Annotated in this window: 53 protein-coding genes, 1 pseudogene and 1 riboswitch (1 of these 55 running past the window's edge); of the genes and pseudogenes, 12 read left to right on the top strand and 42 right to left on the bottom strand. The window is 35.5% G+C overall.

What is annotated here, in order from left to right:
* The 4 genes from MHH59_RS05695 to MHH59_RS05680 all read right to left on the bottom strand — a co-directional run.
* On the bottom strand, window positions 1–489 hold the start of the coding sequence (locus MHH59_RS05695) for a M48 family metallopeptidase (protein ID WP_340850951.1). It extends 777 nt beyond the left edge of the window; 489 of the gene's 1,266 nt are visible here — the first part of the coding sequence; it begins with the start codon at window positions 487–489; its stop codon lies beyond the left edge, outside the window.
* A 222-nt stretch (window positions 490–711) separates the two neighbouring features.
* Window positions 712–1,011 (bottom strand): hypothetical protein, encoded by a 300-nt coding sequence (locus MHH59_RS05690; RefSeq protein ID WP_340850948.1) that lies wholly within the window; start codon window positions 1,009–1,011, stop codon window positions 712–714.
* A 49-nt stretch (window positions 1,012–1,060) separates the two neighbouring features.
* On the bottom strand, window positions 1,061–1,306 hold the full coding sequence (locus MHH59_RS05685) for a hypothetical protein (RefSeq protein ID WP_002125861.1): 246 nt from the start codon (window positions 1,304–1,306) through the stop codon (window positions 1,061–1,063).
* Window positions 1,307–1,316: 10 nt separating this feature from the next.
* On the bottom strand, window positions 1,317–2,165 hold the full coding sequence (locus MHH59_RS05680; protein ID WP_002125860.1) for a CPBP family intramembrane glutamic endopeptidase: 849 nt from the start codon (window positions 2,163–2,165) through the stop codon (window positions 1,317–1,319).
* Between the two features lie 139 nt (window positions 2,166–2,304).
* Here MHH59_RS05680 and MHH59_RS05675 point away from each other — a divergent pair, with 139 nt between their 5' ends.
* Window positions 2,305–3,006, top strand: a complete 702-nt coding sequence (locus MHH59_RS05675) for a response regulator transcription factor (protein WP_002011226.1) — start codon at window positions 2,305–2,307, stop codon at window positions 3,004–3,006.
* Window positions 3,007–3,015: 9 nt separating this feature from the next.
* Complete coding sequence (locus tag MHH59_RS05670) at window positions 3,016–4,758, top strand: ATP-binding response regulator (RefSeq protein ID WP_002125859.1); 1,743 nt, start codon at window positions 3,016–3,018, stop codon at window positions 4,756–4,758.
* Window positions 4,759–4,911: 153 nt separating this feature from the next.
* Here the strand turns inward: MHH59_RS05670 and MHH59_RS05665 are convergent, their stop codons facing one another.
* Window positions 4,912–5,814 (bottom strand): AraC family transcriptional regulator, encoded by a 903-nt coding sequence (locus MHH59_RS05665; RefSeq protein WP_002125857.1) that lies wholly within the window; start codon window positions 5,812–5,814, stop codon window positions 4,912–4,914.
* A gap of 136 nt (window positions 5,815–5,950) precedes the next feature.
* On the opposite strand from MHH59_RS05665, the gene MHH59_RS05660 reads away from it, so the two are divergent.
* Together MHH59_RS05660 and MHH59_RS05655 are read left to right on the top strand one after the other, a co-directional pair.
* The gene (locus tag MHH59_RS05660; RefSeq protein ID WP_002168921.1) at window positions 5,951–6,436 is read left to right on the top strand and encodes an RNA polymerase sigma factor; all 486 of its coding nucleotides are present in this window, start codon (window positions 5,951–5,953) and stop codon (window positions 6,434–6,436) included.
* Between the two features lie 5 nt (window positions 6,437–6,441).
* Window positions 6,442–7,566, top strand: coding sequence for an anti-sigma factor (locus MHH59_RS05655; RefSeq protein WP_340850947.1), 1,125 nt, complete (start codon window positions 6,442–6,444; stop codon window positions 7,564–7,566).
* Window positions 7,567–7,608: 42 nt separating this feature from the next.
* On the opposite strand, the gene MHH59_RS05650 is transcribed toward MHH59_RS05655, so the two are convergent.
* The gene (locus MHH59_RS05650; RefSeq protein ID WP_340850946.1) at window positions 7,609–8,586 is read right to left on the bottom strand and encodes an HD domain-containing protein; all 978 of its coding nucleotides are present in this window, start codon (window positions 8,584–8,586) and stop codon (window positions 7,609–7,611) included.
* 132 nt (window positions 8,587–8,718) lie between these two features.
* Entirely contained in the window at window positions 8,719–9,825 is a 1,107-nt protein-coding gene (locus tag MHH59_RS05645) for a metallophosphoesterase (protein ID WP_078178112.1), read from the bottom strand.
* Window positions 9,826–9,859: 34 nt separating this feature from the next.
* Between MHH59_RS05645 and MHH59_RS05640 the strand changes: the two genes are divergently transcribed.
* Window positions 9,860–10,051 (top strand): hypothetical protein, encoded by a 192-nt coding sequence (locus tag MHH59_RS05640; RefSeq protein WP_044741124.1) that lies wholly within the window; start codon window positions 9,860–9,862, stop codon window positions 10,049–10,051.
* 70 nt (window positions 10,052–10,121) lie between these two features.
* On the opposite strand, the gene MHH59_RS05635 is transcribed toward MHH59_RS05640, so the two are convergent.
* The 10 genes from MHH59_RS05635 to MHH59_RS05590 all read right to left on the bottom strand — a co-directional run bounded on the left by MHH59_RS05635 (window position 10,122) and on the right by MHH59_RS05590 (window position 19,789).
* Entirely contained in the window at window positions 10,122–11,195 is a 1,074-nt protein-coding gene (locus MHH59_RS05635; RefSeq protein ID WP_078178113.1) for a sulfate/molybdate ABC transporter ATP-binding protein, read from the bottom strand.
* Between the two features lie 12 nt (window positions 11,196–11,207).
* Window positions 11,208–12,065, bottom strand: a complete 858-nt coding sequence (cysW, locus tag MHH59_RS05630; RefSeq protein WP_078178114.1) for a sulfate ABC transporter permease subunit CysW — start codon at window positions 12,063–12,065, stop codon at window positions 11,208–11,210.
* A gap of 11 nt (window positions 12,066–12,076) precedes the next feature.
* Window positions 12,077–12,904, bottom strand: a complete 828-nt coding sequence (gene cysT / locus MHH59_RS05625) for a sulfate ABC transporter permease subunit CysT (protein ID WP_002064164.1) — start codon at window positions 12,902–12,904, stop codon at window positions 12,077–12,079.
* A 21-nt stretch (window positions 12,905–12,925) separates the two neighbouring features.
* Window positions 12,926–13,981 (bottom strand): sulfate ABC transporter substrate-binding protein, encoded by a 1,056-nt coding sequence (locus MHH59_RS05620; protein WP_016119786.1) that lies wholly within the window; start codon window positions 13,979–13,981, stop codon window positions 12,926–12,928.
* Between the two features lie 233 nt (window positions 13,982–14,214).
* A complete protein-coding gene (locus tag MHH59_RS05615) occupies window positions 14,215–15,240 on the bottom strand; it encodes an S-layer homology domain-containing protein (protein ID WP_078422075.1) in 1,026 nt (341 codons plus the stop codon).
* Window positions 15,241–15,337: 97 nt separating this feature from the next.
* Window positions 15,338–15,589 (bottom strand): hypothetical protein, encoded by a 252-nt coding sequence (locus MHH59_RS05610; protein WP_000435463.1) that lies wholly within the window; start codon window positions 15,587–15,589, stop codon window positions 15,338–15,340.
* Between the two features lie 184 nt (window positions 15,590–15,773).
* Window positions 15,774–17,306: a fatty acid--CoA ligase family protein gene (locus MHH59_RS05605; protein ID WP_002011193.1), complete on the bottom strand. Its 1,533-nt coding sequence runs from the start codon at window positions 17,304–17,306 to the stop codon at window positions 15,774–15,776.
* Window positions 17,307–17,483: 177 nt separating this feature from the next.
* Complete coding sequence (locus MHH59_RS05600; RefSeq protein ID WP_201055775.1) at window positions 17,484–17,909, bottom strand: hypothetical protein; 426 nt, start codon at window positions 17,907–17,909, stop codon at window positions 17,484–17,486.
* Window positions 17,910–18,055: 146 nt separating this feature from the next.
* Window positions 18,056–19,045, bottom strand: coding sequence for a lipoate--protein ligase (locus MHH59_RS05595; RefSeq protein ID WP_003187841.1), 990 nt, complete (start codon window positions 19,043–19,045; stop codon window positions 18,056–18,058).
* A 9-nt stretch (window positions 19,046–19,054) separates the two neighbouring features.
* The gene (locus MHH59_RS05590; RefSeq protein WP_340850943.1) at window positions 19,055–19,789 is read right to left on the bottom strand and encodes an MBL fold metallo-hydrolase; all 735 of its coding nucleotides are present in this window, start codon (window positions 19,787–19,789) and stop codon (window positions 19,055–19,057) included.
* A 203-nt stretch (window positions 19,790–19,992) separates the two neighbouring features.
* On the opposite strand from MHH59_RS05590, the gene yhfH reads away from it, so the two are divergent.
* Window positions 19,993–20,121, top strand: a complete 129-nt coding sequence (yhfH, locus tag MHH59_RS05585) for a protein YhfH (protein WP_000567010.1) — start codon at window positions 19,993–19,995, stop codon at window positions 20,119–20,121.
* A 39-nt stretch (window positions 20,122–20,160) separates the two neighbouring features.
* Here the strand turns inward: yhfH and MHH59_RS05580 are convergent, their stop codons facing one another.
* A complete protein-coding gene (locus MHH59_RS05580) occupies window positions 20,161–21,174 on the bottom strand; it encodes a LacI family DNA-binding transcriptional regulator (RefSeq protein WP_002087115.1) in 1,014 nt (337 codons plus the stop codon).
* Between the two features lie 194 nt (window positions 21,175–21,368).
* On the opposite strand from MHH59_RS05580, the gene MHH59_RS05575 reads away from it, so the two are divergent.
* Entirely contained in the window at window positions 21,369–22,310 is a 942-nt protein-coding gene (locus tag MHH59_RS05575; protein ID WP_002168933.1) for a helix-turn-helix transcriptional regulator, read from the top strand.
* Between the two features lie 91 nt (window positions 22,311–22,401).
* Window positions 22,402–22,920: a DinB family protein gene (locus tag MHH59_RS05570; protein ID WP_002168934.1), complete on the top strand. Its 519-nt coding sequence runs from the start codon at window positions 22,402–22,404 to the stop codon at window positions 22,918–22,920.
* A gap of 90 nt (window positions 22,921–23,010) precedes the next feature.
* On the opposite strand, the pseudogene MHH59_RS05565 reads toward MHH59_RS05570, so the two are convergent.
* The 3 genes and pseudogenes from MHH59_RS05565 to MHH59_RS05555 all read right to left on the bottom strand — a co-directional run bounded on the left by MHH59_RS05565 (window position 23,011) and on the right by MHH59_RS05555 (window position 24,311).
* Window positions 23,011–23,691 (bottom strand): annotated as a pseudogene (locus MHH59_RS05565) (Yip1 family protein).
* Window positions 23,692–23,772: 81 nt separating this feature from the next.
* Window positions 23,773–24,075: a DUF2087 domain-containing protein gene (locus MHH59_RS05560; protein WP_002168936.1), complete on the bottom strand. Its 303-nt coding sequence runs from the start codon at window positions 24,073–24,075 to the stop codon at window positions 23,773–23,775.
* Window positions 24,076–24,104: 29 nt separating this feature from the next.
* Window positions 24,105–24,311 carry a hypothetical protein gene (locus MHH59_RS05555; RefSeq protein ID WP_002125823.1) on the bottom strand — a complete coding sequence of 69 codons (207 nt, stop codon included), beginning with the start codon at window positions 24,309–24,311 and terminating at the stop codon, window positions 24,105–24,107.
* Window positions 24,312–24,553: 242 nt separating this feature from the next.
* Here MHH59_RS05555 and MHH59_RS05550 point away from each other — a divergent pair, with 242 nt between their 5' ends.
* Both MHH59_RS05550 and MHH59_RS05545 read left to right on the top strand, forming a co-directional pair.
* Window positions 24,554–24,919 carry a PH domain-containing protein gene (locus MHH59_RS05550; RefSeq protein ID WP_002168937.1) on the top strand — a complete coding sequence of 122 codons (366 nt, stop codon included), beginning with the start codon at window positions 24,554–24,556 and terminating at the stop codon, window positions 24,917–24,919.
* Window positions 24,920–25,126: 207 nt separating this feature from the next.
* Window positions 25,127–25,888 carry a hypothetical protein gene (locus MHH59_RS05545; protein ID WP_002168938.1) on the top strand — a complete coding sequence of 254 codons (762 nt, stop codon included), beginning with the start codon at window positions 25,127–25,129 and terminating at the stop codon, window positions 25,886–25,888.
* Window positions 25,889–25,926: 38 nt separating this feature from the next.
* Here the strand turns inward: MHH59_RS05545 and MHH59_RS05540 are convergent, their stop codons facing one another.
* Entirely contained in the window at window positions 25,927–28,404 is a 2,478-nt protein-coding gene (locus MHH59_RS05540; RefSeq protein ID WP_201055771.1) for a YhgE/Pip domain-containing protein, read from the bottom strand.
* A gap of 205 nt (window positions 28,405–28,609) precedes the next feature.
* Window positions 28,610–29,182, bottom strand: a complete 573-nt coding sequence (locus MHH59_RS05535) for a TetR/AcrR family transcriptional regulator (RefSeq protein ID WP_000963368.1) — start codon at window positions 29,180–29,182, stop codon at window positions 28,610–28,612.
* A 326-nt stretch (window positions 29,183–29,508) separates the two neighbouring features.
* Between MHH59_RS05535 and MHH59_RS05530 the strand changes: the two genes are divergently transcribed.
* Window positions 29,509–30,363, top strand: a complete 855-nt coding sequence (locus MHH59_RS05530) for a hypothetical protein (protein WP_340850941.1) — start codon at window positions 29,509–29,511, stop codon at window positions 30,361–30,363.
* 113 nt (window positions 30,364–30,476) lie between these two features.
* On the opposite strand, the gene MHH59_RS05525 is transcribed toward MHH59_RS05530, so the two are convergent.
* The 6 genes from MHH59_RS05525 to MHH59_RS05500 form a co-directional block, all read right to left on the bottom strand.
* Window positions 30,477–30,776, bottom strand: a complete 300-nt coding sequence (locus MHH59_RS05525; protein WP_002168944.1) for a hypothetical protein — start codon at window positions 30,774–30,776, stop codon at window positions 30,477–30,479.
* 112 nt (window positions 30,777–30,888) lie between these two features.
* Entirely contained in the window at window positions 30,889–33,255 is a 2,367-nt protein-coding gene (locus MHH59_RS05520) for a DUF6359 domain-containing protein (RefSeq protein ID WP_340850939.1), read from the bottom strand.
* A 217-nt stretch (window positions 33,256–33,472) separates the two neighbouring features.
* Window positions 33,473–34,894, bottom strand: a complete 1,422-nt coding sequence (hemY, locus tag MHH59_RS05515; RefSeq protein WP_002168946.1) for a protoporphyrinogen oxidase — start codon at window positions 34,892–34,894, stop codon at window positions 33,473–33,475.
* 19 nt (window positions 34,895–34,913) lie between these two features.
* Complete coding sequence (gene hemH, locus MHH59_RS05510; RefSeq protein ID WP_340850938.1) at window positions 34,914–35,849, bottom strand: ferrochelatase; 936 nt, start codon at window positions 35,847–35,849, stop codon at window positions 34,914–34,916.
* 14 nt (window positions 35,850–35,863) lie between these two features.
* Window positions 35,864–36,910, bottom strand: coding sequence for a uroporphyrinogen decarboxylase (gene hemE, locus MHH59_RS05505; RefSeq protein WP_340850937.1), 1,047 nt, complete (start codon window positions 36,908–36,910; stop codon window positions 35,864–35,866).
* A 189-nt stretch (window positions 36,911–37,099) separates the two neighbouring features.
* Complete coding sequence (locus MHH59_RS05500; RefSeq protein WP_340850935.1) at window positions 37,100–39,217, bottom strand: transglycosylase domain-containing protein; 2,118 nt, start codon at window positions 39,215–39,217, stop codon at window positions 37,100–37,102.
* 127 nt (window positions 39,218–39,344) lie between these two features.
* Between MHH59_RS05500 and hmoB the strand changes: the two genes are divergently transcribed.
* Window positions 39,345–39,854: a heme-degrading monooxygenase HmoB gene (gene hmoB / locus MHH59_RS05495; RefSeq protein WP_002168949.1), complete on the top strand. Its 510-nt coding sequence runs from the start codon at window positions 39,345–39,347 to the stop codon at window positions 39,852–39,854.
* Between the two features lie 119 nt (window positions 39,855–39,973).
* Here the strand turns inward: hmoB and MHH59_RS05490 are convergent, their stop codons facing one another.
* From MHH59_RS05490 to MHH59_RS05430, 13 genes are all read right to left on the bottom strand, one after another.
* Window positions 39,974–41,392, bottom strand: coding sequence for a PH domain-containing protein (locus tag MHH59_RS05490; protein WP_016126675.1), 1,419 nt, complete (start codon window positions 41,390–41,392; stop codon window positions 39,974–39,976).
* Window positions 41,385–41,861 carry a PH domain-containing protein gene (locus tag MHH59_RS05485; RefSeq protein ID WP_002186468.1) on the bottom strand — a complete coding sequence of 159 codons (477 nt, stop codon included), beginning with the start codon at window positions 41,859–41,861 and terminating at the stop codon, window positions 41,385–41,387. The genes MHH59_RS05490 and MHH59_RS05485 overlap by 8 nt, the downstream gene beginning before the upstream one ends.
* 74 nt (window positions 41,862–41,935) lie before the next feature.
* Window positions 41,936–42,232, bottom strand: a complete 297-nt coding sequence (locus MHH59_RS05480; protein WP_002168952.1) for a hypothetical protein — start codon at window positions 42,230–42,232, stop codon at window positions 41,936–41,938.
* A gap of 248 nt (window positions 42,233–42,480) precedes the next feature.
* Entirely contained in the window at window positions 42,481–43,428 is a 948-nt protein-coding gene (locus tag MHH59_RS05475; protein WP_340850932.1) for a hypothetical protein, read from the bottom strand.
* Between the two features lie 795 nt (window positions 43,429–44,223).
* Window positions 44,224–51,585, bottom strand: coding sequence for a SpaA isopeptide-forming pilin-related protein (locus tag MHH59_RS05470; RefSeq protein ID WP_340850931.1), 7,362 nt, complete (start codon window positions 51,583–51,585; stop codon window positions 44,224–44,226).
* A 59-nt stretch (window positions 51,586–51,644) separates the two neighbouring features.
* A riboswitch (cyclic di-GMP riboswitch) is annotated at window positions 51,645–51,737 on the bottom strand.
* A 171-nt stretch (window positions 51,738–51,908) separates the two neighbouring features.
* Complete coding sequence (locus MHH59_RS05465) at window positions 51,909–52,445, bottom strand: TetR/AcrR family transcriptional regulator (RefSeq protein ID WP_340850929.1); 537 nt, start codon at window positions 52,443–52,445, stop codon at window positions 51,909–51,911.
* Between the two features lie 417 nt (window positions 52,446–52,862).
* The gene (locus MHH59_RS05460; RefSeq protein WP_050001288.1) at window positions 52,863–53,129 is read right to left on the bottom strand and encodes a CPCC family cysteine-rich protein; all 267 of its coding nucleotides are present in this window, start codon (window positions 53,127–53,129) and stop codon (window positions 52,863–52,865) included.
* Window positions 53,130–53,138: 9 nt separating this feature from the next.
* Entirely contained in the window at window positions 53,139–53,573 is a 435-nt protein-coding gene (locus MHH59_RS05455; RefSeq protein ID WP_002087154.1) for a hypothetical protein, read from the bottom strand.
* 339 nt (window positions 53,574–53,912) lie between these two features.
* Window positions 53,913–54,566, bottom strand: coding sequence for a DUF975 family protein (locus MHH59_RS05450; RefSeq protein WP_050001287.1), 654 nt, complete (start codon window positions 54,564–54,566; stop codon window positions 53,913–53,915).
* Between the two features lie 202 nt (window positions 54,567–54,768).
* Complete coding sequence (locus MHH59_RS05445; protein WP_340850925.1) at window positions 54,769–56,208, bottom strand: PH domain-containing protein; 1,440 nt, start codon at window positions 56,206–56,208, stop codon at window positions 54,769–54,771.
* Window positions 56,201–56,677, bottom strand: a complete 477-nt coding sequence (locus tag MHH59_RS05440; RefSeq protein WP_002030228.1) for a PH domain-containing protein — start codon at window positions 56,675–56,677, stop codon at window positions 56,201–56,203. Before MHH59_RS05440 ends, MHH59_RS05445 begins: the two co-directional genes overlap by 8 nt.
* 83 nt (window positions 56,678–56,760) lie before the next feature.
* Complete coding sequence (locus MHH59_RS05435; protein ID WP_002011131.1) at window positions 56,761–56,931, bottom strand: hypothetical protein; 171 nt, start codon at window positions 56,929–56,931, stop codon at window positions 56,761–56,763.
* 2 nt (window positions 56,932–56,933) lie between these two features.
* Window positions 56,934–57,518, bottom strand: coding sequence for a TetR/AcrR family transcriptional regulator (locus MHH59_RS05430; protein ID WP_002125785.1), 585 nt, complete (start codon window positions 57,516–57,518; stop codon window positions 56,934–56,936).
* Window positions 57,519–57,671: the final 153 nt, after the last annotated feature.

Here is a 57,671-nt window from a genome sequence, read left to right as displayed (position 1 = left end):
AACCGAAACAATGAGTAACATAGTCGCATAGTTCACCCAAAAATCGATGACATGATCTTTTATCCAGCTTTGTGTGCTTTGCGTAGATATTCCGTAATCAACGGATACTTTACGCCCAATCCATTGCATCGGTAATGCAAGAACTGTTGTTAGTAGTGATAAATAAAAGAAATAAATCGCAACTTGTAAGACATTTATTTTGGTCGTTTCCTTCGACCATTTCTCAAACTTTTTTGAAATACCGAGCACAAGTACAAACAATAAAATAATCCATTCAAGAGGCGTCGCTAAAAAGAACAGTAAGTTTTTCACGCGCGAATAATCTTGGCTTAGCGTAAGCTCCCTCGCATTCATAAAAGTTTCTGGATCTGCACTCGTTCCTTTATACATGTCCGGAATGAGTTCATGATTCCATCCAAATAAATACCAATATATAAGTAACGCAAACCCAACGTACAAAAAAAGCGACCACCCAATAACTTTCCTCACGCTATTCCCTCCTCTATGCTGCCTGTCTATTATTATTGTAAGTTCGTACTTTCAAAATTAGAACAAGCTAATCGTGATAATTGTTCTAGCTCGTTCAATTTACATAAAAAAACTCTTCTATTACAAGAAGAGTTTCACCGGCTCATAATCTGATATAAGAAATGTACTTACAAACCAGTGCCTTTTACATATCGTATATATTCATAGTCCTTAAAATCCTTCTTAAGGAAGTACATCTATTAACAAACTAAAATTTTGCAAAGAAAAAGAACTATATTTCATAATACCTTGTACAGTTAGAAGTAAAATAAGACCCATCACACACATATAATTAATACTTTCTTCATGCTTTTTCTCAGCAACTACTCCGCCCGTTATGCATAAAATCCCTAATAAATGGAGCGCTAAATACATAAAAAAGTAAGCTTCCTCCCAGCGAAGAACAACATTTACTGTCGTAATCAATACTAAACTCAGTACAATCAAATAAAAAAACTTATTTGACGATATTGTTTCATTCATATAATTTTATACATCCCTTTCAAATTTCGAATTAATAATGATTTAGTTTTCATAAAATAAAAGTCCCCATCACTTTCTCAAACATTTTATGAGCCCTAACATAATTCACTTCATTTTTTACATACTGTCTGAAGATGCGCTTCATCATTTCTTCTATAATAAAGCTGACTATTATTAATGTCCCTAACACGATAAAAAGAAAAATAATATTTCCTGTATCATTATTGATGGAAAAGTACTTATATCTAATAGAAGTACAATAATCTATCATTTCCTTCAATATTTTCTCAAACATCTTCTCTACCTTACTTATCTCCTGCTATACTCGAAAAGCTCTTTTCCTTCTCCGCATATATAACAGGCACTTCTTTACTCCAATATTTGCGATTCACAAATAAAAAGATGAGCACTAAGTTTAATCCTGTCATAAAAATAATTAATCCTGGAAAGAATGTCGTATAGTTCGAAAAATCGGCAAAACTCATTATCTTTTCTCTACTTACTAAAAAAGAAGAACTAAGCACAAGCGCATTGTTTAACATATGAATAGCAATTGGCATGAGCAAGCTTTTCGTACGAATATATACGATTGATAGTACGATGCTAAACACAACTGCACCAAGGAAATCAACATGTAAGCAAGCAAATAAAAGTGCTACAACGACCATTGCTATACTAGTACCCCATTTTGCTGCAAAACGCTGCAGTAAAAACCCTCGAAAAACAAACTCTCCGACAATAGGCGCGATAAATACAACCCTAATAAATTGAAATACATATCCCCCAGTACTATCTATAATCGGTTCATGCAAGGCATTCATAATAAAATCTGGTGTAATCCATGCAAAGCTGTACATATATAAAATAAGATAGCCGTAACTAAACATACAAAGCATAATCGCGATGTACAAAACTTGCACTAGGTTAAATGTTTCGTTTCTATTAATAAATAATGAAAATGAAACACGATGCTTTCTATATCCGTAAAAAAGCCATATTATTGGAAGGATATAAAATATAAGCATATTTATAAAAGATGAATTCTGTATATGAAATGTATTTTCTAGCACTTCATTACTACTTTGTGCTATTAAAATTAGTAATGCAAATACAATTAAAAAATATCTAGCTCGCATCGTTTGAAACGGATTCACATTCATCTCCTCCCCATGTTACTTTTATCATATCATTTGAATCTTAATTTTTTGTGAAAGAAAACCTTAAAATTTCCTTAAAAATTCCATAAGTTACAAAAAGATGATATGATATTCGAGGAAATTAGGAGGGATTCATATGTATCACGCAAATATTCTACTCATTGATGATGAAACAGCAATTTTACAATTACTAACTACCATTCTTGAAAAAGAAGGTTTTTCTCATATTACAACTGCAACATCTGCGGAAATAGCCTTATCTCTCACCGAGCAAAACAATTACGATTTAATTATTTTAGATGTAATGCTTCCTGGACAATCCGGTTTTGACATTTGCCCAATCCTTCGCCAAAAAACGGATTGCCCTATCTTCTTCCTAACAGCAAAAACATCTGATGTAGATAAAATTTCCGGATTTTCATACGGTGCGGATGATTACATTACGAAACCATTTAATCCACTAGAAGTAGTCGCTCGTATGAAAGCTCAACTCCGAAGACATATGAAACAAAACATACAAGAACAAAGAATATACTCCTTTTCTTTTGGGAGATTTGAAATTGATCAACATTCTGCGGAACTAACAGTAGATGGAAACGTTGTCGAATGTTCCGCTCAACTCTTTCAACTACTACTATTCTTTTGTGAGAATCCGAACTACGTATTTTCGAAGGAAGAATTATATGAAAAAGTTTGGGGAGCACCTGCCTATAATGGAGATGATAATACTGTTATGGTTCACATTCGAAAACTACGTGAAAAAATTGAACAAGATCCAAGTAAACCAGAATACATAAAAACAGTTCGTGGACTTGGCTATAAGTTCATTACAAAGTAGGTTAAAGATATGAATTTTAATAAACGACTTATAATCCAGTTTATTTTACAACACGTTTTTGTCTTAGTTACGTTACTTATCGCAGTAATTGCTTCTTTTTCTTATTTAATTTTTCTTCTTAATAGTACTTTATATGAACCTAATATTTCTGATTATGATACCTTTACAATCTCCGAATATATTTCTTCTGAAGACAATAACATTACTTTAAAATCTAAGGTAAAAGATTTAATAACAGAAAAGAGTGATTGGCTTCAAATTGTAGATGAAGATGGAAAGGTCCTTTACAACTTTAATACGCCTAACGATGTTCCGACCTCGTACACAAAGACATCCTTACTTACGTATTTACAGAATAGTAACAACAATATTTATAAATTTAACTATTGGGAAATTAAATTAGAAAAGAAACCAGTGATCGTTATTTACGGTGCCAAACTAAAAAGTAATGCATTACTAAAAACGATACAACAAGGACACCCTTCTTTATCATTAAATGAATTTGCATTAACTGAACAAGAAAAACAATTACTTTCTAAAGAAAAAGCAACACTGCAAATATTTAATAACAATGGCGAAGAAGTTTTTTCCTATCCAACTGGGAAGAAAAAAACATTTTCGGCTATAAAAACGGCTCTTAATGAAAAAGAACCGTGGAATTATAAAGAAAATACATCTAGTTTTTACGATTCAAATAGCGGTCATCTCGTCGTTGTATCCGCCCCAAACGCTCATTATTATCCAGATGATGAATTAGATGATATATTTACCAAGAAACTTCTAATCGGATGCAGCTTAATCCTCCTTATTGTGTTTGCTTATTTAGTCATTCTTTCAATTTGGTATGGAAATAAGTTTGGAAAGCCTTTATTACACACGATGCGCTGGCTTAAAAACATAGCCGGAGGAAAATATGAAGAACCTGTTAGTAAAAAAGGCAAACCTGTTCGGTTTCGGCGCTCCGGTAAAGAAAAATGGTCGTTCCGCATATTTAAAGATGTTACAAACTCACTAGAGCACCTTTCTATTACTTTGAAAAAGAACGATGCAATGAGAAAAGTACTGCAACAAACACGTGAAGAGTGGATTACCGGCCTGACGCATGATCTAAAAACACCGCTTAGCTCTATATACGGCTATGCATTATTACTAGAATCGAAGCAATATAATTGGACGGATCAAGACATTCAACAATTTGGCCATGTAATGAAAGAAAAATCTCAATATATGACTACATTAATTGACGACTTAAGCTTAACATATCAATTAAAAAATGATACTCTGCCTGCGCAACACGTAAATGTTGAAATTAATCAGTTCGTCCGAAAAGTACTATTACAATTTGTTAATAACCCGACACTACAAAATCAAAACATTGAATTCGTGCCAAGTTCAAGCAAAATCCAATATTTTATTGAAGAAAAATGGTTCCAACGTATTATCGAAAACTTACTCGCAAACGCTGTAAAACATAATAATGAAACGACAAACGTAATCGTAAAACTTTCGCAAAATGCAAATTCATTTACACTATCTATTTCAGATAATGGAAAAGGTATGGATGATAAAACGAAAGAACTTCTATTCGAGCGATATTACAGAGGAACGAATACAGAAGAAAGCAACATCGGAACTGGACTTGGTCTCGCCATTACAAAACAGCTCGTTCATGCCCATAACGGAACGATTTTCATTGATAGTGAAGTTGGAAAAGGAACGACGATTATACTTGTGTTTCCATTTAGTTCGTAGGAAAAGGTGCTTTTATAAAGCACCTTTCTCTTTTCGGAACAGCGCGCTAGTAAATGAAATTATATCGACTTAACTATAAAATACAACAATAGTAGCAACCTATTAATAAAAGAAGACCGTCCAAAAATACCTTTTGAACGGTCTTTCTTTCTATTATTTCTTCTTCACCGGTATCCAAAGTTCAATTTGAGCGAACTCACTTTTGTCTGCATGGGAACGTTCATCGTATAGCTCAAACTCATTAACGCCGCAATGTTCGTATCCTGAATGCGGGAACCATTCTGAGAATACTGCATTCCACGTTTGGTGAATAGACGATACCATTTCTTCATGAGGAACTTTCGGCGTTGTAAATACTGCATATGTCGCCGCTGGGAATGTACGCTTTGCAACTGCATTTGGTACATTTTCAAAGTCTGTAACTTCCATTCCGATAATATAAGTGAAGTCCCCTGTTTCTAAATTAAAATCAGTACATAATCCAAGTTCTACCCATTGGCTCGTATCTTTACGATTCGGAATCGTCGTTCCAAGATCTTTTTGTAAATATTCTTGCCAAAATGCTGGAATGTCTTGGTGGTTTTTTCCTTCTTTACTTGTCGTCTTCAGCTCATAACCCGCCATTAAAAATTCTGGTTTATTTACAATACGATATTCCATTTGTATGCCCCCTAAATATGGATTTAATTTTCTTTGTTTTACATTCACTCTATAATACATTGGTGTTTCGATTTCTTGTTTTCGATATTCACTTGGTGTCATTTGAAATAATTTTTTAAAGGCTCTCGTGAACGTTTCGTGAGATTGAAAGCCATGCTCAAATGCGATATCAATAACTTTTTCATCCGTATGAGAAAGTTGATAAGCTGCCCGGGCTAACCTCCTCTTTCGAACATACTCCATTACTGTATCGCCTACTAACGCCTGGAATACACGATGAAAATGCGACTCAGAAAAACCTGCAACACGTGCTAAATTACGTAGCGTTTGTTTTTCCATTACATCTTCCTCAATATAATCAATTGACCTTTGAATTTTTGTTTCATAGCTTTCCATCTCTGTTCACCCGCCTTATATGTATTATGATAAAAGAGAATCCTATCCAATTCTTGACGTTTTTTACTATAATTCCATAAAAATTGTAACTTTTTTATATGTATTTCGTTGTTATGTATGAAGGGAGGGAAATGTAGTGAAACGCAAACAATCATTAGAAGAAATTTACTCCGAGCATATGCAAGATTTATTTCGCTATCTTCTCTCCCTAACCGGAGATTCTCATAGTGCTGAAGATCTCATGCAAGAAACATTTTACCGAATGCTCGTCCATATTGACTATTATAAAGGAGAAGAAATTAGGCCGTGGTTATTTACAATCGCCTACAACGCCTTTATCGATTGGTACCGAAAAGAAAAGAAGTATAAAACAACGCAAATTGAAGAATTCCATTTACCAAACGTGCCAAGTACAGAACACTCTTATTTCGTAAAACATGAGATTACTAGTTGGTTACAAAGTATATCCTCTCTTCCGCTCGAAAGACGAAATGTGTTACTACTACGAGATTACTACGGATTCTCTTATAAGGAAATAGCAGAAATGACTGGTCTCTCGTTAGCAAAAGTAAAAATTGAATTACACCGAGGACGAAAAGAAACGAAAAGCATAAAGGAGTGATACAGATGGGTTGTGCAGAGTTTAAAAAACTGTGGACGAAATACGAAAAAGGAACGCTCACACAGGATGAGCAAGAGCGGTTAGAAAGTCATATTGAGACATGTGAAGAGTGTGAAGTACATTTGGATGAATTGCTTGCGAAGAGCGAGCCGATAAAGAAAAGGTTACCACCAAAAGATCTTAAAGTTCCTTTTTGGAGGATTAAATGGAAACATCGTTTACAAACACTTGGTTTTATACTAGCAATTTGTATCTTTATATATATGATCGGAGGGGTATTATCTGCCTTTTATTTTCAAGCTAATAATGATAAACGACTAAAAGAAATACGAGATGTTCCCTCTCTTGCACTTGAAGCAACTATCCCAAACAGCCGCGTTATGGGCGGTGGAACAAGTGTAGAAGCTTTCTTTCGAACAAACAGCCAATTTGATTTAGTGAAAACGATTGGTAAAAAAGAAATACCACTCGGTACAATAGAAACGAGCAGCTTCTTATCTTCTTTAAATATCACAAATCAATCTTGGGTGAATATGCACTATCAACCGAACATCCACTTTGTTCATCCAAAAATAAAACAAGGTGATTATTTGAAAGAAGCATCTAAAAAGGTTTGGGATACACTTGCAAAGGTACATGAGGGAACCGTTGCAGAAGTAGCAATATCTTTTGACAAACCTTACACTTTACAGGAATTAGAACCACTTTTATATGGCGTATTTGAAGCACAAGAACTCCCTCCAACTCCTGTATGGTACGCCTTAGATACGGGACAAGAAAGAATAAACGAAGAAGATTTCATCCTATCTGTGGACGAATTTATAGGATTTCCAGAACATATAGGATTCCTTGATGATGAAACAGAAAATCTGAAAACACAAGAGGCTAAAGTTATTGAAATGATGCGTATTCTTTCTACGCATGAAAAAACTGTAAGTACAGTTGCTATGCTTCCTGAAAGCGAACTAAACTTAGATAAACGCTATCAGTATGTAAAAGATAACGGCGTCAAAGTATACGGAATTGTCATTACTGGGCCGTCGAAAGAGTTATTAAAATTACAAAATTCCCCTCACATACGTTATGCTACTCTTGGAGATATTGAGGTTTGGAATTGGTTTGATCATTAATGAGAAAAAGGTAGAGCATCCCTATTGGATGCTCTACCTTTTTTACTCAGAAATCACTTTCACATACATCCCTCTTACTGCTTTTTCATAAGCGATATCGCTCATCTGTCTTATGTTTTCTGACACAATAGACGATTGAACAACTTCCCCTTCATAAAGTAACGGAGGATCAATAAGACGCACTTTATTTTTCTGATGTAGATCATACTCATTTCTATCTTCTTTTACTTCTATACTTGGATGAACTTTTCTTAATAAATCATCTACTTCTTTATCTTTACATAGCTGCAATTTCGATATAAGCTCATGATCTTCAAGAAGAAAATCATCTGTATGGATTATCTTTTTATGAAAAGCTAACTTTAACGTTTTAGCTAACATATCGTTTCCATAAATATTCATTGGTTTCATAAAGAAATCAATTACTTCTTTGTAATACGTTTCTGTAAACCATTCTGCTATTTCGATATTTTGAATGACCATTTTCCCATCTACTTCGATTACATCCTCTAAAAAACTATGAACTTCTTCTAAAGAAATATATCCATATGTAAACATATCCCGTAATGTGTAATCCACTCGGTCTGCACATAATTCTGGCGCAGATCTTTCAAGTAATGTCCACTTCGAATCATCTAACAAAATATCTTCATAGTTATAACCATGTTTTGAAAGAATCGCCGGGATTTCCGAGTTTTTCACGACAGAACTAAATATTTCTTCATGATAACTTTCATTTTCGTTATCAAAAACGTAATCGATCACATGGGAAAAAGCAGTATGCGATACGTCATGCAGTAAACCAGCAATCTGTTCTTCTACTGAACCACCAAGTTTTTTAATTAACAACATAGCACCAACTGAATGATCAAAACGTGTTACATTCCATTTCTCATTCATTAAGTAACTTGCTCCGGCCTGATGAACCCCTTTCAGCCTTTGCACAGGTTTACTTAAAATTAATTCTTCTAACACTTTATCTACTTTAAACTCACCGTATATGACATCTAATATGATCACTTAAAATCCCCCTTTTCAAGCAGAGTCTTCTTATAGTATCTCTTTTTCCAGAGAGTAAATAAAGAACCTCAATCGAATATTTTGTACCTTTAAATAAAAAATAGAGAGCACTCAGCTCTCTATTTCACAACCCTATTCAAATGTAACTTCAACCTGCACAATCTCAGATCTACTTCCCAGTCTAAGCGGTGGTCCCCAGAATCCAAATCCAGAAGAAACAATTGCGTGGAATGCACCTTTTTGTGCGTATCCCCAGTCTAGTTCGTACATTCTTCTCGTCACAATATGGTTCGGAGCCATTTGTCCGCGATGCGTGTGACCGGATAATAATAAATCAACGCCAGCCTCCGCTGCTTGTTTTAACTCGAATGGTTGATGATCCATTGCGATAACTGGCATAGATTTATCTACCGTACTCATTAGATTTTCAAAACTTTGGCGATCTCGCTCTGTTTTATCTCTTCTTCCAACGAGATAAAAATGATCTTCAATTGTAATCACTTCATCTAACAGAATACGAATATCAATCTTATCCATCTCTTGTAAAAATTCAGGAACCGCTCTTCCATAATACTCGTGGTTTCCTAACACACCATATACGCCTAATGGAGCTTTCATCTGTTTCATGATTGGTCCCATATTTTTCTGAATGAACACACCTGGATGATCGTCGATAATATCACCAGGCAGTAAAATAATGTCGGGCTCCATTTCATTTACATGACGAACGAGTCTCTTTAAATGCGAAACACCAGACAGTTTACCGAAATGCATATCAGAGGCCATCGCAATGCGTAAACTTTTACGCCCTTCTACTTTTTTCGGTATGTGCACTTCGTACTTTCTTACTACTGGACTATATGCGTTGAATACTCCATACGCAAAAATAAAGATGAACGCAAGTAACACGGCCGATCCTGTCCAAACAATTGCCGTCTCTTTCTCCATTGAAAACTGTAGAAGGAAAACTGTAATATCGGCTAACGGCAATAACATAAGCGCGTATTGTATGACCGCAAACCAAATTGAACCGACCGTTCGCAGGAAAGGAAGAAATTTAAACACTTGTACGAGAATATACGCATATGAAATAAATCCGACTATGAAAGCGTAATATCCCCAAGATTCCCAGCCGAATACCGCATGAAGCCAAACCCATCCGTTCCAGCCGATGTAAAACATGAGTAGTGTGTATACAATTAAAATAGTGAATATATTGAGATAACGAAAACTTTTCACAGCCAGCCTCCTTATTGATTTCTTCTATTATAACTTGTTATGCACGTTTAACGTAAATATTAAGCACATCAATCTTCACAATAAAAACATTGATAAACACATCGTTTTAAAGTTTTTAGGAACGGCTGTAATGGGCATTTTAGAATCTTACGTGTTGGATGAAATTGACATTGATGTTGCGTTTATTGCGACGCAGGTTGGGGAATTGATGAGGCGGAATATATAAAAATCAGACATTCACGTAAACAAAGAAAAGCCGCACCTATAAATACTCATATAGGTGTGGCTTTTCACTATTAAATCACAAAATCCTCCGGAATAAACACCTTCACTTCTCTCGGCTGTACGTATACAAAGTCACCAGCTTGAATGTTCAGCTGTCTAAACTGCTCTTTACTAATTTCTGCTTCTAGATACTCATCTGTTCCGTCGCGCTTCAATTCTACATATACGACAGGGCCAACTGCATGTGAGTATGTTACTTTCGCCGGGATGGCATCTATACTTTGTTTCGTACGATCGATTGATAAGTGATGTGGTCTTACGTATCCCACTCCGTCTACGTTTGAAACGTGCTTATGCTCTGGTGCTTCTAGTTCCACCGATCCTACATTTAGTTTACCTTTATGAACGCGGCCGTGAAATAAATTCACGTTTCCTAAAAAGTCATATACGAACGGACTTGCTGGTTTTTCATATACTTCTTCCGGCGTTCCCATTTGTTCAATGCGTCCTTCATTCATTACAACGATGCGGTCCGCAACGTCTAACGCTTCTTCTTGGTCATGCGTTACGAATACGCTCGTAATTTGAAATTCGTCATGTAGTTTCCGGAGCCATCTTCGCAATTCTTTCCGTACTTTCGCATCAAGTGCACCGAACGGTTCATCTAGCAATAAAATTTTCGGTTCGACTGCAAGTGCCCGGGCTAGTGCGATACGTTGGCGTTGTCCGCCAGATAATTGCGCTGGATAACGTTTTGCGAAACCATCCATTTTTACTAGTTTCAATAGTTCTGTTACTTTTTCTTTTATTACTTCAGCTGAAGGTCGTAAGTTTTTCTTTCTTACTTTTAAACCGAAAGCGATATTTTCAAATACATTCATATGTTTAAAAAGTGCATAGTGCTGGAAGACGAAACCGACTTGCCGGTTTTTCACGTGAATATCAGTTAAATCTTCCCCATCAAAAGAAATCGAACCTCCATCCGCTTCTTCTAGTCCTGCAATAATTCGTAATAACGTCGTTTTCCCAGAACCTGATGGGCCTAATAAGGCAACAAGTTCTCCTTTTGGAATATCTAAATGAATGTCTGTCAGCGCTTGAAATGTACCATATTGTTTTGATACATTTTGAATTTGAATACTCACCGCACTCACTCCTTATTGTCGTTTTTCCATTCTCCATTCAATCCAGTTTTTTATAACGAGCGTAAAAACTGCGATGAGTGACATTAAAGTCGCCACAGCGAACGCTGCTGAAAATTGATATTCATTGTACAAAATTTCAATATGAAGCGGCATCGTATTTGTAACGCCGCGCACGTGACCAGATACAACGGAAACGGCGCCGAATTCACCAATGGCCCGGGCATTACATAAAATCATGCCGTATAAAAGGCCCCATTTTATATTCGGAAGCGTAACGTGCCAAAACATTTTCCAGCCGCTTGCGCCAAGTGATAGAGCCGCTTCTTCTTCACTCTTCCCTTGCGCCTGCATTACCGGGATTAATTCACGTGCAACGAACGGAAACGTAACAAAGATTGTCGCAATGATAATGCCAGGGACAGAGAAGATGAGCTTTATCCCGTGTTCCAATAACCATCCGCCAAGAGCCGCACGAGGTGTGAAAAGTAAAACGAATACTAATCCTGCGATAACTGGTGATACAGCAAACGGCAGTTCAATAAGAGATAATAATACTTGCTTTCCTTTAAACTGAAACTTCGTAATAAGCCAAGCTGCTGCTATTCCGAATATCGTATTCAGCGGTACAACAATTAATGCAACGAGAAGTGTTAACCTGATTGCCAAAAATGCTTCTTGATCTGTTACAGCGGCAATATATACATCAATTCCTCGTTCGAACGCTTTCATAAAAATTGTCACGAGCGGCAGTAATAGAAAGAGAGATAAAAATAAAATTGTTATCGTAATGAATAGAATTGGTACAAATTTAGATTCTTTTTTAACTGATACGCTTTTTACTATTTTCTTTTCTAATAATGTTGGTTCCATTTTCTCCCCTCCTATTCACTTTTCAGTTCATGCCTTCTGCTCCAAGTTTGAATCATATTAATAAATAGTAGGAAAAGGAGAGAAATAATAAGCATCACAGCCGCTACAGCTGTTGCGCCTGCATAATCATATTGTTCTAGTTTCGTCATAATCATAAGCGGTGCGATTTCTGTTTTCATCGGCATATTACCTGCAATGAACACGACAGATCCATATTCCCCTAACGCCCGAGCAAAGGCGAGTGAAAAACCAGCAAGTAGAGCCGGGAATATTTCTGGCAAAATAATTTTCACAAATATTTGAAAGCGTGACGCCCCTAAACTAGAAGCTGCTTCTTCTACTTCTTTATCAATACTTTGCAGCACTGGTTGCACCATTCGAACGACAAAGGGTAAGCCAATAAACGTAAGCGCCACAATAATTCCGAGCTGGGTAAAAGCTACTTTTATATGAAACACACTAAATATTTTTCCAACCCAGCCATTTTCCGCATAAAGCGTCGTAAGTGTAATACCAGCTACAGCAGTCGGAAGAGCGAATGGTAAATCGATTAGTCCGTCTAATAACCGTTTCCCTGGAAATGTGTAGCGAACGAGTACCCAAGCAATTAATAAACCAAAAATGGCATTTACGATTGCCGCTGCAAGTGAAGTTGTGAAACTTACTTGATAGGAATGCAACACACGCTCACTCGTTATAACTTGTGCGAACTTCTTCCAGCCTAGCTGCGAAGTTTGAATAAATACGATAGAAAGTGGTATAAGTACGAATAAGCTCATATACAGCATTGTAAATCCAAGAGATAATCCAAACCCTGGTAAGACACGCTTCTTCCTCATATAACGTCACCTCATCCCTCCTTATTTTTTATACATTTGATCGAATACGCCGCCATCATTAAAATGCTTTTCTTGTGCTTTTTTCCATCCTCCAAATAGTTCATCAACTGTAAATAATTGAACTTTCGGAAATTGTGATGCGTACTTTTCTGCTACTTTTTCATTACGAGGGCGATAAAAGTTTTTCGCCGCAATTTCTTGCCCTTTTTCTGAATACAAATATTCAAGATATCCTTCTGCTACTTTTTTCGTTCCTTTTTTATCAACGACTTTGTCTACAACTGCTACTGGCGGCTCGGCAAGTATACTAATCGAAGGTGTTACAATTTCGAATTTATCTTTTCCAAGTTCTTTTTGTGATAATAACGCTTCATTTTCCCAAGCGATTAACACATCACCAATTCCTTTTTCAACGAAAGTCGTCGTTGCCCCGCGTGCTCCTGAATCTAGTACTTCTACGTTTTTATAAATTTGACCGACAAACTCTTTCGCTTTCTCTTCACTATTGTTATATTTCTTCAGTGCGTATCCCCACGCCCCTAAATAGTTCCACCGTGCTCCTCCAGATGTTTTTGGATTCGGTGTAATGACAGACACACCTTTTTTCGTCAAATCATCCCAATCTTTAATTCCTTTCGGGTTTCCTTTTCTCACAAGAAATACAATCGTTGATGTATACGGAGTAGAATTATCCGCAAGTCGCTTCTGCCAATCTTCTGCTAGTTGTTTCTTCTTACTAATCGCGTCAATATCATAAGCGAGCGCTAATGTTACAACATCTGCTTCTAAACCGTCAATAACGGAGCGCGCCTGACTTCCAGATCCCCCATGTGATTGTTTTACATTTACTGTTTGACCATGCTTCTCTTTCCAATACTTCGCAAAGTCTTTATTGAAATCTTGATATAACTCACGAGTCGGGTCATATGAAACATTTAAAAGCTCAACTGTCTTTTTATCTCCGCCTCCTGCAGAATTACTAGTGGATGTTGCCGAACCACACCCTGATAAAAGAACAAATGCTGATAATAAGACACCTGTACTTTTCATAAACGCTGTCTTACCCCACTGTTTCATATATAAAGCCCCCTTAGTTTGTACAATAGAAAAAGGCACACAATCTATTCACAAAAGTGAACGTTGTGCGCCTTCAGTTTCTCTGATGAGCTTCTATTGTATTCTGTTTGATTTCTTTCCATTTTAATTCCGTAATTCACATGTGTCAACTTGGAATTTAGAATTATTATATAAAAAACTTCATACAAGCTAAAAATCAGCGGGAATGGAATCCCGCTGATTTTAGTTTCGATTTATTTCTTTAACTTATCTGTCTTCGCAATAAATTGAGCTGCTTCGGCGCGGCTTACCGCTTTATCTGGAGCCCAACCATTATCTGTTCCAACTGAAATATTTTCTTGGATTAAAATGTTTGCATACTTCGTACCCCAATGATCTTTTAAATCAGCAAATTCTTTTGGTAGTTTAATATTTTCATTTCTTTCTAATTTATATGCATTCACAAGCATAGAAGCCATTGACGCACGGTTAATTAGCCCGCTCGGATTAAAGTTACCCTTATCGTCACCTTTTACAATGCCAGCTTTTTCAACTGCTGCGATGTATGGTGTAGCCCAATGATTTTGCGCGTCAGAGAATGATGGCTTCTCATCTTTATTAATTTCTAATCCTAAAACAGTAGCTAATATTTTTGCTGCTGAACCACGATCGATATTTTCAGCTGGTGCAAATGTACCATCTGGCTTACCGTGTACTGCCTCTTTGTCTACTAAATATTGAACTGACTCTTGTGCCCAAGTTGGTACATCTGAGAACTTAGATTTCTGTTCAATTGCACTCGCATCGATTTCAAACTGCACTTGATATTTATGATCATATTTAATTGCTGGAATTAATATATGCATTTGCATATTATATTTTTTCGAGAACTCATCGATTTCAAATTGAACAACCTTCGTACCATTATTTGTTTTATCTTCAGAGATCACTTTCACATCATGGAATGTCCCTACTTTATTAGTATCTTCTACTCTAAGGTACTGGAAATAGCTACTATCTTGAATTGTTAACGTAACGATTTTTTTGTCACCTTGAATTGTTACTTTTGCATTTTTTAAATACGTAGAAGCAACAGATGTTTCATTCGTTTGATCTTTATAAGTTTTTAAAATAACGTCATATGTACCATCTGCAAGTTTGCTATTTGCTTTCATTTCAACCGCTGCATCTGCTTTCGCAATAGGTACCATGATACCGCTAAATGGAACTGCTAAAGTTGCTGCTATAACGAATGCATTAATATATTTTTTCTTAATCATTATCAATATGACATCTCCCTTTATATGAATATACCCAACATAACTATCATATTGATAATGATTATCAATATCAAATAAAAAATTAAACGAATAATACCTATTTATTACACAAATATGCTTTCCGATCATTTTTAAACAATAAATAATGAGCAGTATGCACTTTTCTCTCTAAATAATCTAATGAATACGTACCCGATGGATCCACTAAATCCCCAATCGCCCCTGAAAGGTGATCAATTACCTTTTGCAATGTTTCTAAGTTCTTCTTTTCACTCTCCATATTCATTTCATCCATAATGTCACAAATAAGATATTGTACTTTCCGTAAGCGTAATTCCTTCTGCTCCACGTATATCTCCTCCTTATTAGCAATATTACGTTTTAAATATATGGGCTTATAGCTTAACCAATTCTAAAAAATAACGTGAAACTTTAATGAGTAAGAATTTTGTCCATCCAAACTAATCCAGCTTTTTGGGACAAAAAGATATCCATCTCTAAACATGTAGTCATAGAGATGGATATCTTTATTTTTACACTTGCAATGCCTTCTCTCTCAGAGCTCTTCGTAACAACTTACCAGTTGTATTCTTCGGCAATTCTGTTAAAAACTCAATGCTCATTGGCACTTTATATTTCGCTAAATGTAACGTGCAGTAATGCATAAGCTCTTCTTCTGTTACGCTCGTTTGTTTCAGAACGACGTAAGCTCGCACTGCTTCTCCTAAGTTTTCATCAGGAACACCGATTACGACAACTTCAGCTACCGAATCGTGAGTGTATAATACTTCCTCCACTTCACGAGGATATACGTTATAACCACCAACTAAAACAATATCTTTTTTGCGATCGACGATATAGAAGTAACCTTCTTCATCCATTTTCGCTAAGTCTCCTGTATATAGCCAGCCATCTTTAATTGTCGCCGCAGTATCTTCTGGCGCATTATAGTAACCCTTCATAACGTTAGGTCCGCGAACAATTAACTCCCCAACTGCACCAACAGGTACTTCTTCCCCAAGTTCGTTCACAATTTTATTTTCTACGTGCCAAATATTTGTACCAATCGAACCTGGTTTACGAGGACGATCTAATGGATTAAAACAAGTAACTGGTGATGCTTCTGATAAACCGTATCCTTCTGAAACGATAACGTCAAAACGTTTTTCAAAGTTTTGCAGAAGGGCAACAGGCATTGACGCACCACCTGAAATACAAAGGCGAAGTGTCTTCACATCTTCTGCGCTCGCTTCTTCAAATAAATATAAGTAATTGTACATGGTCGGTACACCCGCAAAAATCGTTGGTTCATACGTGCGACAAATACGGAATACTTCTTTCGGACTAAATTTCGGTAACATTAAAATAGTCGCCCCGTTCACAATCGGTGCATTGACCGCCACTGTTAAGCAAAATACATGGAACATCGGCAGTGCCGCAACGACGCGATCGTCCGCAGTATATTGTAAATACGACGCCACATCGCTTGCATTACTATATAAATTTTTATGTGTTAACATAGCGCCTTTTGGCTTTCCAGTTGTACCTGAGGTGTATAAAATAACAGCTACATCTTCTTCATCTAGTTCAGGACCTTCGTAAGTTACATCTCCAGTTCCTATACAACTAGTAAACGTTTTCATTTTTTCAGTTTCTGTATGAGTAAAATCTGATGAGGTCTCGCATATGATGATATTTTCAAGTGAAGGAAGTCTTGTTGTAAGAGATTGTATAACAGGTAGAAGGACGTCGAGTACGATGATTGTTTTTACATCTCCATTTTGTAATATGTAATGTATTTCGTCTGCTGTATAAATTGGATTAATCGGAATGACAGTTGCTCCGGCTTTCATCGTTCCGTATAAACCTACTAAAAAATGTGGTGAATTGCCTACAGCTAATGCGACATTGTCCCCTTTTCCAACGCCCATTTTTGCTAAATTACTAGAAAACCTAGTGACCACTTTGTTTAATTGGTCATAAGAGACCGACTGATCCATAAATATGTACGCCGGTTTATCCCCCTTCTTTTTTGCCGTTTCAGCCAAAGATTGAACGAGATTCACACAAACCCCACCTTTATAAAATTTAGAATATTTAAAAATTCTAAATTAATTATATTAAAAGAAAATTAAAGTAGCAAGTGATATTCTATTAATCGAATATACATAAACCACTTTCTTCCAGAATACTTTAGTACGATACGAGAATTATATGTGAAAGAAACAGGTACAAACATATAGTTAAACTGTAGCTAAAATCATTGTAGGATAATATGCACTCATCTTTCCCCTAAGTTTTTCACCTTCCTCTTTATTTAAAGCCGTATACTCTCCATACAAATTGAGAGCGTCCGCTCTATTTTCATGCAAGTAGACTGTAACATATAGTGTCGGTAATCCTTTATTGTCTTCATCTATCGACAAGACAACATCTGGCGTTTTACCAACGCTACTAAACGTTTCATTTCTTTTCCATTTCTTATTTTGAAACATAGTTTGTATCTCATTTATTTTTTGTTTGTTATTTGTATGCGTATAATATATGACATTATCCTTCGCTGGCTTTCCAATAGACAAAGTCGTACGGTTTGAAGAAGTTTCATCGTTACAAGCTGTCATTCCAATAACGAAGCTGATCAATAATATAAAGTGTATTATCCTTTTCATTTCGATCATCCTCCTTTAATTATATATACTTCCTTTATAATAAAAGAATGTCCTGCTAGTAGATGTTTTTAGGGACGCTTTTAACGGTAAATGAATTCATAATAAAAAAAGCCATCCCAAAAGATATTTCGGGATGGCTTCTTCTTTTAGAAGAATAAATGCAAGAAATCTTCTGTTGTAATATTACCGAAATAGCGTACGATATCTACGCCTTCTAAAGCTACAGTGAATGCATCTTTATCAAATTGTACACCTGTTAGACGCTCTTCAATGTCATGGACATCTAGTGATCCGAAGAAGTCACCGTAAATTTTACATTCTGTTACTGTTCCTTTTTTCACTTCAAGACGAACGTCAACTTGTCCAACTGGGAAGCGGTGTGAATGTTGTAAGTTGAACTTCGGAGATTTTCCGTAGTTCCAATCCCAATTTTGGTAGCGCTCTTCAGAAAGTTTATGGATTTCTTTCCAATCATTTTCTGTTAATTCGTACGTTGGAATTTCTGTTTCTCCTTCGAAAATTGTTTCTAGAAGAAGTTGTCTAAACTCTTCTGTCGTCATTTTTTCGTTTAAGAACTCTGTAATATTCGCAACGCGGCTACGGATCGATTTAATTCCTTTTGATTGAATCTTATCCATTTTTACTTTTAACGCTGATACGACGTGATCGATTTCAGAGTCAAATAGTAACGTACCGTGACTAAACATACGACCTTTCGTTGAGAACTGCGCGTTACCTGAAATTTTTCTACCTTCAGCTAAAATGTCGTTACGACCACTTAGTTCTGCATTTACGCCTAGTTTACTAAGAGCTTTCGTTACAGGCTCTGTGAATTTTTTAAAGTTGCTGAAACTATCTCCATCATCTTTCGTAATAAAGCTGAAGTTTAAGTTTCCTAAATCATGATATACTGCGCCTCCGCCTGATAGACGACGAACAACATGAATTCCTTGTTCTTTTACGTAATCTGCATTAATTTCTTCTACTGTGTTTTGGTTTTTACCAATGATAATCGAAGGTTCGTTAATGTAGAACAATAAATATGTTTCGTTAATATCTAAATTCTTCACACAATATTCTTCAATTGCTAAGTTTATTCTAGGATCTGTAATCCCTTTATTATCAATAAATAACATCGTATCACCTCATGAATTCCATACGTAGCCACTATGCGCTAGCGTAATATGGCCACTAAAAATTTGTTTTGCTTCTGTTACTAAATCAGATGGGTTGCCTGTATGCGGTAAGTGCGTTAATAAAAGTTCTTTTACATTTGCATCTTTCGCAATACTTGCTACTTCTGTACTATTCATATGCCCTGCTTTTGCAGCCTCTTGATGTGCATACATATTACACTCACAAATGAAAAGATCAGCATCTTTTGTGAACGGAATAAAATCAGGAATATAACTTGAATCAGCGCTATATACTACAGCGTCATCGCCAGCTGTAATACGCATCGCAAAGCATGTAACAGGATGAACTGTTTTTAAGAATGAAATGGAGAACGGTCCAACTTGAAGTGTTTCTTCTTGGTTGTACGCGATTCCTTTCGTATGCGGTTCATGTGTTAAAGAATGGAATCCATTCTCATCAAACGTATGACCGTATATTGGTAATTCCGGTAGTTGTCCCTTCGCCCCGCTCGTAATTAATCTCGCATATTGCAATACCCCAATGTCTGCAACATGATCGTGATGATAGTGCGACAGTACAACTGCATCTATATGAGATGGTGTTACATATTTTTGAAGCTGTGCTAGTACACCACTGCCACAGTCTACAAGTAAACGAAAACCATCGTGTTCAAACAAATACCCCGACGTTGCTTCTCCCGCTTCTGGAAAGCCGCCCCAAAAGCCGACAACAGTCATCTTCATATGTATCCATCCTTTCTAAAACCGCGTAGGAATGCCGTTTTTTTCCGTACTTGAGAAAGTTTTTTACTTACATCCTACATTGTTAACTATAATCCATTTCCTAAACTTTTTCATTAATTTTCACTTTTGTTATAAAACAGTTGTTGACTTTTATTATTTGTACTAATACAATGATAGTAAGAAATGGAAATGGAGGGATTGACATGATCGATCAACCAATGGAGTTTTTCCGAAATTTACCGACGAAAACTTGTGCTCATTGCGGGAAGGAAATTGATGAGCAGCACGAAGCATACCATAACAAATGTGACGATTGCGTTCACGAAGAATAGTAGTTTGTAAACATAAAAAAACCTAGCAGACATAGTCTACTAGGCTAATAACATCGTATCCTTCATCGTTGAACCTTTCACCAAGAGCTCCAGTTCAAACTCATACAATTCTTTTTGTCGATAATTTTTCGTATGGATTTTATCCATCATTAAGTCGACAACTTTTCGGGCCATCTCGTCGATTGGTTGTTCAATTGTCGTAATACCTGGCTCTGTAATCTGCGCTAAAATTTGATTATCAAAACCGATCACAGCGAGATCTTCTGGAATACTCCAACCATGGCGTTTCGCCTCTGAGATAATTCCAGCTGCAACCTCGTCGCCTCCTGCCAAAATCGCGGTAGGATTTTTTTTGTCCTTTAATACTTCATTGAATATTCGTTTTCCATCATCCCAAGAGAAAGCGTTTTCAAGAAAATCGATCGCTTCCACTTCTCTACTCTTTTCAGTAATAGCGCGTAAAAAGCCCATTTTTCGCTGTTGGCTCACTACTTTCGTTTCGTTGCCACGGCAAAAAATCAGATTACGATATCCTTGTTCTAATACATGATTGGCAGCTATGTATGCACCCTGTGCATGATCGAACTTCACTGTTGGAACATTTGCTTCCTCAATATATTCATTACATAACACGATTGGACCGTGTTGCAAGTATGGCTCCACATTCTCCCATGGATTTTCTAGTGAACATAGAATAATCCCATCTACTTGTTTCGTAGATAATAATTGTAAATACTCCATCTCTTTTTCCGGTAAATATCTTGTTTGACAAATAATCAGTTTATATTTATGTTCAGAAGCAGCAATCTCGATTGCTTCAATAAATCTACTAAAAAAAGGATTTGTAATCCTTGGAACAAGCACCGCAATTGTTTCTGTTTTTTGTTTACGAAGCCTTCTCGCCGCAGAATTAGGAACGAAGCCTAAATGCTTCATTGCTAATTGAACCCTTTTCTTCTTCTCATCTGAAACATATGGATGATTATTGATCACCCTAGAAACCGTTGTCCTTGATAACCCCGCTAATTTCGCCACGTCCTCGATAGTCGACACGAAATTTCCCCCTTTGCATGAAAACGTTTTCTTATACTGATTATATAGTATATTATTGGAAACTGCAATATAGGTTCTTATGATTTTACTATATTAATATTATACATAGGAAAAAGTCTGTTAATGGCAGGGAATTACATACTACTTTTAGAAGTTCACAATAAGAATATTTATAAAATAAAGGATGATATTTCATGAATCGGACGGATCGTTTATTAGCTATATTAATTGAATTACAAAGAAAACAAACCGTTACAGCACAAAGCTTAGCTGAAAAATTTGAGACAAGTATACGCACTATTTATCGAGATATGGACGCACTCAGCGAATCCGGCGTTCCCATTTTTTCAATGCCTGGTCACGGCTATTCATTAATGGATGGTTATTTCTTGCCACCCATTCAGCTTACGCCGGAAGAGGCTGTTACTCTTTTATTAGGCGGTGATTATATCGAGAAAACTTTCACTTCTTCTTTTTCTGTACATGCGCAATCGGCAAAAGAGAAACTTGAGGTTGTCCTCTCTACTGATCAAAAAAAGAAAGTTGAAGAGCTGCGAGGAACTTTCCGTTTCCTTTCTCCTATATTTTCGCATCAGCAACCCGAGCGAGAACAACTAGAAAACCAACTTTTCTTATTGCAAGAATCTATTCAAAAAGAACAAGCTATCTCTTTTTCTTATCGTAAACCAAGAGAAACTACAAAAATAAAACGGACCGTTCATCCTTACGGTTTAGTCAATATTTCAGGAATTTGGTACATCGTTGCTCATTGCTTACTTCGAAAACAAATACGTAATTTTCGTTTAGACCGTATGGATACATTACAGCAAGAACAAGAATTCTTTACAAAACCGAAAGACTTTTCTTTACAAGACTATCAACCTGAAAACAATCGAACTGTTACGATCCATTTATTATTCCCATCCCATATTGCACATAAAATTGTTGAGTCACGATACTTTTTTATAGATTCATACGAGCATAAAGATAATGGTTTTCATGTCTTTTTGAAATCAAGAAGTATAGATGAAGTATTTCAATGGGTATTAAGCTGGGGGAGCCAAGTGCAAGTACTAGAGCCAAAAATTCTTTCTGAGAAAATATATGATGAAGTAAAAAAAATGTTAAAACTTTAATTTTTTATTTTACTACTGACATAATGTTGTCAGCATCCCTCCTTTATTGTAGGTATTAACAAATACATTTTCTTAAAAAGGGGATACCAATATGAACAGTACTGTTATGTTAGAGAAATTCGAAAGTTTAGCAACGTGTTATGTGAAGGAATTAGACAAATATACGATTGAACAATTTAGAAAAAAACCTTCTGAAGAAGAATGGTCGCTCGGTCAAATGTATAACCATCTGCTAGCTGCTACATATATGCAATTAGATGCAATCGAGAAATGTAAAACTGAAACACCATCTGTAGCTAACAAAAAAACGGATATGGGTGAAAAAGTATATACAATGGGTGCTTTCCCTCCTATACAAATAAAAGTGCCAAATCGCTCTGGATACACACCTGAAAATCCATCATGCAAAGAAGAGATACAGGAGCGTTTTCTAAAATTAATTACAGCTGTAAAAAACATTGAACCAATGCTTGCTTCTATTCCAAATGATTGTAAAGTGGAGCATCCTGGACTTGGGTACTTAAATGCTCCAGAGTGGTTCCAGCTCATTTCTATGCATTTTTCACATCATCTTCTTCAGAAAGAAAGATTGGATCACAGTATTTCATAATTTACCATAAAGAATGAAAGAAGGTGGTTTGGCACATAGCCAAACCACCTTTCTTCATACAAATGAATAAAAATATAATCCAATATACTTTTATTGTAATTTAGATATTTCTTGCATAAATCCAGATATACTTGCTAATGCACTAGTAAAAACGAAAAGCACAATAATGAGAGTGACAAGTTTATTTTCATTTAAATTCGTAATTGTTTTTAAGCCTATTCCTAATAAAACGTAATACCAAATATTAAATATATCTATCCTTTGAGCGATTGCATGTAAAACCATATTATCTGTTGCTATCGCACCTAAACCTGTATAGGACAACTCATATCCACCAAGGGAGAACGCAATCAATCCGTTTAAAAGCATCCCTAATTTTAATACAAAAGATGCATAGATAATGATAGGAAATGTTTCCTTGTAGTTAATATCGACTCCAAAAAAAATCATAATGTTTTTATAGAATATAGGCGCAAAAAATATAGCTACTATTCCACTTACTGTAGAAATTCCAAATGAAGTAAAGAAAGTTATGTATTTTGGAACAGTAAATCCAGTTTTATCATGAAACATACTAAGTGCAGGGTTATGTAAAGAATTTCAGGAAATTAAGGCGCTTGAAATGATAATAAGTAAAATTAAAAGAGTTAATGGGAGGAATATATTTCTTTGATTCCTCATCCTTTTGAATTGTAATGTCGGTGAAGTGAAAATCCCAAAAACCGATGGCTTCCTCGAAAATTCTTCATGCATAAGACTGCTAGCTTGCAAGACAATCCCTCCTTTATCGCTACATTCATCATTTTAATACAGCAAAGATATGAAAACAGGTTCTTACACAATTAGAGCTCTCTATAACATCTCCCACCTCGTCCACTCTTCCCTCGCATTCACACTATAAATATTGTCTTCTCTGTCCATAAACCCATGTATAACAAATTCTCTTCTTATCGTACAAAAATCATCATGATACTGTTTTACGAACGCATTAATTTCTTCTTCTGTATATTGGTTTCCAGCATCCAGCTTTCTAATCAAATGTTCCAATAAGACTAACTTTTTCTTTTTTTGACCTGGAATCGATTTTAAGCGGTCCTCTTTATCAAAAAAGTTGCGAATGGTCGTATCACGAAATTTCATTTGGCTTTCGGTCATTTCGTTCTCCTCCATCAGTTTTTATATTATTAAACTTTACCGTTTTTCTTTATTCTTTTACTTAAAAAATCAATAAAGTAATATCCACCAATTAAAATATAATAGGTTACAATCATTCCCACTATGTCTTTCATACTCGTATATTCTTTTTTATGAAACAAAATCGGAGATAGTGTATAAACTAAGAAGCAGACTAGCGGATATATGATGAAATAGAAGCGAGATTTTTGTCTCATACTATCAACTCCCCTGTAATATGATTCTATTCAAATTGTTGTGATTCCTTTCTTTCGTTTAGGCTACACATAAAATATAGTAAAATTAAGGAAAAGATGCTCTTTGGAAAGTAAGAACCATTCTGAATAATATTCGAAAGACCATACACCAAATATGCAATGTTACATATTTGGTGTATGGTCTTTCTTGCTATAATAATATCCATATAGATTGTATTTTAAATAAAAAAGGATTATATGCAATGAATCAAATTTTAGAGGATGCAAAACAACTATTACATCATGAAGAAAATATTTTATCCACTTTAAGATGTTCACTTACTGGCTATATTATTACACATAATGTCCCTCGTTCCGGAGTGTTACTTGCCACTAATAGGAGGGTTATTTTTTATGGACAATCATTCAAATGTTGTAAAAATGCATTGATTGTGGAATTTGAATATAAAAAAATTCTATCCATAGAGACGAAAAGAACATTCTTTGATAAAAAACTAATATTTTACTATGAAGACGAATATATAACGGTGGGCCAAATTTTAAGCTCGAATATTGAGGGTTTTTTAAATGTAATACAGAGAAAAGAATTCAATAAAGTGAAACTTTAATCCGTGGGGGATTTTGTTCATCCCCCACGGATTATTAGCCTACACCAATTGGGATTTTACGGAATAAAATACTTTTCATCTAAAAGAGAAGTACAGTTCACCTTTCTTACAACTGTATTTCTCTTTCATTTTTACTTCTCTCATCCACACTTCTCTTAATTTACTTATCACTCTCATTCCTGTAACCTATTATTCAAATGGAAAATTATGTTACAATTAACTTATACATATTTTGGAGGGAAAATAGTGAAAAAAGCTATTATAGTATTAAGCATCCTATATCTTATTTTAACCGTACATACGGGAGCTGTTCTTTTAGGAAAAGAAGATTATAGAGGTGCTATCAATACATTAAAAGAAACGAAGGAGGTCTCTTCATTTCAATCTGCAAAAGACGGTGTGATTTTATTAAAAGGAACATTAACTACCGCGCAACCTATTACAGAGGAAAAACTTCAAAATAAAGAATTTGCACTTCTTGAAATTAATACGTATAAACGACGAAAAGCAAATTGGAAAAACATTGATACCGAGCAGCATATTGCAAAGCAGCTCTTACTAAACAATGAGGCTCTTCCTGCATTAAAAGAAATCCGTTTTTCGATGGAACCAATTACACTGTCAGGAAAAGATATTTCCACCGAAGATTACTCACTAAAAAAGGATGATACTCAATTAACAATTAAAGGTAAAGGATACCGATATACAGGAATAGAAAACAAATCAGACACTCTTATTTTTGGTATAAAAAAAGGAGATACACTTGAAGGGTATAGTGGTTCTGAAATTCTAATAGGAAAAACAAAAGAGGACATTGCCAGCAACATGAAACTATATACTTTTGCTGAAAGATATGGTCCATTTGTTTGGATTGTAGCTACAATTATTCTTATAAGTATTGTTATATACTTGTTCCGTAAAAATAGAAAAACAAATGAACTTTCTCATCCAATAAAACAAGACCAATAAAAAAGGCACCATTTCGGTGCCTTTTTTATGTTCCTTATTTACGCTTCAACCGATTGATTTTCAGCAACATTTCTAAATTGTCGCTTATGCATCCAAGTTAATGAAGCAATTGTTCCAAGTGATAATACAACGATAAAGATCATGAGTATCCCAATATTTTGCCACATGAAGTTAAAGTCTCCGCTTGATACGACTGCTTTCAATCCTGATACAGAATATGTCATCGGTAACCAAGCATTAAATGGTTGTAAATACTTCGGAATCAACTCTAGTGGGAATGTTCCAGCACTTGTTGTAAGCTGAATAATTAATGTGATGATGGCGATGAAACGCCCTGCATCACCGAATGCTGTTACTAAACATTGAATTAATGAAATAAACGCTAAGCTCGTAACAATACTAAAGAGTATAAAGTATGGAATACTTTGTACTTCTACACCTAACCAGAATAGTAATATGACATCTGCTACTATTGCTTGAATAATACCGACTGATAGTAAAACACCAAACTTACTAATAAACCAACTAAATCCTGATTTTGGAACGCCAACTGTATCACGTAATGGATATACGATTGATAATAGTAATGCCCCAACAAATAAACCGAGTGATAAGAAATACGGTGTAAATCCAGTTCCGTAGTTTGGAACTTCCGCCATTTTCTCCGTCTTCACTTTTACAGGACTTGCAAACATATCATACGTTTTATCCGTACCTTTTACTTCTCCTGTTTTTTCTGCACCTTCACCAAGTTTCTCAGCAAGTTCACCTGAACCATCGTTTACTTTTACGAGGCCACCTGTCACTTTTCCTGATCCGTCTGTTAGTTTATTGACGCCATCGATTAGCTGGGTTGAGCCAGTGGACATTTTATTTAGGCCACCATTTAGAGTACCTAAGCCAGTTGTTACTTGACTTGAACCGTCCGCTAATTGCGTTATGCCACCTGTCATTTGGCTTGCTCCTACAGATAATGTACCTAAACCGCCTGTCACTTGACTTGAGCCATCTGCTAATTGAGTTACTCCATCAATTAATTGACCTGACCCGTTATTTAATTTATCTACACCTACTTTGGCATTACTTAATCCTTCACCAAATCCATGAAATTTGCTTACAAATTCGTTTTGCGCATTCAGTAATTTCTCAATACCCTCCGTTAAAGATTGCAATTTCGCTGTATTCGGTAGTTTGTTTTGCGCATCACTTGTTGTTTGAGTTATTTCACCTTTTAATTGTTTTACTTCTTCATTTAATTTATTTGTTCCACCTGCTACTCCAATAGCTTTCTGCTGAACTGTCGCTGTACTTTTCGCCGCATTTGTTATATATGGTTGTAACTTCTCTTGATATTCTTTTGGTAAACTCTCGATTTGCTTTTGCAAATTAGCTACATCTTGCGCTGCAGTTTTTGCATCTCCTGCTGTTGATTGAGTAAATTCATTTAACTGATTTACGTTTTCTGCAGCTCCGTTCATTTTCTCATTTACAGTATTTAATATAGAAGGAACTTTCGCCTGCATTTCCTCTAAACCTACAACAGAATGCTTTACTGTACTATTTAAATCTTGCAAACCATTTTCAATTTTTTGAGAACCTTCTTCTAATTGACTTTGTCCTCCAACAAGCTTTTCCATACCGTTCGCTAATTCATTCGTTCCTGTTTTTAATTCACCTGATTTATTTGCTAATGTATTCAAACCATCAGTTACTTTCTGAGACCCATCTTGCAATTTCCCTATACCTATCTGCATTTCACCCGTTTTGCTATTTAACGTATTTAAACCTGTTGTTACTTTTCCTGACCCATCTACTAATTTATTAGATCCATCTGCTAATTTCTGAACTCCATCCTTCATCTCCCCAGACTTCCCTTGAAGTGTATGGAGTCCATCCGTCACTTTACTTGATCCATCATGCAACTCACTAGCTCCATCATGTAACTTATTTGCTCCGTCCGCTCCATCTGCTAATCCTTTTGAGACGTCCTTAATGGAATCAAACATTTTCTCTGCATATGTTTTCGTTAACGTGCTTGATACTTCACCTTTAATTTTTTCAATTGCTGTTCCGCCAATTTGTGAAGATAAGAAGTTTAAACTTTCATTTGGAATGTATTCTAAGTTTAATGGTTTCGGATCGTCTTTTAATAACGTTGTAGCGTTACTTGAGAAGTCATCTGGAATACGTACTAACATGTAATACTTTCTGCCTTCCATTCCCTCTTTCGCTTCTTTTTCACTTACAAATTCCCATTTAAAACTTTTATTATCTTTTAAGTTATCAAGGAGCCCTTTCCCGACCTCAATTGGTTTCCCATCAAGTTCTGCACCTTTATCTAAATTGACTACCGCAACTGGCAAGTCATCTAGCTGTTCATACGGATCCCAAAAGGCCCATAAAAACATACCCGCATATAAAATCGGTACAAATAAAACCGCAATGATTGGGATTAATATTTTTTTACTTTTTATAATCTCTGCAAATTCTTTACTAAGCAACTTATGCCATTTCATAATTTATCCCCCTTTTAAAAATGACCAAAATGTATTTTTAGTCATTTTTACCCAAATAAAAAGGCTATATCTGTTCATACATATGCCTTATCCCCGAATTTATACTATGCACATTTTCATCTACATGATTATATTTAACCATCCTCCTTATACGATTGACCAATTTGTTCAATTAGTCATTTTTTATAATATTAAAAGGATTATCTTAATTTGACAATCCTTTTAGTAAATAAAGTTCGAATAATTCCGATATTTTTTCTTTTTCTAACGGTTCATGATTTTTTTCCCAATCAAAAATAAGCGATACGTATAGGCGAAGCATAATAAACGCTGTAATTTCTGGATCACATTTGCTGATTTCACCCTTTTCAATCGCAATTTCTAAATACGATTGAATAACAGAAACGATTTCCACATCTACTTGTTGCATCACTTCTTGTACTTCTTTCGTTCCCATATCACGCTCTTCTTGAATTAGTTTAATCATGAGCTGATGTTCTTTTCTAAATTCTAATATGCTATATAATGCTCTATGTACATTTTCAAAAAATGAAATATCTGAACGAATTGCATTTTCTGCAACTTGCTTCATTTCTGTAATTAAATTAGAAATAATTTCACCAAATAGCTCTTCTTTATTTTTGAAAAAAGTATAAATCGTTCCTTTTCCTACATTCGCTAACTTCGCTACTTGATCCATCGTTGTTGCTTTATAACCGAACGCTGAAAAAGACTTTGTTGCAGCTTCAATAATAGAACGTTTTCGATCTATCGCCACATCTTCACCTCCAAAAATGACCAATTGGATAATATAGTCAATCAGTACATCTTTGATATTACCACACGCTTACATTCTATACAAGTTCTCTTTTTTATTATTCCCAGTATAAAAAAATTCCAGTCAAGTTATATAATACTGTCATAGTGTATCAGAAGAAAAGAGAAAAAGAAAAGGTGTTCTTAAGATATATGATTAAACCTTACTTAACGACAACAAATTTCCCTTTTTTCAAATAATCAAATAAAAAAACAAGAAAATCTTTACATTTAATAGTAATATAGAAAATAGACAAGTTTATCAAAATAGTGGAGGCTTTTTCAGTCATGATGCGTGCGCTTCGTTTAAATATAAAGCAAGCTTTTTGTAGTCGTATTTCTTTAATTATTATGTTTAGTGGATTCGTTCTTATTTGTATTTATCACTATTACTATGTAATTCGTTATTTAGGAGACGCAGCGAGTGGACCTATTTCAACAGGTATAAAATGGATCGGATTTCGCGACAATGAAATGGATGTTTATTTATTATTAATGCCAGTTATTGCGAGTTTCCCCTTTAGTACAAGTTACAATTCGGATAAGTCAGATGGTTTTAAACCGTTTGTGAGTAAGGGGATTTCTTTATTTCCTTATTCATTAATGAAATATATCGTTACGTTTTTTTGCGGAGGATTTCTTTATACATTTCCATTCATCTTATCGTTATTATTTTGCAAATTAACCATTCCAGACGGAACACCTACGATTGGTTCAGGCATCATAAATGCTGATGGAATGTTCGCAAACCTATATTTCGATGCGCCTCTCACTTACATTACTGTATATATCGGAATTAATTTTTTATTTGCAGGTTTAATGGCTCTTTTAGGACTTGCTGCATCTGTATGGTCACAAAAGGACTATATGGCAATTCTCTTTCCATTTGCAGTTGCCTCCATTCCTTACGTCCTGCTAAATACAATATTTCCTTCAATAGGCGGAGCACCTATTCATTTATATGATCCGAAACAACCATTGCAAGGCATGTCACCGTACATTTTAACGATGCAATGTGCTTTCTTCCTTCTCGTCAGCTTATTTATGTATATACAAGGAGTAAAGCGGGATAGAAAAAAATATAGAAGAAGACTGCAAAAAAGAGATCGGTGTAGAAAAGCGTTTCAAGCAATTTCGGACTAAATAATTGAACGAATAAGAGCGTAATTCCCTAAGTTAGCTTAGAGAATTACGCTCTTATTATCATTTACATTTATCAATCTTATATTTTCAATACTCATATAATCCTCTCCCATTTACGGCGTACCTGCCAATCCCCATAAAATAACGATCGCCGCAAAATAAATCGCTTTAATAGCTACCACTAAACATAATGCAATAATTGCATATTTACTTAATTCTCTTCTTGCACCGATTAAAGTAAAAATAACCGCCAAACTAAACGTTATATAGGAAGTTGCGGTATTTATTAAATAATACATACTATCTAGAGTCTGTGTAAGCCCTGTTATATCAGCTACAAACTGAAGCATGACGATCGTACTAAAAAAAATTGCAAGCTGATTCATTAATTTCCCGTTTATTCGGGCTACCATATGTCTACACCTCCCTGCATTAAAGAATGAATATTCAATCTATTTTATCATAAAAATCCCTAATAATGTAAAAGAACGCTTAGTATATTTCTAAGCGTTCTTTCTCGACTATTTAAGAAGCCTTCTTCAAATCAATTTGAACAAGTACTGGATCGTGGTCACTTACACGTCCATGCTCTTTCATAATGTTTGAGTTTAAGTGCACTGGATCTACAATTGTGTATGGTGCGATGTTGTTTGTTACTAAAATATGATCTAACACTTGTGCATTTCCTTCATGAATGTACGTGTAGCGGTTCTCTTTCGGCACTGTGTTTAACATATTTTTCAAGATTGTTCCTTCTAGTGCTTTTAGTGGTTTAGCGAACTCAAAATCGTTCATATCCCCTAACACAACAACTGGTGCATTCGTGTTCTTTTTCTGAATTCCTTGTACGAAGTGATTTACTTCTTGCGCTAACTGAATTCGTTTTTCTTCACTCTTTAATACGAGCGGCTGCACTTTTCCAAATGGCGTTGCATCTCCTATTTTTGAGTTTAAGTGATTTGCAACGACAACAACGTTTTGTCCTTGGAACGTAAATTCTGCTGCAAGCGGTTTACGTGTACTTTCAAATAATGAACTTTCGTCTCCAATGCGAACAACATTTTTATCAAGTAACTTCGGTACTGCTGCTAATTTCACGCGTGATGGGTTGTAGAAGAAACCGACGCGAATATTAGCTCCTGGTGCTCCTCCGTCTAGATTATTGTTCGGAGCAATTTCTACATACTCATACTTTGGTCCACGAATTTCTAGAACTGCATCAATGATACGTTTTGCACTTAATGAAGCATCTGTTGTACCGTCATTAATTGATCCATTGTTATCTTGCATTTCCTCTACACCAATAATATCTGGCATTTTTAAATTGTATTTAATAGAATACGCTAACGCTTTTACTTTTTCATCTGTTGTTTCTTTTTTATTCGCCGAGAAATTTTCAATGTTATATGTAGCAACTGTTAACTTATCAAGACGAGGCTGAATATTTGCCCCTACTTGCTTAAATCCGCCGTCCACTACAGATGGTAATTCCGTTATTGGCGCAATGCGGAACGAACCGTAATCATATCCGACTACCCCTGTTATATCTCCAGTAAAAGTATCTCCTACTTTTGCTACATAATCACGAGGTACTTTTACAGAAAGACGTTCTGGGTTTAATTGATTTTCATCTAATACAGGTGTGCCATATTTCGTTACGACTTTATTCCCGCCATTTTCTACTGTTACATATAAATTCCCGTTTTTCTGAGGGGCAATAATTTTTGGCGTTGGCATCGTAACGCGCATACCTTCTACACTTTCATAAAAGTCGATTGCATCTTCATTTGGATCAAATAAACCGAATGCATCATTATCGATAATTTGATCAGGAATTTTCACACCGTTTTCTCCAAGTACAATCGGCGCTGGTAAAGGTTGATCTTTTGCGATGACAGCAACGCGGCTCGCTTTAATTTCCGTCGTCGTTAAATCTGTGTCAAACCTTTCTGCATATCCAGGTCCAACATATTCTTCTACTTCTCCATCAACTTGGACAAGATCTCCTACTGCTACATTCGCATCTTTTTTGTATACGTAAATACCTTCAGAAGTAGCTGGATCATTATCCGGCTGATTATCTTCTATATAAAAACCATTTTTATCAAGCGCTGTGACAACGCCCTCCACATTGTTTACTTTCTTCCCATTGTAAGGAGAAATATGTGATTTCCCTTGAATATCATGAATACGAACTGGTTCATTTGTTACGATTATAAATGAAAATGTCGAAACTGCTGAAGAAGTAAGCCCTTCTTTTTCAGCGATTGCTTTCACTACACTATTTTCATTCACTACAATTTGTCCGTTATAACGAACACTCTTGTTTGTAGGGTTAGAGCCATCTAACGTATAGTAGATTGTTGCTCCTTCTGTATTCGTTGTTAATGTTACTGCTGTTCCTTTTGCAACTTCCCCACCATTTGGTGATGCCACTACATCGCTAACGCGGTTTTGTTCTTCTCCTTGAAACTTATGAGCTGTTACTGATTTTAAACCTGGGCTACCGAAATATAACTCAAGCGTCCCTGTCAACCTAACTTTCTTCCCGATATTTTCAGGATGGTCTTTCACATTTACTGCCGATCTCACATCGCCTTTTGGCAATTGAACAGGCATGATTTTGTCTGGATTCGTTTCGTTTGGCGAATCGGCAATTGCCACGTTTGTGTCGTCAAACTTAGCCGGATCTTTCGTGTATTTAGAAGGACTTTGCGTATACCCAACGATATATCCTTCCACTATCCCCTTCGTTTTCCCTTGCTGCTTAAATACTTGAATTGCTTTTTCTACTGACATAGAAGTAGTTTCTTCCGCCTGCGCTAAAGTTCCAGTAAATGAAAGCAATAACATTAATGATAAAAAGACACTTAACAATTTCTTCACAGCCATCTCCCTCTCCCTATTTCATATTTTCTCAACATTTCTATCATATCAAATGATTCGTTATATAGAACTATATTTCGACAAGTTTTACACAAAATTTATTTAATTTACAAGTTTTCAAACTATAATACAAAATAACTTATATAGGTTTATTGACTAAAGGTATTTTATCCAATAAACAAAACGCCTTCAATATAATTGAAGGCGTTTTGTTTGAAATATTTTAATGTGCGACTAATTTAGTCTCCATTACTTTCTCTAAATGAAATAACACACGTTTCGCCGCTAACTCACCTTGCTCAATACAAGCCGGAAGACCAGAACCAGCGTAAGAACTACCTGCCAAATACACACCTGGCAATTCTTCCTCCATAAATGTTGTGAGCTTTTTCATTCGCTCTTTATGGCCTACTGTATATTGAGGCATGGCTTCTTTCCAGCGGCTTACAATTGTAAACTCTGGATCCTCTGTAATATCCATTGTCTTTTGTAAGTCCTCTAATACGAGCTGTACAATTTCTTCGTCAGTTTGTTCAACAATCGCTTCATCACCTGGGCGTCCGACGTAACAGCGAAGAAGCGTTTTTCCCTCTGGCGTTGTATGTGGCCATTTTTTGTGTGTCCACGTACACGCTGTAATTGTATAATCACTATTTCTTGATACGACAAATCCGGTACCATCAATATCACGCTGAATTGCAGACTTTGGGAAAGCAAGTGCCACGTTTGCAACTGATGTAGACGGAATGTTACGGAAGAAACGAAACTGCTTATACTGCGCAAACATAGATGGCAATACTTTATGCGGCGTCGCAACTACAATCGCGTCTACTTCCATTTCTTTTCCGTTACTAAGCGTAATCGTATAACTATCACCAAGTTTTGCAACCTTTTCGATACGAGTTCCCTTCATTATCATATCATTAGGAATCTTCGTTTCAAGAGATTCTACTATAGATTCTAAACCGGTTTTCACAGTTTTAAATATTCCTTTTTTCAATTCAGCCTTCTCTTGCTTTGGAGCGAGCGTACGCATACCGAGTGAAATACTACGGTGCTCCTGTTCAATTTGATAAATTTGAGGGAATGTTGACATTAAACTCATTTCATCAATATCCCCTGCATAAATACCAGATAATAATGGCTCAATTAAATTTTCAACGACTTCATTTCCAAGACGATGCCTGAAAAACTGCCCGAGTGATTGATCAGAAACTGGTTTTGATCTAGGCATTAATAAGTCAAAACCAGCTCTTAGTTTACCAATTGGGGAGAACAATCCGGAAAATAGAAACGGCGTAATTTGCGTTGGAATTCCCATCATTGAACCGCTCGGCATTTTATGTAACCGATTGTTTACGAGAACGAACGATTGACCGGCCTTATTATTTACAAGTTCATCGCCAAGTCCTAATTCTTTCACTAATTTAGCTGCACTCTCTTTTCTTGCTAAGAAAGAATCAGGACCGCGTTCAATTGTAAATCCATCTTTTTGAACGGTTTGAATTTTCCCGCCAAGTTTACCAGACGCTTCTATAAGCAATGCATCTATCGGCAAGTTTTTTTCACGAATTTCTTTTTGTAAGTTATACATTGTTGTTAATCCTGTGATGCCACCGCCGATGATCACAACTTTTTTCCTCAAGTAAGCTCCCCCTTTCTACTTACATTACAGATTCTTTTTTCTTTAATACTACATCTGCTAAACAGTCGATAAATGAGTCCGACGCATTAGGCATTTCGGGACGATAATATTTCGCGCCAATTTCATCCGTTACAACTTTACACTCAAAGTCATTGTCATATAAAACTTCTAAATGTTCCGCAACAAATCCAACTGGTGCATATACGAATGAACTGTAGCCGTATTTTTCATTTAGTTCTCTCGTTAAATCTTGTACATCTGGACCAATCCAAGGGTCTGGTGTATTTCCGGCACTTTGCCAACCTACTGCATAATTTGCTACTTCAGCACCACGTGCAATATAGTCAGCTGTTTCGTTTAATTGATCCGGGTATGGATCGCCGAGTGCGATAATTTTTTCTGGTAAACTATGTGCAGATACGATTAACACTGCTTTTTCACGTTCTGCTTCTGACATACCGTTATATATACCTTTCACTGCATCGACCCAATACTGAATAAATTTCGGTTCTTTATACCAGCTATCGATGCCGTGAATTGTTAAGTTTCCAAGTTTTCCTGCTTCTTCTTGCGCTCGTCCTACATACGACTTCACGCTAAAAGTAGAATAGTGAGGGGCAAGAACGAGTGCAATTGCATCTTCTATTCCATCTTTATGCATAGCTTGTACTGCATCTTCAATGAACGGTTCAATATGTTTTAAACCAAGATACATGTGGTACTCTACTTCATCTTGTATTTCATTTAAACGCATTTCTAACTTTTTAGCTTGCTCTAATGTAATAGTAGCTAAAGGAGAAATACCACCAATTGCACGGTAACGCTCTGTTAAATCTTCTAGCATTTCAGGACTTGGCTTTCTTCCTCTGCGAATATGTGTATAGTAACGTTCAATATCTTCTTCTTTATATGGCGTTCCGTATGCCATTACAAGCAAACCAATTTTCTTTTTCATACAGACAATCTCCTTTACTTCGCTAACTGTTCTTTAGAGTACTCATGAATAAATGTAGTTAAGCGTTTTAATGTATCTGGATTTACTTCTGGGAATACGCCGTGACCTAAGTTAAAGATATAACCTGGCTGCTTCATCCCTTGATCTAAAATACCTTTTACATGTTCTTCAATAACAGGCCAAGGTGCTAATAAGAATGAAGGATCCATATTTCCTTGTACCGCCTTGTGAACACCACGTGCGCGTGCTTCTTCAATCGGTAAGCGCCAATCTAAACCTACTACATCAAGCGGTAAGTCGTGCCATTCATTCACTAAATGTGCAGCACCTACGCCGTGCATAATCATTGGAACACCCATCGGGCGAACTTCTGCAAAAATACGCTCCATCGCTGGTTTAATAAATATACGGTAATCCGCTACATTTACTGCTCCAACCCAAGAATCGAAAATTTGAACCGCTTTTACTCCTGCGTTAATTTGCGCTTTTAAATATGTAATAACCATATCTGCAAGCTTATCCATTAAAGCGAACCAAGCTTTCGGCTCTGCATACATAAACGCTTTCGTATTATGATAGTTACGAGAAGGACCGCCTTCAATCATATAGCTCGCTAACGTAAATGGAGCTCCTGAAAAACCGATTAACGGTACATCTAACATTTCTGTCGTTAATAAACGAATTGTATCTAGTATGTAAGGTACGTCATCTTCTGGATTGATTTCCCCTAATTTTTCTACGTCTTGTAAAGAACGGATTGGACTATCGATAACTGGACCAATGCCAGATTTAATTTCCACATCAACACCAATTGCAGGTAGTGGTGACATAATATCTTTATAAAGAATTGCTGCGTCTACGTTATATTGATCAACTGGCAACTTTGTAACGTAAGCGCACAACTCTGGATTATGTGTAATTTCAAATAAAGAATATTTCTCTTTTATCTTTCTATATTCCGGCTGTGAACGACCTGCTTGACGCATATACCATGCTGGTACATACTCTGCACGTTCCCCCCTACATGCTTTTAAAAATGTCTCATTTATAGTTCTTACCAAGACCCTAGCTCCCTTCCTTACCAATGCTTTTTCTTTAAATATGCTCTATTCCGATATTTATCTTTTTTTACTATACAGCTTGTAAAAACAAAATGCATAACATTATGTACGTTGTTCATTAAATTGACACAAACGTTCGTAAAAACGTTTACTATTTTCACAACATTCTTATTATAGCACAGAGAAAAACTACGGTTTAGCTACTTTTGACTTTTCTCCTTCACGGTTCGTTTGTGTGTTATATGGTACAACGTAAAAACTTGGTTTTGAGAATATATTAATAAACTTCTCCTCATATTTCCCCGTTCCTTTTGCCGTTCCAACGTGAGTATGAATTCCTTTTTCAACTTTATAAATCCGATACATAATTCGCTCATCAGGAAGCGGCGTCCAGCTTAGTTTCATTGCAAATAAACCGAAAGGACTAAATGCTAGTTTTGCTTTCACGTTTTGAATCTTATCTAAACGAATTGGCAGTCCAATTGTTTCAACACCTTTTGGCCTATGAAAACTCGCTTTATCTTGTATGTTTGCTTTCGTTAAAATCTTTTTAAATAACATCGTTGCAGATGCATTTCCATCTTGTAATTGATGCTCTTTATCGGTGCGGTCATAGCCAATCCAAACTGCACCTACTAAATTCGGTGTATATCCAACGAACCACATATCACGCGCACCATTGTCATCATTCGGCAATGAAGTTGTGCCTGTTTTTCCAGCTAAAGCTCCATTATATACGCCAGCTTTCGCCGTACCTTCTTTCACAACTCCTTCAAGCATCTTTGTCATATACCATGCCGTTTGCTTCGAAAAGACTTTCGTTTCAGCTTTTGATGATTCTCCAATAACCGCCCCGTGTCTATTTAATACTTTATCGATAACGTGCGGTTCGATAATATTCCCGTTTGCTAAAAAAGATCGGTACATTTTGACAAGATCAAATGGAGACACACCATTTTTTAGCCCGCCAAGTGCTGTGCTTAAACCTGAGTCCGCAATATGAACATTCCCTTTCTCTAAATATTGCTTTCCCTCATCTACCCCTAATTCATTTAATAAAGATACAGCTGGCACATTTGCTGATTCTAATACCGCATCGTACATCGTCATCTCTTTCGTATACTCATGATTATAATTTCGAGGTTCATAACCTTCAAACGAACTTTTTTCATTCGTTAATAAAGAATATGGATTATATTTCTTCGTCTCAAGTGCAGGTCCATATACGATAAGCGGCTTTAAAACAGAACCAGGCTGCCGCTTTGCAAAAACGCGATTAAGCCCTCTCGGAACATACTCTCTTCCGCCAATCGCGGCTTTAATTCCGCCAGTCTGATTATCCATTAATAAAAATGCACCTTGCGCCCCGTTTTCTTTACCAGGGAAATTTCTCGCATCTTGAAACTGGTTATATGCTACCTTTTGAACTTTTTCATCCATCGGTACGACAAACGTATATCCTCCGCGCAGTACTTCTTGATGCGATAAACCATATAAACGCGCCGCTTCATCTATAACCATATCGATATACGGCATATATGCGAGTTCACGTTCATCTGAATTTTTATAAAGAGCTATTGTTTTCCCTTGGTAACGAACACTATCTTCCGCTGTTAAATAGCCTTGTTTATGCATAAGTGACAAAACAAGATCACGGCGCCCTTTACTCTTTTCTAGGGATAAGTACGGTGAATAGCCATTTGGCGCTTTCGGAAGCCCTGCAAGCATAGCTCCCTCTTCCACTGTTAAATCTTCTACATTTTTATTAAAATACAACTTTGCTGCCGCTTGAATACCATATGCCCCATGACCGAAATAAATATGGTTCATATACATTTCAAGAATTTGCTGCTTCGTATATTTTTGCTCTAATTGAAGAGAAATTGCGACCTCTTTCAATTTGCGCGTAAATGTTTTTTCGCGAGTTAAAAAGACGTTTTTAGCTAGTTGCTGCGTAATCGTACTACCGCCTTCTACCTTCTCTCCAGCTAACGCGTCTTTATAAAGCGCCCGAAATATAGAAGGGTAATCAATTCCTTGATGCTCATAAAAACGAGAATCTTCCACAGCAATAAATGCTTGCTGCACGTACTTTGGAATTTCTTCAATCGGCACGAGCTCTCTATTTTCTACATATAACTTCGTAATTTCTTTTCCTTTCTGGTCAACGATACGTGATGAAGAGTGGAAAACAAGCTGCTTTTCATCCATCATATAGCCACCAGTTAACACAATAAGTTTATAGAGTACAATCGCTACTACGAACGTTGCTACCCCGCCTAATAAAGTCCACTTTGCTTTCTTCATACATCGGCCTTCTTTCCAAATGATGGTACATTTATTATTTGAAAAAGAAGTATCTTTATGTATATAATCTTCGAAGTTTTTTAAGAGAATTGATATAATAGAGACAAACCATAAAGGGGGCATTAAAATGAAGGCTATTATTTCATACGAAACACCTCTAGAACAAGCACATTTCACTGCAAAAAATAACGAAAAAGATATGTTTTATAAAGAAAATACTGAAGAATCTGTAGAATCGACACTTCAGTATGACGTATTAGACGCTGTTGGAGAATTTAAAGGACAATCTGGCTACATCGTTTGTAACAACATTTCTGTAACAGACGAAGGTCGCCCTGTATTTGAAAACCGTTTTAAAAACCGTGCTGGTCTAATCGAAAATGAGCCTGGCTTCCAAGCAATCCGTGTTCTTCGCCCATTAAGTAATGATACATATGTCATCTTAACGATGTGGGAAACTGAGCAAAACTTTAAAGACTGGACAGAATCACGTTCATTCGAAAACGCTCATAAAAAACGCCCTGCACAAGCAGAAGGACAAGCACAGGCTCAGGCTCAGGCGCATCCACATGCAGAACAGCAAAAAAGCATTTTCTCTCGCCCGTCGTTCGTGACTACTTTTGATGTGTTAGTTTAATTTTCGGAGTTCGGAGTCAACGATATGTGAAATTATATAGGCGATTTTTCGAATATATCGGCGCAACTCGAAATATATCGACTTATCGACAAATGACGACACACAAAAAGGAAACACCATTACACACCGGTGTTTCCTTTTTCTTTATACCAATTATATATGCGAAGCGCGTCTTCTTTTCGCATATGCTTCACTTCATAACCATGTCCCGCCACCGCTACAGCAGCTGTACATAACTCGTCTTTCTTTTGAAAATAAGATTGATTGTATCCGACCACTTGAATATGCCTTCTTCGCATGATCCCTGTATATTTCGCGAGACCTCGGTGCACCATTACTAACTGATTGTCTCGTATCATATATCCACCACTTTTATATCTAGCGTATGCAAGTATTGTAAATACAATAAATAGCGGTATAAGAACGAACAACGCAGTATGTTGTTTAAAATATATACTCGCACCAGCGATTGGCACAGCGAGCACAGCACTTGTAATCCAACCCATTACGACGTAACGGCGTAATGCAGCCTTCGGTAAATGAACGATTTCCTCTTCTATTTCATACGGCAACTGTAAATAGGCAAGTAGCTGCTGTACATCTTTTTTCTTCATAAAAGGATGTAACATCACTTCATTCCCTGCCGCTTCTATACTTTGAATGACTTCCACTTCGACAGAGCAATAACCGAAAGGCTGGCGGAGAATTCCTTCTTTCACAGTAATTGCTTGAATGCGGTGGAGCTTTAAGACAAACTCTTTCTTATCAAATAACCCTTGCACAATACGAATTTCATTTCCGTTTCGCTCTATTTTAAAGTTCGCATATTTTAGCGCATAACCAGCTGTCGAAACGACCCACGAAACCGCCATTAAAATCGCGGCCATAACGATTAATTCATATACACCATTATCCATCACATACGCTTCTACTTTATTAATGAGCCATTCTGGAAGAAATTGATTAAACTCTGTGTAAATAAGAAGTAATCCAGAAAACACTAATCCGAATCTACCAGACGTAATGGAAGCTACTAAAATCTCTTTCATCGTTAACTGATAAATCGTCTTACTTTCTTCTGCCATGGGTACTTCTTCACTCGCAGCGCTTCTTTTTTTATTTAATAAGGCAATCAGTTCCTTCGCTTCATCTTCTTTAATACCAGCTAACATCACTTCCGGCTCACTACCGCCGCCCGCTACTTCTATATTTAATTTCGTAAGCCCAAGCATTTGATAAATGACATTAGAAGATGTACTAATGTTTTGCACACGATCTTTATTTAAATAACTTTCCTTCTTCACAAAAACACCGTGTTTTATATGTAAAATATTATTTTCAACCCAGTATACTTTGAAATACCATTTTACAGCTGAAAAAATAGCCATAATAAATAATACAAACAAAAGAACAAGATGTAAGAAATACCAAGGTTTTACTTCACCATCTGAACGAAATAAAACAAGAAAAATAAAAGGCAACAAAGTCGCAATTCGAATACCTAACAATATCGTGATCGGATGTTGCCTCTTATACACCCTCATCACTCACTTTCGCAAGCTCTCCAATTTGTCTTTTCAACTGTTCTGCTTCTTCTTTCGTTAAACCTGGAATACTATGAGAAGTTGCCGCTGTTGAAATATGTAATTCTGCTAAATTATACTTTCTCATAATTGGCCCTTGCTCAATCGTTACGTGCTGCACGCGGATCATCGGAATAAGTACGCGTTTTACAACGAACATTCCCTTTTGAATCTCAATCTCTTCTTCATTTAATCTGTAACTATAATAACGTTGACGTAAATTTGGAAATACAAAATAGTCGAGTGGTATGTATATAACTGCTCCTGTCACTAACAATCCAAACAACCAGCCCCACCAGTTAAAGTTAATCATAAAAAAGAAATACGCAATTACGACTGCTAGTATAACCGCTGCCCCAATTAAAGCATGAATTCTCCACACTTTTAGCATATTAGAATGAATCTCCCTCTCTAACGGCTGCATCTCATCACTCCAATTATATGAATTTATTAATTATATATTAGTTGTTATATACAGTTTTGTAAAATTATAGTTTCTTACATTGTGTCGAGCATTTCTTTAAAATTCCCTTCATTAATGGAATACACCTGAAACTGAATGTAATCTATCTCATTCGTATTAGGGCGAGCGTATGGCAAAATGTTAAATTTAGAAGCAGTTCTTCCTAACATATCTATAATCATTAGAGAAACGTCAATATATTCGAAGTCTACACGGAATACTACTGCTTCCCCCGTAAATTCATAATCTTTAATCGCATCATAAGACTTATTCGCACTAATTAACATCACTTTTAATAGTTGGTTTAAATTTTCTGGTTTGAAATTAATCATTTATACAACTCCTTTTTTAATAAAACACTATAAAAATAGTGTAATCTTTTACTTTCATAGCCTCACACATTCATTATATTAAAAATAAAGCTAGTTTTTTATAATTTTTTTGATATAATTACTTACGGGAAAAGGGAAGAATTTTGTCTTCCCTTGTGTTTTTATTTGCATCTAGTACTTTTGCTAGATGCTTTTTTTTATGCTAAAAAGGTACCCTCAAATACTTTGAGGGTACCTTTTTCATCAATTTAGTGCATTTCAACAATTGTACCATCTTCGAACACCTTGAATACTCCAGTAAATCCTGCTCCAGCTGCACCTTCTATTTTATATGTCGTACGCACTCTAATTTGATAATATTTCTTTCCATTTTCTACTTGCGTATCCTCTAGCGTGTAATTATATTCTTCTTTATATTCTTTTTTGATATATTCTTTAGCTTTCTCAAAAGTAAATGCATTTTGATTCTTTCCTGTCTCTACCTGTTGATTCTTTTCTGTCTCTACTTTTTGGTTCTTTTCTGTTACTACCTTCTGATTCTTTTCTGTCTCTGTTTTTTGGTTCTTTTCTGTCTCTGCTTTTTGGTTCTTTTCTGTCGCTACCTTTTGACTCGTTACTGCATCATTTTTTTGTGCCTTCGCTGCTGTCGTTACACTCTTTGCAGTTTTTTCCTCTTCACCAATTTTAGTGATTAATCCTAAAGCCTTTTTATTATATTCTTCAAGGTTCTTGTTATCTTTTGTTTCTGAAACTACCTTATTTAACATCTCTTTCGCTTCTGCATAATTTTTCTTACTTATTAACTCTTCGCTTTTTGTCAGTTGCTCTTCATACTTCTTTTTTTGTTCTAAGGTCGCTACTAATGCTGTTCGTTCTTCCTTGGCTTGTTTTATAAGCGTATTATTTCCATTCTTCATGTTCTCTACTTTTCCAAATGACTTGATTGATTCTTCTACCTTTGTTTCTTCTTTTAACTTCACTGCTTCAATCATTACTTTCGTTTGTTCTACAAGCACTGTTGCATCTGAATCATCTTTTTTCTCATCTAATGCTCGTTCAAATGATGATAAAGCATTTTTATATTCTTTATTCGTTAACGCGGTATTCCCTTCATCCATTGCTTTGTCAAAATCCCCATTACTACATCCAGCTAGCATTAAAAACGTAAGTCCAATTACCGTTAATAACTTTCTCATTTTCTCTCCCCCTATATATACCTAAAACAATAACATCATATGTATAAAAGTCTGTGTAGTAATTAGACTGAAAGTAAATATGTACTGTACATTTCATTTACTATCATTACTTAAAACTCCTAAATAGTTGGTTTTCTTCTTCTTTTAAGACAGAAAGGAATTTTAATAAAGCCCTTACTCAGAATCTTTACTACACACACTCTTATACACATAGAAAAATCATTTTTCGTTTATAGTTTGCTATTTCTTCAGCTTTAAACATTCTCAGCTAATTGGAATACAAACTATAATCTGTAACATACCGAAAAGCAACAGAAAACAAAACGTAACAAAAGTCATGATTTGTAACTCTATCGTAACACAAATGTAACATAAAGATTTTAAACATACAATAGTTTTTTTTACATTATTTTCCCCCCTCTACATTTTAAGATCCAATAAGATTCCAACCCTAATTTCATCTCCCACCTACTATTGGACTATCGCTCTTCAAACGCTTTAAGAACGGGACTTATTTCCTAAATCATTAAAATTAATTACATAGATTGCTCTTTTTTCAACAAAACACTACGAAAACGTATAACCTTTTCCTTCCATACCTTTACACATCAAATATATATAATAAAGCTAGTTTTTATACTTTTTTTGAAATAAGCACATTCGTGAAGCGGGAAGACATTTATCTTCCCTTGTGTTTTTTATTTGCAGCTAATTCTTTTGCTAGATGCTTTTTTTTATGCCAAATAATATAAAAAAGGTATCCTCAAATACTTTGAGGATACCTTTTCACTTTTATTATCCTTGCTTTTTTCTACCTAATACGAGTAATCCAAAACTCATCATTACAAGAAGTGCTCCCACATATGATTCCACAGGCATTTTCTGCCCTGTCTTCGGTAATTCTTTTTCAGGTTTCTCTGGATTCGTTGTTCCAGGCTTCTCTGGGTTCGTTGTTCCAGGCTTCTCTGGATTCGTTGTTCCAGGCTTCTCTGGATCTGTTGTTCCAGGCTTCTCTGGATTCGTTGTTCCAGGCTTCTCTGGATTCGTTGTTCCAGGTTTCTCTGGATCTGTTGTTTCCGGTTTTTCTGGATCTGTTGTTCCAGGCTTCTCTGGATCTGTTGTTTCCGGTTTTTCTGGATCTGGTGGTGCTAAATGACTCAATTCGTTTAATACTTCTAATTGAACTGAATTTATCATTCCTTTTGTGATTTCAAATGGAATTGGATTAGTTAATTTTTCATATCCTTTTGGTGCTTCTACTTCTACAAGTGTGTAGTTACCTACAGATAGATCTGAGACTTTTGCTTTTCCTTCTTTATCTGTTGTTACTCTCGCTACTACTTTACCTTTTTCATCATGAACTTCAAACACAGCTCCTGATAATATATTCTTGCTTTCAGCAGCCATTTTTGTAATTTCCACTGAACCTTTGTCTAACTGCTCATTCTCTACTTTCAATGATAAAACTTTCGTCATACCTTTTGTAATTTCGAATGATACTGGTTCTGTTAGTTTTTTGTAGCCTGGTAAGCCTGCTTTTTCTACTAATTTGTACTTACCTACAGATAAGTCTGAGACTTTTGCTTTTCCACTTTTATCTGTTGTTAATTCCTTTACTACTGTTCCAGCTTCATCTTGTACTTCGAAGACTACACCTTCTAATGCTTTTTGGCTTTCTTTATCTACTTTTGTAATTTCTACTGAACCTTTATCTAATAATTCATTCTCTACTTTTATTGATAAAACTTCTGTCATACCTTTTGTAATTTCAAATGATACTGGTTCTGTTAATTTTTTGTATCCTGGTAAGCTTTCTTTCTCTACTAATTTGTACTTTCCTACAGATAAATCTGAAATTGTTGCTTTTCCTTCTTTATCTGTCGTTACTTCTGTTACTACTTTTCCTTGCTCATCTTGCACTTCGAAAATTACGCCCGCTAATATTGCGCCACTTTCTTTGTCTACTTTTGTAATTTCTACTGAACCTTTATCTAATAATTCATTCTCTACTTTTATTGATAAAACTTCTGTCATACCTTTTGTAATTTCAAATGATACTGGTTCTGTTAATTTTTTGTATCCTGGTAAGCTTTCTTTCTCTACTAATTTGTACTTTCCTACAGATAAATCTGAAATTGTTGCTTTTCCATCTTTATCTGTCGTTACTTCTGTTACTACTTTTCCTTGCTCATCTTGCACTTCAAAAACTACGCCTGCTAATGCTTTTTGGCTCTCTTTATCTACTTTTGTAATTTCTACTGAACCTTTATCTAACAGTTCGTTCTCTACTTTCAATGATAAAACTTTCGTCATACCTTTTTTAATTTCGAACGATACTGGCTCTGTTAGTTTTTTGTATCCCGGTAAGCCTGCTTTTTCTACTAATTTGTACTTGCCTACAGATAAGTCTGAGACTTTTGCTTTTCCATCTTTATCTGTCGTTACTTCTGTTACTACTTTTCCTTGCTCATCTTGCACTTCAAAAACTACGCCTGCTAATGCTTTTTGGCTCTCTTTATCTACTTTTGTAATTTCTACATTTCCCTTGTCTAACATTTCGTTTTCTACTGTTAAAGTAAGAGATTTTGTCATACCTTTTTCAATTTGGAAAGTAATCGGATCTACTAATTGCTTATATCCTTTTGGTGCTTTTACTTCTACCAACTTGTATGTTCCAACTGATAAATTAGTAACTTGTGCGTGTCCTTTTTTATCTGTCGTTATTTTAGCGACTACTTGTCCTGCTTCGTCTTGAATCTCAAATACGGCATCAGCTAAAGCATCTTTATTTTCTTTGTCTACTTTTGTAATTTCTACATTTCCTGTATCCACTAATTCATTTTCGACAGTTAATTGTAATGCTGTAACTCTACCTTTTTCAATTTCGAATAAAATTGGTTTTTCTAGTGGTTTGTATCCGGCTGGTGTTTCTACCTCCACCAACTCATACTTTCCAATAGATAAATCTGAAACGTTTGCCTTTCCATCTTTATCCGTTTTTACTTTTGTTACTACTTTCCCTTTTGAATCACGTACTTCAAATACAATACCTTCTAATGGTGCTTTACTATCTTTGTCTATTTTTGTGATTTCAACATTCCCCGTATCCACCATTTCGTTTTCTACAGTGAACGCTAGAGATTTTGTCATACCTTTTTTAATTTCAAATGGTACCGGCTTTTCTAATTTTTTGTATCCTGGTAAGCTCTCTACTTCTACCAGCTTGTACTTTCCTACAGATAAGTCTGAAACGTTTGCTTTTCCTTCCTTATCTGTTGTTACTTTTGTTACTACTTTGCCAGTTTCGTCTTGAACTTCGAAGACTACACCTGCTAACGATACCTTATTATCTTTATCTATCTTCGTTATCTCTACATTTCCCGTATCTACCATTTCATTTTCTATTTTTAATGATAGAACTTCTGTCATACCTTTTTTAATTTCAAATGATACTGGTTCTGCTAACTTTTTGTAACCTGGTAAGCTTTCTTTCTCTACTAATTTGTACTTTCCTGCAGATAAATCAGCAATTTTTGCTTTTCCATCTTTATCTGTCGTTACTTCTGTTACTACTTTTCCTTGCTCATCTTGTACTTCAAAGACCACGCCTGCTAATACTTTTTGGCTGTCTTTATCTACTTTTGTAATTTCTACTGAGCCTTTATCTAACTGCTCATTTTCTACTTTCATTGATAGGACTGTCGTCATACCTTTTTTAATTTCGAATGATACTGGTTCTGTTAATTTTTTGTATCCTGGTAAGCCTGCTTTTTCTACTAATTTGTACTTGCCTACAGATAAGTCTGAGATTTTTGCTTTTCCTTCTTTATCTGTCGTTACTTCTGTTACTACTTTTCCTTGCTCATCTTGTACTTCGAAGACTACGCCTTCTAATACTTTTTGACTGTCTTTATCTACTTTTGTAATTTCTACTGAACCTTTATCTAACTTTTCGTTCTCTACTTTCAATGATAGGACTTCTGTCATACCTTTTTTAATTTCGAACGATACTGGTTTCGCTAGTTTTTTGTATCCTGGTAAGCTTTCTACCTCTACTAGCTTATATTTCCCTACTGATAAATCTGAAATTGTTGCTTTCCCATCTTTATCTGTTGTTACTTTTGTTACTACTTTATCTTTTTCATCTTGCACTTCGAAAATTACGCCCGCTAATATTGCGCCACTTTCTTTGTCCACTTTTGTAATTTCCACTGAACCTTTATCTAACTGCTCATTCTCTACTTTCAATGATAAGACTTCCGTCATACCTTTTTTGATTTCAAATGATACTGGTTCTGCTAACTTTTTGTAACCTGGTAAGCTTTCTTTCTCTACTAATTTGTACTTTCCTGCAGATAAATCAGCAATTTTTGCTTTTCCATCTTTATCTGTCGTTACTTCTGTTACTACTTTGCCTGCTTCATCTTGTACTTCAAAGACTACGCCCGCTAACGCTTTTTGGCCTTCTTTATCTACTTTTGTAATTTCTACATTACCCTTGTCTAACATTTCGTTTTCTACTGTTAAAGCAAGAGATTTTGTCATACCTTTTTCAATTTGGAAAGTAATAGGATCTACTAATTGCTTATATCCTTTTGGTGCATTTACCTCTACCAACTTGTATGTTCCAACTGATAAATTAGTAACTTGTGCGTGTCCTTTTTTATCTGTCGTTATTTTAGCGACTACTTGTCCTGCTTCGTCTTGAATCTCAAATACGGCATCAGCTAAAGCATCTTTATTTTCTTTGTCTACTTTTGTAATTTCTACATTTCCTGTATCCACTAATTCATTTTCGACAGTTAATTGTAATGCTGTAACTCTACCTTTTTCAATCTCGAATGAAATTGGTTTTTCTAGCGGTTTGTATCCTGCTGGTGTTTCTACTTCTACCAACTCATACTTTCCAATAGATAAATCTGAAACATTTGCTTTTCCATCTTTATCCGTTGTTACTTTAGTAACTACTTTACCTTTTGAATCACGTACTTCAAACACAACACCTTCTAATGGTGCTTTACTATCTTTGTCTATTTTCGTGATTTCAACATTCCCCGTATCCACCATTTCGTTTTCTACAGTAAATGTTAAAGACTTCGTCATACCTTTTTTAATTTCAAATGATACTGGTTTTTCTAACTTTTTATAACCAGGTAAACTTTCTACCTCTACTAATTCATACTTTCCTACAGGTAAATCTGAAACATTTGCTTTTCCATCTTTATCTGTCGTTACTTTTTTCACCTCATTGCCCTTCTCATCTTGGACAACAAACGTTACTCCCGCTAACGGCGCCTTATTATCTTTATCTATCTTCGTTATCTCTACGTTTCCCGTATCTACCATTTCATTTTCTACTTTTAATGATAGTACCTCGGTCATGCCTTTTTTGATTTCAAATGATACTGGCTCTGTTAGTTTCTTATAGTCTGGTAAACTTTCAACTTCTACTAGTTTGTATTTCCCTACTGATAGGTCTGCAATTTTTGCTTTCCCATTTTTATCTGTTGTTACTTTCTTTATTACTTTTCCAGCTTCATCTTGCACTTCGAAGACTACACCTTCTAATGCTTTTTGGCTGTCTTTATCTACTTTTATAATTTCTACTGAGCCTTTATCTAACTGCTCATTTTCTACTTTCATTGATAAGACTTCTGTCATACCTTTTTTAATTTCGAATGATACTGGCTCTGTTAATTTTTTGTAACCTGGTAAGCTTTCCGTCTCTACTAATTTGTATTTTCCTACTGATAAGTCTGAGACATTCGCTTTTCCATCTTTATCTGTCGTTACTTTTTTTACCACTTTTCCTTTTTCATCTTGCACTTCGAAGACTACGCCTTCTAATACTTTTTGACTGTCTTTATCTACTTTTGTAATTTCTAATGAGCCTTTGTCTAACTGCTCATTTTCTACTTTCAATGATAGGACTGTCGTCATACCTTTTTTAATTTCAAATGATACTGATTCTGTTAGTTTCTTGTAACCTGGTAAGCTTTTCGTCTCTACTAATTTGTACTTTCCTACTGATAGATCTGAAACGTTTGCTTTTCCATCTTTATCTGTTACTACTTTTCTTACCACTTTATCTTTCTCATCTTGGACTTCAAATTCGACACCCGCTAATACTGCGCCGCTTTCTTTGTCCACTTTTGTAATTTCTACATTACCTTTGTCTACCATTGCATTTTCTACTGTTATTGGGAATATGCCGTCCCCTGTTACATTTACTTCGAACTCTTTTTCTTTTAATTGGTATCCTTCGGGCGCTTTCGTTTCTTTTAAAATATATTTTCCTGGTGCTAACGGTTTAGAAATTGCCTTACCGTCTTTATCTGTAATAATATGCTCAACTACTACACCGTCTTTTACTATATCAAACTCTGCATTTGCTAATGCTTTACCACCATTTTCCGAATCAATTTTCTTTAATTCAATTTGACCCTTTTGCATGGTATTTTTAATTTCAATTGTTTTTGTTTCTCCAGCTTGAAGTGTAACCTCTACCGGATTTGTTAATTTTTGATATCCTTCAGGTGCTACTTTTTCATAAATTTTATACGTTCCAGGTGCTAAAGTTTGAGGGGCTGAAAAACCTTTTTCGCCTGTTTTCAGTACTGCAACAACCTTATCCTCACTATTTCGAACTTCAAATTCGGCACCTGTTAACTCTTTATTCGGATCCTCAGCATCTATTTTATGAATAGCTACTGTACCTTCTTTTGGAGGTTCCGGCGGCGTAACCGTTACTTCATTCGATGTTAATTTCTTATCATCATAATGTAACTCTGCTTTATTAGGAATTTTCTTATCTACATAAGAAGATAAGTCTGCATCAGCTTTAATTTTCGCCTTAATATTCAAGTTGATTATCTGGTCTTCATACGACTTATAGTCAAAGCTCTCACCGAACGTAAATGTTACTTCACTTTTTTGTTTATCTATCGTTAGTGTTCCTTTAGAAGTAATATCTTGGCCATTTTGATCATATACTTTTGCCTCTAATACTTCTAAAACATCTTCTAAATCATCACTAATTACCATCGATGTATAATTAGGCGGATCTTGTGGTATATGCGTACCAACCTGATATTGAATAGGTTGATTCATTTGTGTTAACTGCTGATTTTCTACAAGCTTACCCTTCTCATCAACTATATTCTTTTCAATGCTAGGTGGATTATCGTCACCTGAACCGGTTCCTCCCCCACCACTTACAAATACTTGTCCTACTTTTTCTTCAGTTTTAATATTTTTGCCTTCTAATTTCACTGTATTTTTATGAGGCTTTGCAGCGGGATTGGTAATCTTTGTTTTATATCTTAAAATATAACCTTTTGAACTGTCTGGAAATTCAATTGTAAATCCAGTCTTCGTTGTATTGATTTTAATTTTAGATAAATCTGCTGGCTTAACATTTGTTGGTGCATAGCCATCTTCAAATACAGCCTCTTCTAATACTACGCTGTCTGTAATTAACTCATGCCCAGGTCCTAATGTGTCTGTTAATTTAAGATCTTGCATTTCTGTTCCAGTTGCATTTACATATACCATCCAGTCTGCAATTGAAGGATCTTCCTGATTATAAGAACCCCATTTCAATAGATTATCTGTATTGGGCTGTGGCTTCGGTCTCTCTGTCGTATTATTTACACTTACTTCTTTATTTACGATTTGACCATCAACGTTAAATTCTAATGGGATTTTTTGAACACCATCATATGCTTCTAGAGCAAAATAGAATTCTACGAATAAAGAACCTTTAATGTTATTCTTTCCTTCTACATAATCACCCATAGTACACGTCAATAGACCATTTTTCATATCACATGTACCAACTATTTTTCCTTCAGCATCTTTTAAAGGAAAACTCAGATTCATAAGATCTTTTCGAAATTCTTTTGGCATATCAATTGTGAATTGATCTCCACTCTTTATCTGTTCTTTAGCTGACCACTTCACTTCTACTTTCATACCATCTGAGGCCTGATATGGTTCAGATGTCGTGCCATCAGTACGGGAAATGCTAATATCATCCACTGGACTTTTCATCACAGCAGCTTGAATAACTGGAGCCCACACATTCAGCACTGAAAATAATACTAGAAAAACTAATGAAACCATTGAAATGTGCCTTTTAGTACTTTTCGCTTGCATATTTTCCTCCTTGAATATTATATTTATATAATAAAAAAAGATCGTCCGATTGCATCAAAAAGTGCAACCAGACGATCTTAGTAACCAATATATATTACCGTAGACTCTAAGCTTTGCGGCCTATCCTTTCGAATAGTGTGCTAAAAATATTTTCTATTATTTTTTTGTTTCATTTTCCTTTTGAACCAAATATTACTATACCGTCTGGACGGTTATAATTCAACACCCTATACAATTGTTCTATTATTCTAATAAAAAAAAAAAATTCCCCGCCGGATTAAATACACCAATGGGGAATTTTTTTATTCTATAGTTTATATATTCTATTTATAGGAAGCATTAATAAGGGCTTGAATCACTTTTTCTCTTAATTTAGGACTTAGTCTTCCGGTTCCTAAATATTCCGAATACCATAATCCATCAGCTGCTAATCTAATAATTGTGGCACAAACAGAATCCATTTCATCATTTTCTATTTTAGTTTGCAATTGCTGAAATGCTTGTTGTAATGGCTCAAGTAATTCAGGTTTTAGCATTAATGCTGCCATCATACTACTACACAACTCTTCTGTTCTTTTCTCATTACTTAATCTTTCCTCTACAAAAGAACGAACCCACCTTCCTTTCTTCTCTGTGCCTTCCGTTACCTTATTATGAATAGCACCATGATACTCCTCTGTCCCTTTAAGTATCATGCCTTCTATTAAAGCTTCTTTATTTGAAAAGTGATACAATAACCCACCTTTACTTACACCTGCCTCTTTTGCTACTGCTTCTAAAGTTAACTTAGCTACTCCTTTAAATTGAACAATTTGAGAAGCGGCGGCTAAAATTTTTTGCCGTGTTATGCTCGTGTTCATTCCTTTTTAAACCCTCATTTCTACTAATTCTATCTAAATACGTATTTTATTTTTAATATTGTTGAATACTACTAGATATTTTTTATTCAATATAGGCTTCATTACATTTGAATTGTTAGTTGCTTCTTCTATTAAAAATTTCCATATCATCCAATATGATAACATTAAATACACTCCGTAGACTATACATCTATACATTTATATAAATTCCTAATATTCCCATAAATGTGAAATACAATTTTAACGAGTCGATTTCCTATCCTTTAGTTTTCAAGCATTTTTCGACGCTGGTCTTCCTACCACCCTATCAGCTTTATTGTTTTATTTTATAAGACGGTGCCAATTCTTTAATCACTAAATAAAAAATGTTATTACTTCTCTTTCTATAAGTAATAACATTTTCTACCTATAAACCACTTAACAAATTTCTCTCCAACTAACATCCTTCACATCTTCACTAGTCGGCTTTCTAACTGATCCAACGAAACATTCCTCGCAAGCACCAAACGCAATGAAATTTCTCTGCGCTTGTCTTAACGAGGGCTCATTTGCTCCGCCTTCAAAGTCATGATCGTTAAACTGAACAGGATCATCTTCCCAATAACATATGTTACAGATTTCATATGTACCTGGTGGTTCTTCTTCTAACGTTTTATATCCGCAGCATGGACAAGTGTATTTCATATAATCACCTTATTTCTCTTCATATGTAGTCCTGCTTACTAAAAATGTAATAGAGCAAATGACAGTTAGTCCCATAAAGTACATCATTACAACAATACGCGTATTTTCATATATTGTAGGGAACCCGTCAGATATAACTTCATAACCAAAAACAATACTTATAGCTAAGAGAATATATAAAATTAAGGATGGAATAAAATGTAGCTTTACAGGTAAAATAACACACCTAAACAATATCTCCCCAAGAAGACAGCCAACTAAAACAACAGGGATTCCAATTATCAAAGTAGCAGCCAACATGTTGGCCATAGCAATAAAAAGATTCGTAAAAATAGAAAATAGCCCTCCTTCGAAAATCCCCTTCTCATCGTATATTTGAACTATCGTCATTGAAATAAATAAACTTAATAAAGAATGGGAATACGGAATTAAAAATTTCCTCAAACATGCTCACCTCACTTTTCCCTTCACATATATTATTCATTATTTTCTATCATTTTCACATAAAAAAATACCCCTCTATGATAAAACATAGAGGGAAGAATTTCTATATAAAGTGAAGCTTTAATCAGCCCGCATCAATCGGGCGTTTACGGGCAGCCCGACTCCCACCTAACTTCTTTGCTCCACCTGAATTTTGATGTGGGAGTTTTACTGCCCACAAATAGCGGGATAAAAACCTATACCTTATCCTGAAGTGAACCCGAAAACAGAACACATATCAAAACACCTAAACCGTCTGTTCCCTATATTCTTTAGGGGACAAGTGGTTTAGGTGGTTTATTAGAAGCTAGTACCTTCTTTTTTATAATATTCTTTTGAAATCTCTTCATAAAATGCTGCCGATGTCGCGTAGAAATAAGGTGCAGACCATAAGAAACCGATTCCTAAAGTAAGAATACTTAAAATGAACCAGCCAAGGAAACTTAAGCACAGTAAAAAGTAATCCATTTTATGTCCATTCATCATATGGCGACTTTCGGTAATTGCTTGATTCGCTGTGTATTCTGGACGATCATTCAAAATAAAATACGTCATAGAATAAGAAAATGATTTAATAATACCCGGAATAATAAGAAGTAATGTCCATAGCATCAAGTATACATACATTAGTAAATATGTTAAAAACGACTTCATAAGCTTACTTCCATCGCTAAACCATCTAAATAAATCACCAATGCGAGCACTAGTCTCACGGATTACATTTAAAACAAGATAGTAGGCGCCTATTGTTAACGGACCAATAACAAGCATTGCAATAATACTTACTATAAGCGAATCACTTGCTTCCTCCCAACCCCAAAACATCGAGAAAACACCTGTAATTAGAAGTTCAACAGCTCCAATAAGGATTCCAAGTAATAAGGTTGCCCCTACCGCTAATCCCCATTTTCCTTTTAATGCATCAAGTGCTTCTCTTTTCAACTGACTTATCATATATAACCTCCTAATATTATTTCTATATTAGTATACCATTTATATCAAAAATTTCACGAATTTCCCTGAAATAGAAAGGTACTACTTTTTTTCTGATACGTATTGAGAAATGTGAGCTGTATTTGCACCCATATATGAATCAAACTACTCATTTCTCCATAACAAAAAAGCCTGCCTTTCATAATAGGCAAGCTTTTTTAAATTAATCCTCACTTATTCTCTTCTTATACCAATCCTGCATTCTCTCCGCATCTTCTACTCTCGTATGCTCTAGTTTATAATTCGATGATGCACTAGAAAACGTATACGTACATAAATCCGCTCGGCGCTGGAAATATGATTGTGTTTTTTCAATTGATTGGACGTGTCTTCTTCTTACAAGTCCTGTATGTTTCCCAATACTACGATGTATAATCGTAATTTGTTCTCCGTTTACACCGTAACCATTTGTTTTAAATGTTGCGTATCCAAGTGTAAAGATGAGGATAGCTAGCGGTAACAACGCCCACATGATGAAATACTTTTCAAAGTATATGCTTATCCCAGTAAGCGGGACTGCTAGCATTGCGAAGAAAATGAAACTATCAATTAAATAACGGCGCAAGGCTGCTTTTGGTAATGCAGTAATATTTGTATTCAGTTCATATGGCAATTGTAAATGAGCGAGTAACTCTTGCACACGATCTTTTCGAATAATCGGATGCAGCGTAACTTTGTCTTTCTCTTCTCCCAATCCCTTACTTTGAATGACTTCGACTTGCACAGCACAATAACCGAACATCTGACGGAAAATACCTTCTTTTATCGTAATCCCTTGAATGCGGTGTAACTTTAGTACAAGTTCTTTCCTTTCAAGTAATCCTTGAGAAATACGCACTTCATCGTTTTTTCGATTTACTGTGAAATTACCATGTTTTAACGCGTAACCAATTGTAGATATAATCCACGAAAGGACGAGTAAAATAGCTACCATGTAAATCCAGCCGTATATATCATGATCCATTACATACGACTCTACGCTATTTTTTATCCATTTCGGAATGTACTCATCTACTTGGTGATACACGAAAAAGATTAATGAGAATAATAATCCAAATTGACCGGATGTAACAGATGCTAATAAAATTTCTTTCAAAGTTAATTTGTACTCTGTCGCTTGCTTTTCCTCTGTCATAACTTCTTTTTCTACTACTTCTTCTGATGTTTCTTCTGCTTTTACTTCTGGAGTTGGCTCATTTAGTAAGGAAATAAGCTCCTTCGCCTCATCTTCTGTAATACCAGCTAGGCTTACTTCGGCATCATCGCCTCCGCAAGCTGTTTCGATTTGAATTTTCTTTAAACCGAGCATTTGATATAACACGTTTGAACTTGTATTAATCGTTTGGACACGTTCTTTATTTAAGTAGCTCTCCTTCTTCACAAAGAGCCCTTGTTTAACATGTAATACGTTATTTTCAACCCAGTATGTTGTGTAATACCATTTTTCAAACGCTGAAAAGACGGTGAGTAAACCGAATCCAGCGGGAATTAAATACCAAAATGGAAACTTTCCATTTAAACTAAACATGAAAATAAGTAATGGTATAAAGTCTGTTATTTTTAATTCTAATAACATCGTAATGGGATGCTGCCTCTTATACATCCTCATCACTCACTTTCGCTAATTCTGCGATTCTCGTTTTTAACATTTCTGCTTCATACATCGTTAAGCCTGGAATGCTGTGAGAAGTTGCTGCCGTTGCAATATGTAATTCTGCTAATCCATGTTTTCTCATAATTGGCCCTTGTTCAATTGTCACGTGCTGTACACGAATCATCGGTACTAATACGCGCTTTACTACGAAAAGACCGTGCTGAATTTCAAGCTCTTCTTCATTTAATTGATAGCTATAATAACGCTGACGTAGTTTCGGGAATACAAAATACGAAAATGGTGCTAGCGCAACTGTTAACCCAACCATCACATACAAAATCCACGCCCACCAATCAAACTTTATCATAAGGAACAGGTAAGCTAAAATGACGAGAATACCGATCCCTTCTTCAATTACAGCACGAACTTTCCACACCTTGACCATGTCAGGATGAATTTCATTTTTCAATGGATCCATGTAACCACTCCAAATCTATTAATCTAATATATGAATTGTCTCAATCTATATTTTACATAACTTTACATAAAATTGAAAATTTATTATTTATCCGTTTTTTTCTCAGGAATAAAATATCCGAACCAAAGGAGCCAAACTAAACTAATTAATGCGAGCCAACCTTTATCCGCTTGGAAAGCTTCAATCATACCTGGAATTTTATACACTCCCACAAATCCAAGGAAACCGAGCCACCAGTTTTTCTGCATTTTCATTTTTATTCCCCCTCCTTCATTACGTTTTTCACATTTTGAATCCAAATTTCTTTATACTTTAACTGGAATCCTATTAATATGTAATTACTCATATTATCAATAACGAGCGCTAATGTATGCGCGTTTTCTTCAGTTGCATGTTGTGACACAACACCAAGTTCCACACCTTTCTTTAATAAATCGTGGAATCCATTTAAAAACTCTTCTTGTATTTCAAATAAGCGTTTCTGATACTTTTCATTTCGCGTCGCCGTTACGATGAATTCATTTATAACGCGTAATATGCCTTCTTGACCTCTATACTCAGACAACATATGTAAACCATCTGCGATTAACTTTTCTGCAAAGTTTTCTTTCGTATATTGTTCTTTATCGAAGTAATTGACGAAATAATATCCAGAAAAAATCTCTTCAAATAAAAAATCAACTAGCGCTTCTTTAGACGGAAAATGATAATAAATAGCTGGCTTTGATATACCTACTTCTTTCGCAATCATTGAAAGACTCATCTTCTCAATGCCGTGCTCTGCCATTAGTTTAAATGATGCATCTACAATGTGCTGCGATGTTTGTAAATTTTTTGTCATACTGTACCTCTTCTATTTTTACTTACCGGTCGGTAAATAAATTGTAAAATGAAAATGAATGATTTGCAAGTTAATTAGAGTTTTAAAAGGAACTTCTTCATGAACCTAGAAAAATATAAAGTAAAAACAATGTATAACGATAAGGAGGATTTT

Origin of the sequence: Bacillus sp. FSL E2-0195, from assembly GCF_038003645.1 — a bacterium.
In the GTDB taxonomy this organism is placed as follows: domain Bacteria; phylum Bacillota; class Bacilli; order Bacillales; family Bacillaceae_G; genus Bacillus_A; species Bacillus_A mycoides.
Note: the sequence above shows the minus strand (reverse complement) of the source record. Positions and strands in the feature narration are given on the sequence as shown.

Coding starts and splice junctions, on each gene's coding strand:
- MHH59_RS05575 (WP_002168933.1), top strand. CDS start 21,369: ATGAATCGGACGGATCGTTTATTAGCTATATTAATTGAATTACAAAGA.
- yhfH (WP_000567010.1), top strand. CDS start 19,993: ATGATCGATCAACCAATGGAGTTTTTCCGAAATTTACCGACGAAAACT.
- MHH59_RS05445 (WP_340850925.1), bottom strand. CDS start 56,208: ATGTATAAGAGGCAGCATCCCATTACGATGTTATTAGAATTAAAAATA.
- cysW (WP_078178114.1), bottom strand. CDS start 12,065: ATGGAACCAACATTATTAGAAAAGAAAATAGTAAAAAGCGTATCAGTT.
- MHH59_RS05690 (WP_340850948.1), bottom strand. CDS start 1,011: ATGAATGAAACAATATCGTCAAATAAGTTTTTTTATTTGATTGTACTG.
- MHH59_RS05465 (WP_340850929.1), bottom strand. CDS start 52,445: ATGAACACGAGCATAACACGGCAAAAAATTTTAGCCGCCGCTTCTCAA.
- MHH59_RS05475 (WP_340850932.1), bottom strand. CDS start 43,428: ATGAGAAAGTTATTAACGGTAATTGGACTTACGTTTTTAATGCTAGCT.
- MHH59_RS05500 (WP_340850935.1), bottom strand. CDS start 39,217: ATGAAGAAAGCAAAGTGGACTTTATTAGGCGGGGTAGCAACGTTCGTA.
- MHH59_RS05675 (WP_002011226.1), top strand. CDS start 2,305: ATGTATCACGCAAATATTCTACTCATTGATGATGAAACAGCAATTTTA.
- MHH59_RS05450 (WP_050001287.1), bottom strand. CDS start 54,566: ATGATAAGTCAGTTGAAAAGAGAAGCACTTGATGCATTAAAAGGAAAA.
- MHH59_RS05615 (WP_078422075.1), bottom strand. CDS start 15,240: ATGATTAAGAAAAAATATATTAATGCATTCGTTATAGCAGCAACTTTA.
- MHH59_RS05670 (WP_002125859.1), top strand. CDS start 3,016: ATGAATTTTAATAAACGACTTATAATCCAGTTTATTTTACAACACGTT.
- cysT (WP_002064164.1), bottom strand. CDS start 12,904: ATGAGGAAGAAGCGTGTCTTACCAGGGTTTGGATTATCTCTTGGATTT.
- MHH59_RS05555 (WP_002125823.1), bottom strand. CDS start 24,311: ATGAGACAAAAATCTCGCTTCTATTTCATCATATATCCGCTAGTCTGC.
- MHH59_RS05590 (WP_340850943.1), bottom strand. CDS start 19,789: ATGAAGATGACTGTTGTCGGCTTTTGGGGCGGCTTTCCAGAAGCGGGA.
- hemH (WP_340850938.1), bottom strand. CDS start 35,849: ATGAAAAAGAAAATTGGTTTGCTTGTAATGGCATACGGAACGCCATAT.
- MHH59_RS05485 (WP_002186468.1), bottom strand. CDS start 41,861: ATGCAGCCGTTAGAGAGGGAGATTCATTCTAATATGCTAAAAGTGTGG.
- MHH59_RS05540 (WP_201055771.1), bottom strand. CDS start 28,404: ATGAAATGGCATAAGTTGCTTAGTAAAGAATTTGCAGAGATTATAAAA.
- MHH59_RS05665 (WP_002125857.1), bottom strand. CDS start 5,814: ATGGAAAGCTATGAAACAAAAATTCAAAGGTCAATTGATTATATTGAG.
- MHH59_RS05435 (WP_002011131.1), bottom strand. CDS start 56,931: ATGAAAATGCAGAAAAACTGGTGGCTCGGTTTCCTTGGATTTGTGGGA.
- MHH59_RS05430 (WP_002125785.1), bottom strand. CDS start 57,518: ATGACAAAAAATTTACAAACATCGCAGCACATTGTAGATGCATCATTT.
- MHH59_RS05595 (WP_003187841.1), bottom strand. CDS start 19,045: ATGTTATTTATTGATAATAAAGGGATTACAGATCCTAGAATAAACTTA.
- MHH59_RS05545 (WP_002168938.1), top strand. CDS start 25,127: ATGTTACAATTAACTTATACATATTTTGGAGGGAAAATAGTGAAAAAA.
- MHH59_RS05560 (WP_002168936.1), bottom strand. CDS start 24,075: ATGACCGAAAGCCAAATGAAATTTCGTGATACGACCATTCGCAACTTT.
- hmoB (WP_002168949.1), top strand. CDS start 39,345: ATGAAGGCTATTATTTCATACGAAACACCTCTAGAACAAGCACATTTC.
- MHH59_RS05655 (WP_340850947.1), top strand. CDS start 6,442: ATGGGTTGTGCAGAGTTTAAAAAACTGTGGACGAAATACGAAAAAGGA.
- MHH59_RS05600 (WP_201055775.1), bottom strand. CDS start 17,909: ATGAAAAGGATAATACACTTTATATTATTGATCAGCTTCGTTATTGGA.
- MHH59_RS05620 (WP_016119786.1), bottom strand. CDS start 13,981: ATGAAACAGTGGGGTAAGACAGCGTTTATGAAAAGTACAGGTGTCTTA.
- MHH59_RS05480 (WP_002168952.1), bottom strand. CDS start 42,232: ATGATTAATTTCAAACCAGAAAATTTAAACCAACTATTAAAAGTGATG.
- MHH59_RS05530 (WP_340850941.1), top strand. CDS start 29,509: ATGATGCGTGCGCTTCGTTTAAATATAAAGCAAGCTTTTTGTAGTCGT.
- MHH59_RS05470 (WP_340850931.1), bottom strand. CDS start 51,585: ATGCAAGCGAAAAGTACTAAAAGGCACATTTCAATGGTTTCATTAGTT.
- MHH59_RS05685 (WP_002125861.1), bottom strand. CDS start 1,306: ATGTTTGAGAAAATATTGAAGGAAATGATAGATTATTGTACTTCTATT.
- MHH59_RS05440 (WP_002030228.1), bottom strand. CDS start 56,677: ATGGATCCATTGAAAAATGAAATTCATCCTGACATGGTCAAGGTGTGG.
- MHH59_RS05520 (WP_340850939.1), bottom strand. CDS start 33,255: ATGGCTGTGAAGAAATTGTTAAGTGTCTTTTTATCATTAATGTTATTG.
- MHH59_RS05550 (WP_002168937.1), top strand. CDS start 24,554: ATGAATCAAATTTTAGAGGATGCAAAACAACTATTACATCATGAAGAA.
- MHH59_RS05570 (WP_002168934.1), top strand. CDS start 22,402: ATGAACAGTACTGTTATGTTAGAGAAATTCGAAAGTTTAGCAACGTGT.
- MHH59_RS05525 (WP_002168944.1), bottom strand. CDS start 30,776: ATGGTAGCCCGAATAAACGGGAAATTAATGAATCAGCTTGCAATTTTT.
- MHH59_RS05460 (WP_050001288.1), bottom strand. CDS start 53,129: ATGAAATACACTTGTCCATGCTGCGGATATAAAACGTTAGAAGAAGAA.